General features: G+C 36.3%; 63 protein-coding genes (2 of these 63 only partly in view). 16 read left to right on the top strand and 47 right to left on the bottom strand.

Annotation, left to right across the window (positions count from 1 at the left end):
- The 12 genes in view from ftsA to LV704_RS04115 are tightly spaced (at most 15 nt apart) and all read right to left on the bottom strand, a layout consistent with a single transcriptional unit that may run on beyond the window.
- Nucleotides 1-233, bottom strand: partial view of a cell division protein FtsA gene (ftsA, locus tag LV704_RS04060; RefSeq protein WP_163421618.1) — the 5' portion only. 1,096 nt of this gene lie to the left of the window's left edge; 233 of the gene's 1,329 nt are visible here — the first part of the coding sequence; its start codon is at nt 231-233; its stop codon lies beyond the left edge, outside the window.
- Nucleotides 234-236: 3 nt separating this feature from the next.
- Nucleotides 237-956: a cell division protein FtsQ/DivIB gene (locus LV704_RS04065; protein WP_163421617.1), complete on the bottom strand. Its 720-nt coding sequence runs from the start codon at nt 954-956 to the stop codon at nt 237-239.
- Entirely contained in the window at nt 946-2,298 is a 1,353-nt protein-coding gene (gene murC, locus LV704_RS04070; protein ID WP_163421616.1) for a UDP-N-acetylmuramate--L-alanine ligase, read from the bottom strand. Before murC ends, LV704_RS04065 begins: the two co-directional genes overlap by 11 nt.
- Nucleotides 2,295-3,383 carry an undecaprenyldiphospho-muramoylpentapeptide beta-N-acetylglucosaminyltransferase gene (gene murG / locus LV704_RS04075; RefSeq protein WP_163421615.1) on the bottom strand — a complete coding sequence of 363 codons (1,089 nt, stop codon included), beginning with the start codon at nt 3,381-3,383 and terminating at the stop codon, nt 2,295-2,297. The genes murC and murG overlap by 4 nt, the downstream gene beginning before the upstream one ends.
- Nucleotides 3,370-4,575, bottom strand: coding sequence for an FtsW/RodA/SpoVE family cell cycle protein (locus LV704_RS04080; protein ID WP_163421614.1), 1,206 nt, complete (start codon nt 4,573-4,575; stop codon nt 3,370-3,372). The genes murG and LV704_RS04080 overlap by 14 nt, the downstream gene beginning before the upstream one ends.
- A gap of 2 nt (nt 4,576-4,577) precedes the next feature.
- Nucleotides 4,578-5,912, bottom strand: a complete 1,335-nt coding sequence (murD, locus tag LV704_RS04085; RefSeq protein WP_163421613.1) for a UDP-N-acetylmuramoyl-L-alanine--D-glutamate ligase — start codon at nt 5,910-5,912, stop codon at nt 4,578-4,580.
- Complete coding sequence (gene mraY, locus LV704_RS04090) at nt 5,913-7,133, bottom strand: phospho-N-acetylmuramoyl-pentapeptide-transferase (RefSeq protein ID WP_163421612.1); 1,221 nt, start codon at nt 7,131-7,133, stop codon at nt 5,913-5,915. It abuts the gene before it with no gap.
- A gap of 9 nt (nt 7,134-7,142) precedes the next feature.
- Nucleotides 7,143-8,606 carry a UDP-N-acetylmuramoyl-L-alanyl-D-glutamate--2,6-diaminopimelate ligase gene (locus LV704_RS04095; RefSeq protein WP_163421611.1) on the bottom strand — a complete coding sequence of 488 codons (1,464 nt, stop codon included), beginning with the start codon at nt 8,604-8,606 and terminating at the stop codon, nt 7,143-7,145.
- Nucleotides 8,603-10,612, bottom strand: coding sequence for a penicillin-binding protein (locus tag LV704_RS04100; protein ID WP_163421610.1), 2,010 nt, complete (start codon nt 10,610-10,612; stop codon nt 8,603-8,605). The genes LV704_RS04095 and LV704_RS04100 overlap by 4 nt, the downstream gene beginning before the upstream one ends.
- Nucleotides 10,612-10,929 (bottom strand): FtsL-like putative cell division protein, encoded by a 318-nt coding sequence (locus LV704_RS04105; protein WP_163421609.1) that lies wholly within the window; start codon nt 10,927-10,929, stop codon nt 10,612-10,614. The genes LV704_RS04100 and LV704_RS04105 overlap by 1 nt, the downstream gene beginning before the upstream one ends.
- Nucleotides 10,930-10,944: 15 nt before the next feature.
- Entirely contained in the window at nt 10,945-11,847 is a 903-nt protein-coding gene (gene rsmH / locus LV704_RS04110) for a 16S rRNA (cytosine(1402)-N(4))-methyltransferase RsmH (RefSeq protein WP_163421608.1), read from the bottom strand.
- A complete protein-coding gene (locus tag LV704_RS04115; protein WP_163421607.1) occupies nt 11,840-12,295 on the bottom strand; it encodes a division/cell wall cluster transcriptional repressor MraZ in 456 nt (151 codons plus the stop codon). Before LV704_RS04115 ends, rsmH begins: the two co-directional genes overlap by 8 nt.
- A gap of 263 nt (nt 12,296-12,558) precedes the next feature.
- Between LV704_RS04115 and LV704_RS04120 the strand changes: the two genes are divergently transcribed.
- Both LV704_RS04120 and yihA read left to right on the top strand, forming a co-directional pair.
- A complete protein-coding gene (locus LV704_RS04120; protein WP_163421606.1) occupies nt 12,559-13,323 on the top strand; it encodes an alpha/beta fold hydrolase in 765 nt (254 codons plus the stop codon).
- Between the two features lie 3 nt (nt 13,324-13,326).
- Complete coding sequence (yihA, locus tag LV704_RS04125) at nt 13,327-13,935, top strand: ribosome biogenesis GTP-binding protein YihA/YsxC (protein ID WP_163421605.1); 609 nt, start codon at nt 13,327-13,329, stop codon at nt 13,933-13,935.
- Between the two features lie 25 nt (nt 13,936-13,960).
- On the opposite strand, the gene LV704_RS04130 is transcribed toward yihA, so the two are convergent.
- Nucleotides 13,961-14,338 carry a GTPase gene (locus tag LV704_RS04130; RefSeq protein WP_163421604.1) on the bottom strand — a complete coding sequence of 126 codons (378 nt, stop codon included), beginning with the start codon at nt 14,336-14,338 and terminating at the stop codon, nt 13,961-13,963.
- 75 nt (nt 14,339-14,413) lie between these two features.
- Here LV704_RS04130 and LV704_RS04135 point away from each other — a divergent pair, with 75 nt between their 5' ends.
- The 4 genes from LV704_RS04135 (at nt 14,414) to LV704_RS04150 (ending at nt 17,431) form a co-directional block, all read left to right on the top strand.
- Nucleotides 14,414-14,716, top strand: a complete 303-nt coding sequence (locus LV704_RS04135; RefSeq protein ID WP_163421603.1) for an antibiotic biosynthesis monooxygenase — start codon at nt 14,414-14,416, stop codon at nt 14,714-14,716.
- Nucleotides 14,717-14,930: 214 nt separating this feature from the next.
- Nucleotides 14,931-15,629 carry a hypothetical protein gene (locus LV704_RS04140; RefSeq protein ID WP_163421602.1) on the top strand — a complete coding sequence of 233 codons (699 nt, stop codon included), beginning with the start codon at nt 14,931-14,933 and terminating at the stop codon, nt 15,627-15,629.
- 48 nt (nt 15,630-15,677) lie between these two features.
- The gene (locus LV704_RS04145; protein ID WP_163421601.1) at nt 15,678-16,778 is read left to right on the top strand and encodes a helix-turn-helix domain-containing protein; all 1,101 of its coding nucleotides are present in this window, start codon (nt 15,678-15,680) and stop codon (nt 16,776-16,778) included.
- Nucleotides 16,779-16,933: 155 nt separating this feature from the next.
- Nucleotides 16,934-17,431 (top strand): hypothetical protein, encoded by a 498-nt coding sequence (locus tag LV704_RS04150; protein WP_163421600.1) that lies wholly within the window; start codon nt 16,934-16,936, stop codon nt 17,429-17,431.
- 9 nt (nt 17,432-17,440) lie between these two features.
- Here the strand turns inward: LV704_RS04150 and gldC are convergent, their stop codons facing one another.
- On the bottom strand, nt 17,441-17,773 hold the full coding sequence (gene gldC / locus LV704_RS04155; RefSeq protein ID WP_163421599.1) for a gliding motility protein GldC: 333 nt from the start codon (nt 17,771-17,773) through the stop codon (nt 17,441-17,443).
- The gene (gene gldB, locus LV704_RS04160) at nt 17,774-18,763 is read right to left on the bottom strand and encodes a gliding motility lipoprotein GldB (protein ID WP_163421598.1); all 990 of its coding nucleotides are present in this window, start codon (nt 18,761-18,763) and stop codon (nt 17,774-17,776) included.
- Nucleotides 18,764-18,829: 66 nt separating this feature from the next.
- Here gldB and nadE point away from each other — a divergent pair, with 66 nt between their 5' ends.
- Entirely contained in the window at nt 18,830-19,618 is a 789-nt protein-coding gene (gene nadE, locus LV704_RS04165) for an NAD(+) synthase (protein WP_163421597.1), read from the top strand.
- A gap of 157 nt (nt 19,619-19,775) precedes the next feature.
- A complete protein-coding gene (locus LV704_RS04170; RefSeq protein ID WP_163421596.1) occupies nt 19,776-20,405 on the top strand; it encodes a response regulator transcription factor in 630 nt (209 codons plus the stop codon).
- A gap of 53 nt (nt 20,406-20,458) precedes the next feature.
- Here LV704_RS04170 and dnaG read toward each other — a convergent pair whose 3' ends face one another.
- Nucleotides 20,459-22,432 (bottom strand): DNA primase, encoded by a 1,974-nt coding sequence (gene dnaG, locus LV704_RS04175; RefSeq protein WP_163421595.1) that lies wholly within the window; start codon nt 22,430-22,432, stop codon nt 20,459-20,461.
- A 187-nt stretch (nt 22,433-22,619) separates the two neighbouring features.
- Here dnaG and LV704_RS04180 point away from each other — a divergent pair, with 187 nt between their 5' ends.
- Together LV704_RS04180 and LV704_RS04185 are read left to right on the top strand one after the other, a co-directional pair.
- Complete coding sequence (locus LV704_RS04180) at nt 22,620-22,955, top strand: DUF6150 family protein (protein WP_163421594.1); 336 nt, start codon at nt 22,620-22,622, stop codon at nt 22,953-22,955.
- Between the two features lie 55 nt (nt 22,956-23,010).
- Nucleotides 23,011-23,250 carry a zinc-ribbon domain-containing protein gene (locus LV704_RS04185; RefSeq protein ID WP_163421593.1) on the top strand — a complete coding sequence of 80 codons (240 nt, stop codon included), beginning with the start codon at nt 23,011-23,013 and terminating at the stop codon, nt 23,248-23,250.
- A gap of 84 nt (nt 23,251-23,334) precedes the next feature.
- Here the strand turns inward: LV704_RS04185 and LV704_RS04190 are convergent, their stop codons facing one another.
- From LV704_RS04190 to LV704_RS04205, 4 genes are all read right to left on the bottom strand, one after another.
- The gene (locus LV704_RS04190; protein ID WP_163421592.1) at nt 23,335-24,405 is read right to left on the bottom strand and encodes a PorT family protein; all 1,071 of its coding nucleotides are present in this window, start codon (nt 24,403-24,405) and stop codon (nt 23,335-23,337) included.
- Nucleotides 24,406-24,497: 92 nt separating this feature from the next.
- Nucleotides 24,498-25,226: a hypothetical protein gene (locus LV704_RS04195; protein WP_163421591.1), complete on the bottom strand. Its 729-nt coding sequence runs from the start codon at nt 25,224-25,226 to the stop codon at nt 24,498-24,500.
- 10 nt (nt 25,227-25,236) lie between these two features.
- Nucleotides 25,237-25,806, bottom strand: a complete 570-nt coding sequence (locus LV704_RS04200) for an RNA polymerase sigma factor (protein WP_163421590.1) — start codon at nt 25,804-25,806, stop codon at nt 25,237-25,239.
- Between the two features lie 135 nt (nt 25,807-25,941).
- Entirely contained in the window at nt 25,942-26,919 is a 978-nt protein-coding gene (locus tag LV704_RS04205; protein WP_163421589.1) for a polyprenyl synthetase family protein, read from the bottom strand.
- 197 nt (nt 26,920-27,116) lie between these two features.
- Here LV704_RS04205 and LV704_RS04210 point away from each other — a divergent pair, with 197 nt between their 5' ends.
- Complete coding sequence (locus LV704_RS04210) at nt 27,117-27,527, top strand: hypothetical protein (RefSeq protein ID WP_163421588.1); 411 nt, start codon at nt 27,117-27,119, stop codon at nt 27,525-27,527.
- A 32-nt stretch (nt 27,528-27,559) separates the two neighbouring features.
- Here the strand turns inward: LV704_RS04210 and rlmN are convergent, their stop codons facing one another.
- The 8 genes from rlmN to rsgA form a co-directional block, all read right to left on the bottom strand.
- Entirely contained in the window at nt 27,560-28,600 is a 1,041-nt protein-coding gene (rlmN, locus tag LV704_RS04215) for a 23S rRNA (adenine(2503)-C(2))-methyltransferase RlmN (protein WP_163421587.1), read from the bottom strand.
- 81 nt (nt 28,601-28,681) lie between these two features.
- A complete protein-coding gene (queA, locus tag LV704_RS04220) occupies nt 28,682-29,731 on the bottom strand; it encodes a tRNA preQ1(34) S-adenosylmethionine ribosyltransferase-isomerase QueA (protein WP_163421586.1) in 1,050 nt (349 codons plus the stop codon).
- Between the two features lie 87 nt (nt 29,732-29,818).
- Entirely contained in the window at nt 29,819-31,048 is a 1,230-nt protein-coding gene (locus tag LV704_RS04225) for a 3-phosphoshikimate 1-carboxyvinyltransferase (RefSeq protein ID WP_163421585.1), read from the bottom strand.
- A gap of 52 nt (nt 31,049-31,100) precedes the next feature.
- Entirely contained in the window at nt 31,101-31,427 is a 327-nt protein-coding gene (locus LV704_RS04230; protein ID WP_163421584.1) for a nucleotide pyrophosphohydrolase, read from the bottom strand.
- 5 nt (nt 31,428-31,432) lie between these two features.
- The gene (locus tag LV704_RS04235) at nt 31,433-33,445 is read right to left on the bottom strand and encodes a DUF3857 and transglutaminase domain-containing protein (RefSeq protein ID WP_163421583.1); all 2,013 of its coding nucleotides are present in this window, start codon (nt 33,443-33,445) and stop codon (nt 31,433-31,435) included.
- A 2-nt stretch (nt 33,446-33,447) separates the two neighbouring features.
- Nucleotides 33,448-35,346 (bottom strand): DUF3857 domain-containing protein, encoded by a 1,899-nt coding sequence (locus tag LV704_RS04240; protein ID WP_163421582.1) that lies wholly within the window; start codon nt 35,344-35,346, stop codon nt 33,448-33,450.
- Between the two features lie 80 nt (nt 35,347-35,426).
- Nucleotides 35,427-35,879, bottom strand: coding sequence for a D-aminoacyl-tRNA deacylase (dtd, locus tag LV704_RS04245; protein ID WP_163421581.1), 453 nt, complete (start codon nt 35,877-35,879; stop codon nt 35,427-35,429).
- Between the two features lie 6 nt (nt 35,880-35,885).
- On the bottom strand, nt 35,886-36,830 hold the full coding sequence (rsgA, locus tag LV704_RS04250) for a ribosome small subunit-dependent GTPase A (protein WP_163421580.1): 945 nt from the start codon (nt 36,828-36,830) through the stop codon (nt 35,886-35,888).
- A 95-nt stretch (nt 36,831-36,925) separates the two neighbouring features.
- Here rsgA and LV704_RS04255 point away from each other — a divergent pair, with 95 nt between their 5' ends.
- Entirely contained in the window at nt 36,926-37,366 is a 441-nt protein-coding gene (locus LV704_RS04255; RefSeq protein WP_163421579.1) for a hypothetical protein, read from the top strand.
- A gap of 118 nt (nt 37,367-37,484) precedes the next feature.
- Complete coding sequence (locus LV704_RS04260; RefSeq protein WP_163421578.1) at nt 37,485-37,925, top strand: hypothetical protein; 441 nt, start codon at nt 37,485-37,487, stop codon at nt 37,923-37,925.
- A gap of 80 nt (nt 37,926-38,005) precedes the next feature.
- Here the strand turns inward: LV704_RS04260 and LV704_RS04265 are convergent, their stop codons facing one another.
- The 5 genes from LV704_RS04265 to LV704_RS04285 all read right to left on the bottom strand — a co-directional run bounded on the left by LV704_RS04265 (nt 38,006) and on the right by LV704_RS04285 (nt 42,741).
- Entirely contained in the window at nt 38,006-38,680 is a 675-nt protein-coding gene (locus LV704_RS04265; RefSeq protein ID WP_163421577.1) for a head GIN domain-containing protein, read from the bottom strand.
- Between the two features lie 136 nt (nt 38,681-38,816).
- Nucleotides 38,817-39,899 (bottom strand): bifunctional 3-deoxy-7-phosphoheptulonate synthase/chorismate mutase type II, encoded by a 1,083-nt coding sequence (locus LV704_RS04270; RefSeq protein ID WP_163421576.1) that lies wholly within the window; start codon nt 39,897-39,899, stop codon nt 38,817-38,819.
- Between the two features lie 8 nt (nt 39,900-39,907).
- The gene (locus tag LV704_RS04275; RefSeq protein WP_163421575.1) at nt 39,908-40,768 is read right to left on the bottom strand and encodes a prephenate dehydrogenase; all 861 of its coding nucleotides are present in this window, start codon (nt 40,766-40,768) and stop codon (nt 39,908-39,910) included.
- Nucleotides 40,769-40,771: 3 nt separating this feature from the next.
- Nucleotides 40,772-41,917: a pyridoxal phosphate-dependent aminotransferase gene (locus tag LV704_RS04280; RefSeq protein ID WP_163421882.1), complete on the bottom strand. Its 1,146-nt coding sequence runs from the start codon at nt 41,915-41,917 to the stop codon at nt 40,772-40,774.
- Complete coding sequence (locus LV704_RS04285) at nt 41,911-42,741, bottom strand: prephenate dehydratase (RefSeq protein ID WP_163421574.1); 831 nt, start codon at nt 42,739-42,741, stop codon at nt 41,911-41,913. Before LV704_RS04285 ends, LV704_RS04280 begins: the two co-directional genes overlap by 7 nt.
- Before the next feature lie 393 nt (nt 42,742-43,134).
- Between LV704_RS04285 and gldA the strand changes: the two genes are divergently transcribed.
- On the top strand, nt 43,135-44,028 hold the full coding sequence (gene gldA, locus LV704_RS04290; protein WP_163421573.1) for a gliding motility-associated ABC transporter ATP-binding subunit GldA: 894 nt from the start codon (nt 43,135-43,137) through the stop codon (nt 44,026-44,028).
- An 8-nt stretch (nt 44,029-44,036) separates the two neighbouring features.
- On the opposite strand, the gene LV704_RS04295 is transcribed toward gldA, so the two are convergent.
- Nucleotides 44,037-46,364: an outer membrane beta-barrel family protein gene (locus tag LV704_RS04295; protein ID WP_163421572.1), complete on the bottom strand. Its 2,328-nt coding sequence runs from the start codon at nt 46,362-46,364 to the stop codon at nt 44,037-44,039.
- 65 nt (nt 46,365-46,429) lie between these two features.
- On the bottom strand, nt 46,430-47,413 hold the full coding sequence (locus LV704_RS19995; protein ID WP_305070402.1) for a response regulator transcription factor: 984 nt from the start codon (nt 47,411-47,413) through the stop codon (nt 46,430-46,432).
- Between the two features lie 171 nt (nt 47,414-47,584).
- Here LV704_RS19995 and LV704_RS04305 point away from each other — a divergent pair, with 171 nt between their 5' ends.
- The gene (locus LV704_RS04305) at nt 47,585-49,015 is read left to right on the top strand and encodes an aspartate aminotransferase family protein (RefSeq protein ID WP_163421571.1); all 1,431 of its coding nucleotides are present in this window, start codon (nt 47,585-47,587) and stop codon (nt 49,013-49,015) included.
- Between the two features lie 12 nt (nt 49,016-49,027).
- Here the strand turns inward: LV704_RS04305 and LV704_RS04310 are convergent, their stop codons facing one another.
- The 8 genes from LV704_RS04310 to LV704_RS04345 form a co-directional block, all read right to left on the bottom strand.
- Nucleotides 49,028-49,429 (bottom strand): group III truncated hemoglobin, encoded by a 402-nt coding sequence (locus tag LV704_RS04310; RefSeq protein ID WP_163421570.1) that lies wholly within the window; start codon nt 49,427-49,429, stop codon nt 49,028-49,030.
- Between the two features lies 1 nt (nt 49,430).
- Entirely contained in the window at nt 49,431-49,712 is a 282-nt protein-coding gene (locus LV704_RS04315) for a hypothetical protein (RefSeq protein ID WP_163421569.1), read from the bottom strand.
- 86 nt (nt 49,713-49,798) lie between these two features.
- Complete coding sequence (locus LV704_RS04320) at nt 49,799-50,395, bottom strand: Crp/Fnr family transcriptional regulator (RefSeq protein WP_163421568.1); 597 nt, start codon at nt 50,393-50,395, stop codon at nt 49,799-49,801.
- Nucleotides 50,392-51,000 (bottom strand): MarR family winged helix-turn-helix transcriptional regulator, encoded by a 609-nt coding sequence (locus tag LV704_RS04325; protein WP_163421567.1) that lies wholly within the window; start codon nt 50,998-51,000, stop codon nt 50,392-50,394. The genes LV704_RS04320 and LV704_RS04325 overlap by 4 nt, the downstream gene beginning before the upstream one ends.
- Before the next feature lie 53 nt (nt 51,001-51,053).
- Entirely contained in the window at nt 51,054-51,317 is a 264-nt protein-coding gene (locus LV704_RS04330; protein WP_163421566.1) for a DUF2024 family protein, read from the bottom strand.
- Between the two features lie 4 nt (nt 51,318-51,321).
- The gene (locus LV704_RS04335; RefSeq protein ID WP_163421565.1) at nt 51,322-52,044 is read right to left on the bottom strand and encodes a hypothetical protein; all 723 of its coding nucleotides are present in this window, start codon (nt 52,042-52,044) and stop codon (nt 51,322-51,324) included.
- Between the two features lie 53 nt (nt 52,045-52,097).
- Entirely contained in the window at nt 52,098-52,331 is a 234-nt protein-coding gene (locus LV704_RS04340) for a thioredoxin family protein (protein ID WP_163421564.1), read from the bottom strand.
- An 82-nt stretch (nt 52,332-52,413) separates the two neighbouring features.
- On the bottom strand, nt 52,414-53,484 hold the full coding sequence (locus tag LV704_RS04345; protein WP_163421563.1) for a serine hydrolase: 1,071 nt from the start codon (nt 53,482-53,484) through the stop codon (nt 52,414-52,416).
- Between the two features lie 165 nt (nt 53,485-53,649).
- Here LV704_RS04345 and LV704_RS04350 point away from each other — a divergent pair, with 165 nt between their 5' ends.
- Complete coding sequence (locus tag LV704_RS04350; RefSeq protein ID WP_163421562.1) at nt 53,650-54,513, top strand: GyrI-like domain-containing protein; 864 nt, start codon at nt 53,650-53,652, stop codon at nt 54,511-54,513.
- Nucleotides 54,514-54,527: 14 nt separating this feature from the next.
- Here the strand turns inward: LV704_RS04350 and LV704_RS04355 are convergent, their stop codons facing one another.
- The 4 genes in view from LV704_RS04355 to metH are tightly spaced (at most 19 nt apart) and all read right to left on the bottom strand, a layout consistent with a single transcriptional unit that may run on beyond the window.
- The gene (locus tag LV704_RS04355) at nt 54,528-55,280 is read right to left on the bottom strand and encodes a head GIN domain-containing protein (RefSeq protein ID WP_163421561.1); all 753 of its coding nucleotides are present in this window, start codon (nt 55,278-55,280) and stop codon (nt 54,528-54,530) included.
- Nucleotides 55,277-56,377 carry an acyloxyacyl hydrolase gene (locus LV704_RS04360; protein ID WP_163421560.1) on the bottom strand — a complete coding sequence of 367 codons (1,101 nt, stop codon included), beginning with the start codon at nt 56,375-56,377 and terminating at the stop codon, nt 55,277-55,279. The genes LV704_RS04355 and LV704_RS04360 overlap by 4 nt, the downstream gene beginning before the upstream one ends.
- Before the next feature lie 19 nt (nt 56,378-56,396).
- Nucleotides 56,397-57,350 carry a methylenetetrahydrofolate reductase [NAD(P)H] gene (gene metF, locus LV704_RS04365; protein ID WP_163421559.1) on the bottom strand — a complete coding sequence of 318 codons (954 nt, stop codon included), beginning with the start codon at nt 57,348-57,350 and terminating at the stop codon, nt 56,397-56,399.
- A 3-nt stretch (nt 57,351-57,353) separates the two neighbouring features.
- A protein-coding gene (gene metH / locus LV704_RS04370; RefSeq protein ID WP_163421558.1) for a methionine synthase crosses the window boundary here: on the bottom strand, nt 57,354-57,671 show its final stretch. It continues 2,403 nt past the right edge of the window; the window shows 318 of its 2,721 coding nt (coding positions 2,404-2,721); the start codon falls outside the window, past its right edge; its stop codon occupies nt 57,354-57,356.

The raw sequence follows: 57,671 nt of genomic DNA on the forward strand, positions 1-57,671 counted from the left end.
ACGACCACAGAACCTATTTTTAATCCAGAATCCACCTCAGCTTGTTCCACTGCTTGTTGAATAGATGAAATGGTCTGGGTAATATTGTTGACCACTCCTCTATGGACACCTAAGCTCTTTGACTTACCTGTTCCTAAAATTTCTATTTTGCCATACTCATTTTCCTTACCAATGATCGCAACGATCTTGGTAGTTCCAATATCCAAACCAACTGAATAATTACCTTGTTCCATACTTTATATTTTGGTGCAAACCACTTGATTATTGAATTCTAAACTTACTGTTGCATATTTCTCCAAAGAATTGTCTTTGGCAGCTTTTGCATAAAATGCCATGAAATTTTTGAACTTCTCATTGAGATTTTCCACTCCGCCCAAATTCACTACAAAGTTTTCTAAACGAAACTTTAATTGATATTTACCTTCTTCCTCAACATGTATACCGATAACATTTTTCCTAAGAAAATCGTCCTCGTTGATATAATTTAAAATCGTATAGGCATCCTCAAGGGTTTTACCCGTGATTTTACCCGTGATTATGGGAACTCTAGCTGAATGATGCTTGGATAAAGGCATACGCTTTCCTAAATCATCCAAATAAAATTTAGAGATTCCCTCTACTCTTCCAATTGGTTTACGCTGAACAATCTTAGATATAAGTTCTCCATTTACAGTAAGATAGACTTGGGCGTTTTTCACCATATCATTGGACAGTATAATATCCTCTATGGTATTCAAAACTAATTCTTCTTTAGCCCTATTTTTTACTGCTCCATAATTTTGTATTAACAATTTATTAACTGAGGCTTCTGTGAGGTATAAGTTGTTGTCTCCCAAAAATTTAATGGATATCTCATTAACACTTTTCTTCTTACTGCGGTGTTCTGCAAAACTGTAAAGCCCAATTATGGCTATGGACAAAAACGTCAATTTTATGTAATTCCAATTAACTCGCATACGCTAATTCCTTTTTTATTTTTGGTATCTCCATTCCAATATCACCAGCTCCCATCGTCACTAAAACACCTGTTCTACAATTCTTTATTTCATTTATAAGGTTTGATTTGGAAACCAATTTTTTTCGTGGATTTTCAATTTTATCCAATAGCCATGTGGACGTAATTCCCTTAATGGGCTCTTCTCTTGCTGGATAGATTTCCAATAACAAAACCATATCAAATTTTGACAAGCTTTCAGCGAAATCATCAGCAAAATCCTGTGTCCTAGAAAATAAATGAGGCTGAAAAACCGCAGTTATTTGCTCATTTGGATGCATTTCTTTTATGGCGTTATAAACTGCACTAATCTCTGTGGGGTGATGTGCATAGTCATCAATAAAAGTAAAATCTGAATCCTGTATCTGGTAGGAAAACCTTCTTTGCACCCCTTTAAAGGTCCCTAATGCCTTGGCAAGGCGGTGCGGCGGGGAACCAGCCTGCACTGCCATTGCAAAAGCTGCTAGTCCATTAAGCAAATTATGCCGGCCAGGTTTATTAAAACGAACTTGTTCCAATACCTCCTTGGGCGTAATCAAATCAAATATGTAGGTGCCATGTTCAATTAAAATATTTTCAATACGGTAATCCGACCCATCCTCAATTCCATAGGTAGCTCCTTGCAACGGTAGTCCGTTCCTAACGAAAAGCATTCCACTAGGTTTTATTTTTGCAACAAAATCCCGAAAGGATTGTTGTAATTCTTCACTGGTTCCATAAATATCCAAGTGATCGGCATCCATAGAAGTGATACAAGCCACATCAGGAGAAAGTTGTAAAAACGACCTATCAAACTCATCAGCTTCAACAACAGAGTATTCGGTTCCCTCCAACACAAAATTGCTATTGAAATCTTCTGAAATACCTCCTAAAAAAGCTGTTAAAGGAGTACCACTCTCTTTAAGCAAATGGGCCAAAATACATGAGGTTGTAGTCTTCCCGTGGGTTCCCGCAACCGCAAAACAAAAGGTGTCTTTTGTAATAATGCCGAGTACCTCCGAGCGTTTTTTTATTTCAAAGCTCTTACTTCTAAAAAATTGTAATTGGGAATGTGTGGAAGGTACTGCTGGCGTATAGATAACCAGTGTATTTTCCCTTTGTTTGCAAGCATCTGGTATCAGGTCAACTTTGTCTTCAAAATGCACTACTATACCATGACTAACAAGTTCATCTGTTATTGGAGTTCTTGTCTTGTCATAGCCTATAACGTTCTTACCTATATAATTAAAATAGCGCGCCAAAGCAGACATACCAATACCTCCGATACCAATAAAGAAGACGTTATGGATGTCCTTCAAATTCATTTCAATAATTTTTCAATTTCATCAACGATATGTTCCGTGGCTTTTGGCATAGCCAGCTGCTTAATATTGGCACTCAACTTATTTTGAGTATCCATTGAATTTATGAGGTCTACAAAACTTTTTTCAAAATCAGTATCTAATTCACTCTCTTTTAGCATAAGTGCCGCATCTTTAGAAACCAGTGCTTTTGCATTCTTAGTTTGATGGTCTTCCGCCACATTGGGTGATGGTATAAATAGTACAGGCTTTCCTACTAAACACAATTCTGATACAGATCCCGCTCCTGCTCTAGATATGATGATATCTGCAGCTGCATAGGCATAATCCATTCTATTTAAAAAGGCTAAAACCTTTACCGAGTTTGAATCATGTTGTTTATAATCTTCATAATAGAGTTTACCGCACTGCCATATTAGCTGCACTTCTTGATTCTCAAAAAAAACTAGTTCTTTTTCAATCAATTGATTTACCCTTCTCGCTCCCAGACTCCCGCCTATGATCAATATGGTTTTCTTGTTTGCATTCAAACCAAAAAAATCAATTGCTTCTTTTTTATCTACCTTCAAATCCACCAAATCTGAACGCACTGGATTGCCCGTCTTGATTATCTTTTCCTTTGGAAAAAACTGCTCCATTCTATCATAGGCCACACAAATACGTTTAGCCTTGCTTGCCAATAATTTGTTTGTGATGCCCGCATAAGAGTTTTGTTCCTGGAGTACACACGGAATTTTGGCACCAGCAGCCATTTTTAGCAATGGCCCACTAGCAAATCCCCCCGTGCCAATGGCCACATTGGGTCTAAACTGTTTTGTTATTTGCCGTGCTCTAATCAAACTAATCACCAATTTTAATGGAAACATTAAATTTTTAAGTGTCAGTTTCCGTTGCAATCCACTTATCCACAAACCCTCTATCTTATATCCTGCTTGCGGCACTTTTTCCATTTCCATTTTATCCTTAGCTCCAACAAATAAAAACTCAGCTTTTGGATGCCTCCTTTTTAGTTCATTGGCTATCGCTATCGCCGGATAAATATGTCCTCCCGTACCTCCTCCAGAAAGTATAAACCTATAGTTGCCCACTTAATACTTCTAAAGGATTACTTTCATCTATATTATAGGATTCCTCCTCTAAATTCTCTTTTTTATTGCTTGCGCTCAGTATAATGCCAATCGCCATACAGGTCATCCAAATAGATGTCCCGCCCATACTGATCAATGGTAAAGGTTGACCTGTTACGGGAAACAATTGTACCACCACGGCCATATTGATGAATGCCTGGAAAACGATAGGCAATCCCACTCCGATAACCAACAATTTGGAAAAAATGGTCTTGGCTGAATTTGCCACCACTACAATCCTAAACAGCAAAAGCAAATAGAAGAACAGTAACGCCCCTCCTCCCAACAGACCATACTCTTCTATGATGATTGCAAAAATGAAATCTGATGTGCTTTGCGAAAGCATATTTTTTATAACGCTTTTCCCTGCTCCTTTCCCAACAACACCACCTTCAGCAATAGCAATTTTTGCAAGTGTAAGTTGATGCAAATCATCCTTCCCTGCTTTCTCAGGACTCCAAAAAGTCTCAATTCTGGATTTCCATGTGCCTGCTCGTTGTGGTAATATCTCTGGGGTCTTAAACAGTACAAACAAAAACATTCCGGAAAGCACAATTCCAGTCCCTACGATGGCAAACAAATATTTTAATGGATATCCTCCTAAAAAACAGAGTACCAATACTAAAAAGCAAATAATGGCAGCTGTGGAAAAATTCTCCGGCAAAATCAACAAAACAACTAAAGCAGTTGGTAACCACAATGGCAATATGCTTTCTTTGAATGTAATTGCAGCATCTTTGATTTTTGTCAAATACCGTGCAATCCATATCATTAAAACAACGGATGCTAATGTTGATGTTTGAAAATTGACCCCAACAAACGGAATCTTAATCCATCTGTTTGCAGTAACACCTCCTATTTTAGTTTCCACGGTAAGGGTATACACCAATAGAATTAAAACAATGGGTAATGCTATTATAGAAAGTCCTTTAAAATAATGTGTTGGTATGCGGTGTACTGCGTATATAATCCCAAACCCTAAAAACAAAAGCACCGCATGCTTTATTAAATGCCCAAAGGTTGTGCCATCATCATTTACATATACCAGATTTGTACTTGCACTATAAACCGGTAAAAACGAGAAAAGTGCCAATAGGGCTACTACACCCCAAATGGCTTTATCACCTTTCAAATTTTTAAATACCGCTAACATTCTTATAAATTTTTGATTGCTGCTTTAAATTGATTTCCTCTATCCTCATAGTTTTCAAAAAGATCAAAACTTGCGCAGGCAGGAGATAGCAAAACGGAATCTCCCCTTTCTGAAATCTTATATGCCACCTTTACAGCTTCTTCCATGGAATAGGTTTCCACCATCAAATCGATAACATTGCCAAAGACATCCTTCAGTTTGGAATTATCCATTCCTAAACAAACTATAGCTTTAACCTTTTCTCTCACCATTGGCATCAACTCCTTATAATCGTTTCCCTTGTCTACACCACCTACAATCCAAACAATCGGTTTTTTAATTCCGTCTAGGGCGTAATAAGTAGCATTTACATTAGTTGCCTTGGAGTCGTTAATGTATTCTACATGGTTAATTTTTAGAACTTTTTCCAGTCTATGAGGAACTCCTTGGAAGGTTTGAATACTCTGACGGATTGTTTCTTTTCTAACATTTACCAATAAGGCAGCAAGTCCTGCGGCCATGGTGTTCTTTACGTTGTGTTGGCCATCCAAGGCCAAAATATCTGTACTCATTTCCAAGGTTTTATGTTCTATATTCATTTTAATTATTTCATTTTCGAGCCAAGCGCCTTCTTCTTGTTTTTCCTTCAGTGAAAAAGGAACCAATTTGGATTGAACTGGATGTTTTTTTAACCAACCTTTAATCACTTCATCATCTGCATCATATATCAGATAATCGTTTTTATCCTGATTCATCGCTATCCGAAACTTTGAAGCGATATAGTTCTCAAACTTATATTCATATCGATCTAAATGATCCGGAGTAATATTGGTAAGGATGGCTACATACGGTTTAAAATCAATGATACCATCCAATTGAAAACTACTTATCTCCAATACATAATGACCAAAATCTTGTTCGGCAACCATTTTAGCATAGCTATCGCCAATATTCCCTGCCATCCCAACATTAAATCCATCATTTTTAAGCAAGTGATGTGTTAATATTGTTGTCGTGGTTTTGCCATTACTTCCTGTAATTCCAATTAAGGTTGCACTGGTATATTTTGATGCAAACTCTATCTCAGAAACAACAGACACACCCTTTGCAATCAATTTTTGCACTAAAGCAACCTTATCTGGTATGCCCGGACTTTTCATGACCACATCGGCATTTAGAATCTTAGATTCTGTATGGATGCCTGATTCCCATTCAATCTCAAAATGTTCAAGAACTTTTTTGTACGCTGACTTTATTTCTCCTTTGTCCGAGACAAAGACTTCAAATCCTTTTTTCTTCCCCAGTATTGCTGTTCCAACACCACTTTCTCCTCCTCCAAGTATTACCAAGCGAGCCATCTACCTGATTTTTAATGTCACAATACTGACAATTGCCAATAAAATTCCAATAATCCAAAATCGGGTGACTATCTTACTTTCGTGATATAATTTCTTTTGATAATGATGATGCAATGGCGCCATTAGAAACAACCTTTTACCCTCGCCATATTTCTTTTTTGTTCTTTTAAAGTAGCTTACCTGAAGCATTACGGATAGCGTCTCCGCAAAGAAAATTCCACAGAGAAGTGGAATCAACAATTCCTTTCTCACAATAATTGCTATAACCGCTATTACTCCGCCAATAGTCAAGCTACCTGTATCTCCCATAAAGACTTGGGCAGGATATGCATTGTACCATAAGAACCCGACCAAAGCTCCCACAAATGCCGCAATGAAAATCAAAAGCTCCCCAACTCTAGGGATGTAAAAAATATCGAGATAATCAGAAAATTGGATATTGCCAGATACTAAGGCAAAAATGCCCAATGTCAATACAATTATGGCCGATGAACCTGCTGCGAGGCCGTCAATTCCATCTGTAAGGTTTGCCCCATTAGAAACCGCCGTAACGATCAATATCACTACTGGAATAAAAATCAACCAAGCATAATCTTCCAATCCGTCACCCGCCCAAGTAATCCAATCTGCATAATCCAGTTCATTATTCTTGAAAAATGGAACATTTGTACCCAATGATTTTACATCTTGTCCAAATACCTTTTCTACTTTAAAGTTTTCTGTTATTCGGGTAGTATCTTTTTCTTTGATGGTCACTTCAGGATGAAAATACAGGACGGCACCTACAATTAACCCCAATACCACTTGGCCCAATATTTTAAATCTTCCCTTTAGTCCTTTTTTGTCTTTCTTAAAGATTTTGATGTAGTCATCCACAAATCCAATGATACCCATCCATATGGTTGTAACCACCAATAGGATGATATAAATATTTTTGACATCCGCAAACAACAACACTGGTAAAAGTGTTGACATAATGATGATCAACCCTCCCATTGTTGGCGTTCCCGCTTTTTGTTTTTGACCTTCCAGACCTAAATCGCGAATGCTTTCACCAATCTGTTTTTTTTGCAAAAACAGAATAATCCGCTTTCCGTAGACCATGGCAATCAACAGTGAAAACAAGACTGCCATTCCCGCTCTAAATGTCTGGAACTGGAACAATGATGCTCCCGGCAATTGATATTGATTTTCCAAATATTCGAACAAGTAGTATAACATGAACTACAATTATTTATTTAAATCGGCCAAGGCCTCCTTTATTTCTTTAAAATCATCAAAATCTACCCTTACTCCATTCGTCTCCTGGTAAGTCTCATGACCCTTTCCTGCAACTAAAATGATATCATTTGCCAAAGCCAGTTTACAAGCTGTCCTTATTGCTTGCTTTCTATTTTCAATGGCCAAAGTTTTTTTGGTGTTTTGGGGCTCAACCCCTGCTTCCATCTCTTCAATGATAGTAGCAGGAGGCTCAGTTCTTGGGTTATCTGATGTAAAAATGGCCTGATTGCTCATTTCTGAAGCGATATGACCCATAACCGGACGCTTAGACTTATCACGGTCACCACCACACCCCACTACGGTGATGACGTTTTCATTTCCAGTCCTCAATGCATTGATTGTAACCAATACATTTTTTAGTGCATCCGGCGTATGGGCATAATCAACAATTGCCGTTATTTTTTCTTTTGATATGAAATATTGAAACCTACCATCCACGTTTTCCAACTCACTGATAAGTTTCAGGGTTTCTATTTTTTCTAAACCTAAAAGATCTGCAGTAGCATAAATAGCCAAAAGGTTGTAAGCATTAAAATCCCCAATAAGTTTAGACCACAGTTCGTTATCATCAATTTTCAGCAGCTGTCCGTCAAACTGTTTTTCTAATATCTGTGCTCTATAATCCGCATAAGATTTAAGTGCATACGTGTATTTTTTTGCTTTGGTGTTTTGGAGCATCACCAAACCATTTTTGTCATCGATGTTACTTAAGGCAAAAGCTGTTTTAGGCAGGTCATCAAAGAGCTTTTTCTTAGTATCCCGGTACTCTGCAAAAGTTTTATGATAATCCAGATGATCATGCGAAAGGTTTGTAAAAATCGCACCTTCAAAATGCAGTCCTTCAGACCTTTTTTGATAGATTCCATGTGAACTGACCTCCATAAAACAAAATTCCACTCCTTCTTCACTCATCTGGAACAGATGTTCGTTTATAGTTAAAACATCTGGAGTGGTTAAGTTAGTAGGGTATTCTTTTTCATCCACCATTATCTTTATGGTAGAAATTAACCCAACTTTGAAACCAGCTTTTTTGAACAGATTGTACAAAAGTGTGCTTACCGTAGTTTTACCATTGGTTCCGGTAATACCTACCAGTTTAAGATTCTTGGAAGGGCTGTCATAGTAGTTGGATGCTATTATGGCCAAAGCACTATTACAGTTAATGACCTTCAAATAGGTTACGCCATTAACCAACAACTCAGGAAGTTCCTCGCAAACAACGGCTTTTGCGCCAGATTCCACAGCTTTTTGAATGTACTTGTGTCCATCCGTAACCAATCCTCTAATTGCTACAAATACATCATCCATTCCAACTTTTCTAGAGTCAAAATGAACATGGTTGACCATAACGTTTGTATTTCCGCTTACCGCAGAAAGACTAGCTCCATACAATATGTCTTTCAGTAATTTCATGAAAGTTCAAGCACTATTTTTTTAACTTGATTTATATCTGTTCCTTGATCAATGGATTGCTTCTTTACTTTTCCATTTCCCTTAACCTCTACATGCAACCCCATATTTTCCAATAAGGAAATTGCATCCATTCCGCACATTCCTTTTACATTGGGGACTTTTGTATATTTTTTTTGGGACTGAGCATAATATTGTGTGTATTTTTCCTCCAAAGTATCCTCATCAAAGGCTTTACCCTTCACTTCATCTATAGTTGGAGAGGTGGTATAAATTTTTTGAGCCATAGATTTAAAAACTGGTCCGGATACATCTGCTCCGTAGTACCCAACACTTTTATCAGGCTCATGAATAATTACGATACAGGAATATTTTGGATTGTCTGCAGGAAAGTATCCCGCGAATGACGAAATATAAGCTAGTTTATCTGGGTCTTTGGCTACATAGTTTTTCTGACAAGTTCCTGTCTTACCAGCCATTGAAAAGCTTTTTGAATACAATCCATGACCAGTGCCGTATTCTTTCTCTACTACATCTTTCAATAACTGCTGAGCTTTTTTCACGGTCTCTTTGGAACAGATGGAAGCATTTGCAATTTCCTTATCAAACCTTTTAAGTACCTTATTACCTTCTCGCACCTCTTTGATTAATCTAGGCTTTACAAATTCTCCATCATTAGCAATGGCATTGTAAAAAGCCAATGTCTGCATAGGTGTCATCGAGACTTCATAACCATGTGACATCCATCCCAAGGAAATTCCTGACCATCCTTCATCACCTGGATATCGAATTACAGGATCTCCTTCGCCAATGATAGGTATGCCCAACTTTTTATGTAGCCCCATGTTCATAAGGCGATCCACAAACTTTTTTGGATTCTCTTTATAATTCTCATTAATAATTTTTGCAAAAGCCGTATTGGAAGAAACAGCAAAAGCTTTTGAGGCAGAAACCTTTCCATAGCCGCCCCATTTAGAATCTTTTACCACGCGATCATAAATTCTGTACCTTCCTTTCTCTGTATCAATTACAGTGCTGGTATCAATCACTTTGTCTTCCAAGGCAGCTATCATTGACATCAATTTAAAGGTTGAGCCCGGTTCATGAGATTCTCCCACAGCATAATTCAGCTTTTCATAATACTTCCCTTCAGAAGTTCTGCCCAAATTGGAAATAGCTTTTATTTCTCCCGTAGCAGTTTCCATTACAACCACGCACCCGTGATCTGCTTGGTATTTCTCCAATTGTGCAAGAAGCTCATGATGGGCAATGTCTTGAATGTTGATATCGATAGTGGAAACTACATCCAAGCCATCTTGTGGCTCAACAATATTGTCCAGACCCACTGGTTTCCACTGGCCCTTGGCTATCTTCTGCTTTAATCGTTTTCCTTCTTTCCCTCTTAAGTACTGTTCTCCAAAAGCACCATCTAGACCTACCCTTGTGTAGTATCCGTTTTCATCAACTTTTTCATAACCAATACTTCTGGCTGCCATTTTACCCAAAGGGTATTCACGAACAACGCGGTGTTTTTCAATAAATCCACCTTTGTAGGGCCCCAACTCAAACAGTGGAAACTGTTTTATGCGTATATAATCCAAGTAGTCTATGTTTCTAGCCACCAATTTGTATCTATTGTTATTTGCCCTTGCTTTTCTAAAAAGCTGTCTATAATAAGAAGATGGTCTATCAAAAAGATTCCCCAAAGAGTCCGAAAGCGCCGCAACGTTGTTTTGAAAATTTTCTTCTGATACAGTTTTTGCATCAAACCGAATCTCATATTTTGGAACCGATGCGGCAAGTAGACTACCATCATCTGAATATAGATTACCCCTATTTGGCTCTATAGTGAACATCTTTTCAGTATTATTAAGGGCAAGTTCTTTGTAATCCTCCCCTTTTATCATTTGGATATCCACCAACTTTACTACGACGCAAATAGAAAAAACAACAAGACAACCCGTAACTAGGTATAGCCTATTCATGATATTTTTTTCCGTTATTGCCATTATTTTTCTGATTTTACTTGAATCTTCTGCGGAGGGTTCTTTGAAGGAATAAGCCCTTCGACCGCCACTGACTCTCTTAAAGTAGATTCCAACTTTAATTGCTGAACAGTTGATCTGTGTTCAAAAAACTCACTTTTAAGCATACGAACCTCTTCACTTAAAGCAGCAATTTCATGGACTTTTTTGTCTGCTCTGTGGCTACTGGAAATCATCATAGCAGCTAAAAAGGAGGCAAAAAACAGAAACATCCAGTTCTTGGGGGCATCTCCGCTAACCAAAAACTTTCCTTTTAATATGTCCAGTAATCCTTTTTTCATTTTCGTTCTCTAATTTTATATCCTTTCTGCAATCCGGAGTTTTGCGCTTCTTGCTCTATTGTTCTGTGCAATTTCTTCTGCTGATGGGACTATTAATCCGCCCACTTTTTTCAACGGCACATCAATATTCCCGTAAAAGTCTTTTTCTGGTTCCCCTTCAAATTTTCCCGCTCTAATAAATCTTTTGACCAATCTATCTTCCAAAGAATGATAACTTATTAAACTAAGTCGTCCCCCTTCTTTAAGAACCTCCGGTGCTTGAAGCAAAAAATCCTTAAGCACCTCTATCTCTTGGTTGACCTCAATTCTAATTGCTTGGTAGATCTGCGCCAAAATCTTGTTCTCCTTCATTTTGGGTAAAAACCGCTTCAAAATCTCTTTTAACTGGTCTGTGGTTTTTATTGGAGTTCCCAATCTTGATTCTACAATAGCGTTGGCTATAGCATTTGCATTTCGCAATTCGCCGTATTGAAACAAAACTGACGCTAAATTTTCTTGGGAATACTTATTGACCACCTGATACGCAGATAATGAATTGTTCCTATTCATTCGCATATCCAAATCTGCGTTAAAACGAATTGAGAACCCACGTTCCGCCTCATCAAACTGATGGGAAGAAACTCCAAAATCTGCCAAGATTCCATCAACTTTCCGAATGCCATAGAACTTTAAAAACTGCTTGAGAAATTGAAAATTCTGATTGATCAACTGAAATCTATCATCATCAATTGCATTTACCAACGCATCCTCATCTTGATCGAAGGCAAACAACTTTCCTCCCCTCCCCAGTCTTTTCAATATCTCTTTGGAGTGTCCTCCGCCACCAAAAGTGACATCAACATAAACTCCATCTTCTTTTATATTTAATCCATCCACCGACTCTTGAAGCAGTACAGGATTATGATATTGGCTAATCATCGTCAGCAAAAATCTCTTCGGCCAAGTCCGCATAGTCCTTTTCACTATCCGCCAAGACCATCTCGTACTTATCTTTGTTCCAAATCTCTATTTTGTCAAAAACTGCATTTAGAACTACTTCTTTTCCAATTTCAGCGTATTCAACCAAGTTCTTTGGTATCTGTAATCTGGCTGTATCCCCATCAATCGTTACTTCCTTCATTCCCGCAACAAAGTTTCTAACAAAGGCATCGTACTTTCTGTTGATCTTACTTTTCTTCAGCACCTTTTGCATCAACGCATCAAACTCACTCTTTGGATAAAGCTCTAGGCACTGCTGAAAAACAGATCGCTTGATCACAAAGCCTTCGTTCAAAACTGGCAACAACTGATTCTTTAAGGAAATAGGGAGTATTACCCTTCCTTTGGTATCAGCTTTACAGTCGTGTTGTCCTATGATATGGGTCACTAGAAATCAATTGATTACAAACTATAACTCAAATATATAGATTTTATTTCCACATTTCTCCACTTAAAGACACATTTGTTAATAAATATTCCACAATTCAGAGAAAAAATACATTTTATCGGAAAAATTGCTCCTAACGTCCAACGCAAAGGTTTTATCTGCTATGGTAATTTGTATGAAACCTAATTTTTGAAGAACCAAATACTGTAAATCTGTGTGATTTGAATTGCCTATATTTGCCCACTTAGACCAACTAGTTTTAGATGGAAAAGCATATTATTACGGAAGGTAAATACCGATATATTGAAATGGGTGAAGGCACTCCAATCATTATATTGCACGGTCTTATGGGCGGACTGAGCAACTTCCAAGGAGTATCTGAATACTTCCCTTCCAAGGGGTATCAGGTTTTAATTCCTGAGCTCCCTATCTATGACATGCCCATGCTCAAAACCACGGTCAAGAACTTTGCAAAGTTCCTAGAAGGTTTTATTGAATTTAAAGGGCTAAAGGATGTAATTCTTTTGGGTAATTCTCTTGGTGGACACATTGGGCTTTTGCATACCAAAATGTTTCCAAAAATGGTAAAAGCATTGGTTATTACCGGTAGTTCCGGATTGTATGAGAAAGCAATGGGAGATGGCTACCCCAGACGTGGAGATTATGAGTTCATTAAAAAGAAGGCCCAAGATGTTTTTTATGACCCAGCAGTGGCAACCAAAGAAATTGTGGACGAGGTGTTCGCTACGGTTAATGACCGTATGAAATTAGTAAAGACACTGGCTATTGCCAAAAGTGCCATTCGCCACAACATGGCCAAAGATTTACCCCATATGAACACTCCCACTTGTATTATTTGGGGTGAAAATGATACGGTAACCCCACCAGAAGTTGCCAAAGAATTCCATGAACTATTACCTGATTCCGATTTGTTTTGGATGGAAAAATGTGGTCATGCCCCAATGATGGAACATCCACAAGACTTTAATACGGTTCTTGAGGCTTGGTTGGCCAAGCGCAACTTTTAAACCATGAAAATCACTTCGGCCGAATTCGTAATGAGCAATTCAAATGTGGCCATGTGCCCAAATGAACCCTTACCTGAATATGCCTTTATTGGAAGATCTAATGTAGGTAAGTCGTCGCTTATTAATATGTTGATGGAGCGTAAAAGTTTGGCCAAAACTTCTGGACGACCTGGAAAAACACAGCTTATTAACCACTTTAAAATAAACAACAACTGGTTTTTGGTAGATTTACCTGGCTACGGCTATGCTCGGGTATCCAAAAAGGATAAAAAGGTTTTTCAAAAGTACATTACGCAGTATTTTCAGGAACGAAAGCAACTAGTATGTGGATTTGTATTAGTAGATATTAGACATGAACCCCAACCGGTAGACCTTGAATTCATGGAATGGTTAGGCACTAATAATGTTCCATTTGCTATTATTTTCACCAAAGCGGACAAATTGAAACCCAACGCCATGGAAAAACAGGCTAATGCATATATACAGCATCTGTTGGATAGTATTTGGGAAGAAGCCCCTCCGCATTTCATTACTTCTTCTTCGAATCGCACGGGAAAAGAAGAACTGTTACGTTACATTGATGGTATCAACAAAGAGTTTTTCTCTTCATAGTCTAGTTTTCTTTGATCCATTAAATTTAACTTGCCCTCTCTTTTACCAACCTAACTAATGCGTGAGCTGCTTTTAATTGATTAAGCTCCTCGGTAGAAATTACAATCTCCAATCCATGTTCACCTTCGACCAGTATAATGGGAAAAGTGAATTTATGACCAAACTTTGATGCATATTTTTTTGCAAATTCATCTTTATGTAAAAATATCATCTCTTGCTTGTTTGCTTGTCTAAACTTTTTCCACGTCTTATTTTCAGAAACAACACCAAAAGTGATATCACATAGATTACAGTCATATGTTGCTGGGCTTAAAACTTTATGCATACTATCCAAAATAGCATTTCGAGCCCCTGAATTAGCATTATAGATAAAAAGGAGCTTTGGAAGGTCTTTCTTTTTCATGAACTAAAAATACAACGCTTCTAATCTATTATATACGAATAAAGAGTATTTTACATTTTTAAAAAAAATCATATTATGATTGCTCGAATCTGGAAAGGGAAAACAAAATTGGAACATTTGGAAGAATATGAATCTTTTATGAAGGAAAGGGCCATCCCAGATTATTCCAAAACGGATGGTTTTGTAAAACTCACCTTTCTTAAACGAACCGATAGCCAATATGCATACTTTGACTTAATTACCTTTTGGGAAGATTTAGAAGTGATTAAAAACTTTGCTGGAGTAGAGTTAACAAAAGCCAAGTATTATCCGGAAGACCAAAAATACCTTATCGACTTTCCTGAAGAAGTAACACACTATGAGGTTTTTGCAGATTAAACTTGCTCAACATTCCTTCAAGTCTGCTTTTCCTTTCTTGTCTTCAAAATTGTTTTCACAATAGATATTGATTGGGCCTTACCCGCCAAAAACCATCTGTTTTGAGCTCAAAAAAGTACAAATACCGTATCCGTTCCCATTAAGGTGTCAATTTTTTTTTCATACTTCTCGTTGCAAATACATTTGAATCCTATAAAACTTTAAAAACAGATTCATGAAACTTTTAAAAAATCGGTTACCCTCATTTTTATTAATTCTTTGTATTGCAACTATGACTGCCCAAGAAAACAAGAAGTCCTTCAATTTTAAAAAAGGACAAGTCTTTGATATTATCTTTCTAAATCAAAATCCAGACAAGGATGATCTATTGCAGGAATACTTTAAACTTGTATTTCCAGTGGCACAAAAAAATGGGTACAATCCTCAGCCTGGCTTTGGCATTGAAAAGTACACACAAGGTAATTACCACCCTCAAAGCATGATTCTCGGGTACTGGAACTCTTTTGACAGCAGGTCTAATTTTATAAATGAAATTGAAGTTTCCCTTCCGGATTTTCATAAACGAAGAAGAGATCTTTGGTCAACATTTGCATTGACTTATTGGGAACTCCAAGAGGATCTTTCATTTGAAATCAATCTAGATAAGTACAATGTGGTGACCGCGTACTGGGCTAATGAAGAAGCATCTTTTTCAACCTTTAAGAATGCTTGGGTCAACAAAGCAAAACAGCATGGTGCAACTCTAAAAGTGGAGCTTAATAATGGTGCATCTCCATTTGGATACTACTACAGTCCGGATTACTTGGTCATTACCCAATGGGAAAGTGAGGCATCTTTCAAAAAATTCTATGAAACCAATTTGAAAATGAACCACCAAGGTGTAAAACATGTAAATCAATTTATTCTTAAATAGCAATACCTTAAGCAGGCCATATTAGTATGGTCTGCTTATTTTAGTCATATGCAAACAATCATCAACCAGTTCGTTTACTTCGCATACTTTCAAAGCCTTTTCTTACTGTTCATTTATATTTTTTCGCCAAAAAACAGGAAAAACATTAACGGTTACCTGGTCTTTCTGATTGTTTTGTTGGCTGTGGGCCTAACTGGACGTATTATTTATATTTCTGGAATATTTGGTCAGAATTTTCGTTTTTATGCATTTTCCGAGTTTTCCATCTTAATGTTTGGCTCCACAATTTATTTGTTTACCCAGTCTTCACTAAGGGGTAAAAAATTCAATTTATCAGACCTGATTCATTATATTCCTGGAGTTCTGTACATACTCATCATCGTTCTTTATTTTATGCTGCCTTCAGACCAAATAATTGGTGAGCGTGCAAAAAGTGGAGAACTTTTTAGAGTTATTACGTTGCTGGTGGGAACAGGCCTAGCTTTTAACATCACCTATTGGATATTAAGTTGCAGACTCTTTTTTCAGGTTAAAAAGAAACTCCGAAATGAACTGAGTTTCTCCATAAAAACCGGATTTTTTTCAAACTTTCTCATTGCTATTGGCCTCTGTCTTACCTGTTGGCTGGTCGTTTATTTTATAAGCATCTTTGGCTTTGATACTATTGAAAGAACCGCCAGAAGAACTATTTGGCTGAGCATTGCCCTAATTATTCTGTTTATAACTTACTATGGAATAAAGGAGCCTGAGCTATTTAAATTTGGGAGACAGACAGGAAACAAAAAATACCAACAGTCTAAACTTTCCATAGAGGATTTGGATAATTTGAAAGTAGCTCTTGAAACATTGATGATTGAGAAAAAACCATATCTCAATAGGAAATTGGTAAAATCCGAGCTTTCGGAAATGTTGGGCATAAGCAATCCGGAAATAGCAAGGTTGCTCAATGAACGTATTGGAATGAACTTTTTTGAATATGTGAATTATTATAGAATCAAGGAATTTGTTGAACTTGCTAAATCTCAAAAAGTTGAAAATCTAACTTTTTTTGGATTGGCCCAGGAAGCTGGTTTTAACTCAAAAACAACGTTTAATAAGTCATTTAAAAAACTGATGGGCATGCCTCCAAAGGATTATTTTCAAAATTGACAGGTCTTTTAAGGTATTTTTTCGTAGTGAGCATAGTTCAATACATCAAACCAAATCATGTATGTTTTACCTCATTTTGGGGTTTGACCAATTAGTTCATACAATTTGTTTGTAATTTACCTTTATTTACAACCAAAACCTTTTTACTTAAAGTTATGGGAACACAAGGACATTCACTCACCCCTAACGGATTTATTAAAACACTCTCCATTCTTCATATGGGTTTGATTTCTGGACCTATTCTGTTTGGTGCGATAATTTACTTTCAAACACAAAATACCAGCTTTAACTTCTCCAACACCAGCGACATCTATCTGATGGTAGTACCAATAGTTGCTGTAAGCTGTATTTTCTTGGGGGATTTTATTTTTAAGCAATCCATAAAAAATATTCCTAAAACAGTCAATCTAAAACAAAAGCTGGCCCGCTTTCAAACGGCATCAATTATTAAATATGCCTTAGCGGAAGCACCTGCGCTATTTGGTATTGTGGCATTTATGATTACAGGGAATATGGCATATCTTGTAGTATCCGTTGTTTTGATTCTTTACTTTTTCATGCTGAAGCCCTCAAAGGACAAAATTGAACGGTCTTTGAATTTAAATGGAGAGGAAAAGAATCAGTTCAATAGATTGGATCAACCTATACCTTGAATACAAAGACTATTTCAATTCTAACTTCTCTGCAAAATAGTCGCAAAAATCCTTCATGGTTGCCGTCATTTTTTCATCCTGGGTAGCTTTCATAAATGTATCTGCCATAGTAACCAAGGTTTGATGGAAAAATATTTTCATATCATCCACTGGCATATCCTTGGTCCATAAATCTATTTTTAACGACTCTCGGTTTTTACTGTCCCAAACGGACAACATCATGGCCTTAGCTTCTTCATTCTCTATGCCACCATCTTGAGCAGACCAGTTTAATTCTTCAGGAACTCGATTTTCATCAAGTCCAACAGTTAATTTTATTTCTGAAGTATGTTCTATTGCCATTTATTTTCTCGGTTTGTAATTTGATTTCTTAAAAATTTCATCAGCAGGTAAGTTCAAAAGCTGTTTTAAGGTAAGGTTGTTCTTTTCCATAAAGGCCTTAACAATCTGCCACCCCATATACCTTCCTAATCTTCCTGGAGATTCGCTATCCAATTCTAGCTGAAATTTGGAGAAAGGCGCTGGGTCTAAAAATCTTCGGTCCAGTTTGGCATCGGTACTATAAAGTAATTCTTTTTCCACAAAATAGCGCCAAATCTGTTCTTCGTTGTTCATGGACCACTCCATCTCTTCCAATGTATATCCTATCTTCTGAGCATCAGAAATTGAAGGAAGTACCTTGTCCTTTATATATAGTTCTTTTCCATAATACACCATTCTGGAGAGAAAAGATCTATTACGGGGATATTTCAACACCTTTTTTGCAATAGCGCTCGCAACATCAGAAGTTAGATATTGTTTATCAAGTCCAGCCGCGATATAACGTTGAATACTTTTATAAAAATGATGGTCCGCCCCCAAATAGTTATCTAAACCTAACATTAAAAGTGTATCTGCAAGAATAACACGGTCGTTATATCTAACATCAGATGTAACGGTTACTACCTTTGGTGTTTTAAATTTTGGAAAATAATAGGTTATATGCTGAAAAAGAGATTCTAAATCATTCGTTTCCTCTTCAAAATCACCAAAAGCCTTCTCTACTTCATCTGACAACTCAACCTGAATGGTATCTGTGAGTTTGGCGATCCAAATACTATCCGGGAACTGTGAAGGAAACAAATAAGGATATTTAGATTTTAAGTCAGGAATACTCCCAGGCGAAGCGGCAGCAAACTCACGATCAAATCTATATATGTCTAAATCAATTTGGACATTGGAGATTTCTTCAGAAGTTTTATCCGTTTGTTTACATGCATTAAGGAATAGTATGATCAAAAATATTGACCCGCTAAATACGTACACATTAAAGTATTTCAACAACCTCTTCATTTTTAGCACTACAGCGTTTAAATTTACAGGGCACAAAGGTAATTTATTGAATCTAAAAAGTAAGACATGCAAAGTGAAAAGGTAACAGAACATATTGTAAAGTGGTTAAAGGACTATGCGACCAACGCAAATTGCAAGGGATTTGTAATAGGAGTCTCTGGAGGAATAGATTCAGCTGTTACTTCTACCCTTTGTGCAAAGACAGGTCTTGACCTTTTATGTTTAGAGATGCCCATACACCAGGGAAAAAATCAAGTGACAAGAGCAGATAAGCACATTGCATGGTTAATGGATAATTTTTCCAATGTAAGCAGGCAACCTGTAAATCTGACCCCAGTTTTTGACAGTTTGGTCTCAGCTTTACCAAAAGTGGAAAACGAAGAGGATAGGTTTATGTCTCTTGCCAATACTAGAGCAAGGCTTAGAATGACAACACTCTACTATTTTGCGGCATTAAATGGATACTTAGTTGCCGGCACAGGAAACAAAGTTGAGGATTTTGGTGTAGGTTTTTATACCAAATATGGTGATGGCGGTGTAGACTTGAGTCCTATTGCAGACCTTTTAAAAACCGAAGTATATGATGTAGGCAGAGTTCTTGGTATTAATCAAGATATTATGGAAGCCGCCCCTACTGATGGGCTATGGGGAGATAGTAGAACAGATGAAGACCAGATAGGTGCTTCATATCCAGAGCTTGAATGGGCTATGAAAATGGATGCTGAAAAAAAATCAATAGAAGATTTTTCTGACAGAAAAAAGGAAGTATTCACTATATACAAAAAGTTTAATACTGCTAACAGGCATAAGATGATTCCTATACCCATTTGTGAAATTCCTATTCACTTAAAATGACCTTTTGACCTAGAAAACCCAGCTTAAGACGAAAAAAACCCCAGAAATTCTAAGGTTTTAAGAAAAAAATTACAGTTTTACGTCATCAAATCGTTAACTTGCTCGCCACGTCGCGTAAGTAATTAAGTACTAAACAATAGAATAAAACTCAAACCAAATGATAAAAGTATTAATAGCTGACAATCATCCCATAGTTCGGTTAGGCATTAAGCAAGTCCTCGAAGCTAGTTCAGATATTGAGGTCATTGCCGATGTTTCAACTACTTCTGAACTATTTGATGTGTTGGAAAAAGTTACCCCCGATGTAGTAATGTTGGAAATGGACATTCCAGAAATAAATGGTATTGCTACTCTAAGAAAACTAAAACAAGAGTTTCCCAACGTTAAATCATTAATGTACAGTGGACAATCCGAAGATGTTTATGCATTGAGCACTATTCGTGCAGGAGCGTTTGGTTATCTATCTAAAACTGCAGACTTAGACTATATTATCTCCGCAGTAAGAAAAGTAAGCGAAGGCAATATGTTCATAACCAATGAATTGGCTCAACGTTTGGCTTTTGATGAAGGTACACAAAAACCAAGAAGGTTCTTTAGAAAATTGTCATCTAGAGAAGTAGAAGTTTTAAAACTTTTAGCTAGCGGAAAAAGAAACAAAGAAGTTGCCGAGGGCTTGAACTTAAACGAAAAAACCGTAAGCACCTACAAAGCACGTTTAATGAAAAAATTAAATGTGGATAATTTGGTTGATTTATTGCAACAAGCTAAGGCTTTGGAATTATATTAGAATAACCAGTACAAACTGTTGAAAATCCCGTGCGTATGCTCGGGATTTTTGTTTTAAGAAAGTACCCTGTTCAATTTTGCGTTCAACAGTTTATTCAATTGCAAATAATTTACAATTTCCTCCAAAATCTCAGAATTATCGTCAGTGCTCCCTTCAGTGCGTTCTTGCAGTTTTTCAATTCGATTTTTAATAAGATAACAGCGTAATGTAAGGATGGTTTCGCCTACCAATTGCGCAATACCCTGCCCCTTATCTTTTGGATAGATATCTTTTCTGGCCCAATCATCAAGCTTGTATTTTTCTTCTTCCATTAAAATAGAAGATACCTCACTTACTGTCTCTTGGTCCAAATTTGATAAAAAGGTATTTACTTTAAATTCTTCACTTTCATTTAAATCCTCTATCAACTTGTAATAAATTGTCTTAAACTGTTCATTGGTAAGCTCAATTTCATCCTCCTGAAGATCTAAATACACTTTTTCATATACTTTTGCCTCCACAATTTCTGGTTCCAAGACCAAATCCCCTTCCTCATTTTCTTTTAGAACCAAATCTTCAAATTCCTGCTTCTGACTTCCATACAAAAGGAGCATTTCAATGATTTTTCGTTCCAATTCAAATTGTACATCAACCTTCTCAACAACTTGGTCATTTTTTACAACTTGAAACGCTTTTTGCTCTTGTTTGAATTTTTTGTTGGTATCTGCAACTCCTTTTTTATCAATTTGAGCCAATGTATTATATAACACCTCTTCAGAAATCTGCATTATTTTGGCACATTCCTGTATGTAGATCTCCTTCTTTATTTGATCTGGTATTTTACTGATACTGTTTACAATATCCCTTACAGTATCTGCTCTTTTTATAGGGTCATTGGCCGCTTCTTCAGCAAGAAGAGAAGTCTTGAACTGAATAAAGTCCTTAGCATTTTCTTCTAAATAAAGAACCAAATCTTCATAGGTATTGCTCTTGGCAAAACTATCTGGGTCTTCACCTTCTGGAAAAGTACAGACCTTGACATTCATACCTTGTTCCAATATCAAATCTATCCCACGGAGAGAAGCTCTTAGACCTGCCGCATCACCATCAAAAAGTACGGTAATGTTTTTTGTGAGCCTGTTGATCAAACGAATTTGTTCTGGAGTCAATGCCGTTCCACTTGAAGCTACTACATTTTCCACCCCACGCTGATGTAATTGTATGACATCTGTATATCCTTCCACCAAAAAACAATTGTCCTCTTTGGCAATAGACTGCTTAGCAAAGTAGATTCCATAAAGCACCTTGCTTTTATGATAAATATCGCTCTCAGGAGAATTTAAATATTTAGCAGCTTTTTTATCATTAGTTAAGATTCGACCTCCAAAGCCCAACACTCTTCCACTCATGGAATGTATAGGGAACAGGACTCTTGCTTTAAAACGGTCAAATTTTCTAGATTCTCCGCCAGTTTGCTCTTTTACAATGGTCAAACCTGTTTTTTCTAAAAACTCTAGTTGGTATCCTTTCTCCAACGCGGCATTAGTAAAAGCATCCCATTGATCTAACCCGTAACCTAATCCGAATTTCTTTATGGTATCGTCTGTAAATCCACGCTCCTTAAAATACGTTAGGCCAATTGCTTTTCCTGGTTCAGATTCCCAAAGGGTTTCTGCGAAATACTTCTGTGCATATTCAGAGACCAAATACATGCTCTCTCGCTCATTGGCTTGCTCTTTTTGCTCATCAGATTGCTCTGTTTCCTCTAGCTCAATATTGTACTTTTTAGCTAAATATTTTATGGCTTCTGGATAGGTGAAATGCTCGTGTTCCATTAAAAATGCCACAACATTTCCTCCCTTTCCGCTGCTAAAATCTTTCCATATCTGTTTTACAGGAGATACCATAAAACTGGGAGTGCGCTCATCTGAAAATGGACTTAGTCCCTTAAAGTTAGATCCGGCTTTCTTCAATTGCACAAAATCACCAATCACCTCCTCTAAACGAGCGGTTTCATATACCTGGTCTATTGTTGTTTTTGAAATCAAATCATAAATTTAATAAAGCCTTTAAAGGTAAGTAAAAAAGGAATTTTTAAACAATACTTTCGATTAGCAAAAGAATCATACAATCTAAAACTTACCATCATGTTTTTACTTTCAGATTCATATTGGATATCAACAAATAAATTGGAATGAAAATTGATTTACAAAGGCAAACAAATTGGTTTACAAGATGAAAAAAATTCTTTCCATGGCGCTAGCTTTGTTTCTAGGCCACATAGGTAGTGCTCAAATAGTTTTCTCCACAGACAAGGAATATAAGGCGGACATTAAGGTCTTTGCTGTTGATCAAGCGTATAAAGCTGATCTTCTGGTTTTTAAAGTTAATGCTGAGTATAAAGCAAAAGGCAACGAGGGAAAATGGTATTTTGCCGATGCTGATTATAAAGCAACAAAGAAAGTTTACTTCGTTGATGCTGATTATAAAGCCGATCTTAGGATTAATTTTGTAGATTCTGATTACAAATCTAAATGGATAGATAAATCCAAGCAGCATTTGATGTACTAATCGTAAGTACCTAGAATTTTTAAGGTTTAAAGAAGAAGAGTAGCTTTGCAACATAATGATTCTCTTCTTCGGCACTAGGTCAGGCAAAAAAGAAACTAAAACATTATCCAATGTTTCGTGTCCTTATTGTTCTCAAACAGGGACTTTAAAAGCTGTATTGCAATCTAATTATGTGCACCTCTTCTGGATTCCCATATTTAAAATAGGAGTATCTAAATATGCAGAATGCTCTCATTGCAAACGGGTATATTATAAAGAAGAATTTACACCAGAAATGGAAAGAGAATTAAACTGATTGCAACTTTACTCAATTATTAAAAAATACCTCTCCTTTTATTTGATATTATTCAAGATGGACAGAGAGGTATTGTTGGCTAATCTATAAATCGAATCGAAGGCCCAAAGAAATATTGTTCTGTTTTACCACCGCATCTTTAAAAATGGGGTTTAGATCATACTTCGCGTATAAAAGTATACCATCAAAACCTGCGTATGCGCTTAAACCATAAATTAAGTCGCTAGTATTATAATCTCTTTTAAACTTATCTTTTACGCGCTCCCCGTTTCTGCTATACTTTAATTTTTGACGCGTACCAAGGTTAAATCCACCATATCCTCCCAAACCTATCCTAAATTGATTTTGTATGGAATACCGAAAACTTTTTTCGGTTTTACGCAATCTTGAAGGTCCAAACTCAAAATGAACGGGAAACACAAGGTTGTCCATTCTTAGTTTAGATTTATCCAGCTCAAATTCAAATTCTTCTAAGACTGTTTGATTCCCATTTTGCACAAAAATCTGATTATTGTCTGGCTTTAATCCATTAAACTGAAAAGAAAAACCATAATGAAAACGTATCCAATTAGATCTTTCAAAAATTCGTGTCCGCCATTGCCATCCCATTTCAAAAAATCTGCTTCCACCAATCTTATATGGAGAATCATCTAAAGATTGCCCCTCAATTATCGCATTGTTCAACCCAATGGCAAAGACAAAATCTGAATACGTACGTCTGTCATATTTAATCTCTTTTTTCCACTCACGTGATCGGAAAGAAAAGGCAGGTTTGCCGTCAATATCAATACCAAATCGGAAGCCTTCATCTGTTATGGTATCCGATTCCATCAAAACCAAAGCATCTCCTTGATTTCTCTCTAACAATAATATTTGGTTTTCTACAATAGCAATCCTATTCTCAATGTTTTTAGCTCTTTTTTTAGCCGCTTCCGCTTTAAGTAATTGAGCTTCTTCAGCAGTTAGGTCACCTTTTGCGACACGTTTATTAATATCCTTAATCTGAAATTTTAGTGCATCCTTTTCTTGTTGGGTTATTTTTTCTTTCTGGGTTTTTAGCACTTCTATTTTTTTCTCATACTCTTCTTGTCCAGCAACCTGATGCGAAAGGAATAGTAGAAAAAGTGATGCTAAATACAGTGTAATTGTTCTCATGATTTGTCTTGATTTATTGTCCCTTCTAACCTCCCTACCCGATTATTATCGGGATAGGGAAACTAAAAAGGTCTTTTGATTGATGAATATTTTTAATTATTTCGGTCGGCCACAGCTGTTCGTAGTTTGGAGTAACCATCTTTGAGTGCATCAAAAATTTGATCTCTAAATGAATCATCCAATTCAATTTCAACTTCTGACAGCAATGCCATGGCATCCACAGAGCCGCTTTCTGTAAACAACTGTTCCGATAGAATTTGTCTTTGGGCAGTCCTTAAAAGTGAATCTATCTCAGCGTCACTCACTTCGGCATTTGTGTTTTCCAAAAACTCCACTTGGGCCACTACTTCGTTTACTTTTTGTGCAATTAAACTATTGGATTCTTTTAAAAAACTGTCCTGCAACGGCTCTTTTACAGTCTCTTGCGCTACTTTGGTTTGCCTGGGCAACACATTAATATTGAACCCCTTAGACCTTTCTTCAGTATTGTTATTTGAATTCGTTTCCACAACAGTAGATTTAGTCGGTTCAACATTCTGAAAACTGACATTATCCGTCTTAGCTTGTATCTGTTCTTCTTTTGTGTTACTCTCTTCTACAACTTGAATTGTATTTTCCTTGGGTTCTTCTGATTTAAAAAAGAATATTGAAACAAAAAGAATACCTATGAAGCTTGCTGCTATAGCATACAAATACCATCCCTTTTGTTTTGGTTTTTCGTCTATATTTATTTTAGCTGAAACCTTATCCCATGCCTGCACTGAAGGTGTTAGTTTTCGCTCCTCCAATCTTTCTTTTATATGTTTCTCCAATTTCTCCATTATAATTTCTTTAATCCCCAGATTTAATTCTAGGCGACATTCCTTTTAGGGTCAAATTCTCTTGAAGCATTTTTCTTGCTTTGAACAACTGAGATTTTGAGGTTCCTTCAGAAATTTTCAACATTTTAGCAATCTCTTGGTGTTTATAGCCTTCTATCGCGTACAATAAAAAAACCATTTTATATCCTTCAGGCAGTTTATCTATTAATTGTTGTACATATTCCACATCCAGTAATGAGCTGCTCCCTTCTATTTCCTTGGGTTGAGATTCGCATACCTCATCATCATAGACCACAAATTGTCTTTTCCGCAAATAAGAAATGCTTTCCCGAACCATGATTTTTCTAATCCAACCTTCAAAACTTCCTTTATGTTGAAATGACCTCAAATTCTGAAAGACCTTCACAAACCCATTTATCATTACATCTTCTGCAAACTGAAGATCTTTGATATACTGTCTGCAAACCCCTAACATTTTGGGTGAAAATTTTTCATACAACAGTTTTTGTATCTGCTGATCTCCGGCAATAGCTTTTTTAATCAAAAGCTTTTCATTTGTATGCAAAGAAATAATCTTCAAAAGTGGTTCTCGGTTTGTATTCTATAAAGATAGACGTGACAAAATCTAAAAAGGTTGTCCAAGTCAGTATTTTTTTTGCAAATGCCTATAGTCCTTGTTTAAGAAAGTACTCAAAGAAAAGCAAATATGGGAATATTACTTTTTACGCTCTACCACATAGTTGACCATAAGTGTGAGTGCACTTTTATAGTCGGAATCTGGGTAATTTTCCAATAGCGCAAGGGCCTCATCTTTAAAGGAAATCATTTTAGTAACGGCATAGTCCAATCCGCCTTTCTCTTTTACGTAAGCGATGACCTCTTTGACTCGCTTTTTATCTTTATTATGATTTTTGATGGAGTTGATCAGCCAGCGTTTTTTTTCTTTGTCACTTTCATTTAGCGCATAGATCAATGGAAGTGTCATTTTTTGTTCCTTGATATCTATTCCGGTTGGTTTCCCTATCTTCTCGGCACCATAATCAAAAAGGTCATCTTTAATTTGAAAGGCCATTCCGCAAAGTTCTCCAAATTTTCTGAAAATTTCCACATGCTCAGAATCTGGTTTAACAGAACAGGCACCCATACTGCAACAGGCCGCTATTAGAGTAGCTGTTTTTTGGCGGATAATATCATAATACACCTCTTCCGTAATATCTAAAAGACGTGCTTTTTCAATTTGCAACAACTCCCCTTCACTCATGTCTTTCACTGCATTGGAAATGATATGCAAAAGATCATAATCTTTATTTTCCAGGGCTACCAAAACACCTTTTGAAAAAAGAAAGTCGCCCACTAAAACCGCAATTTTATTTTTCCATAGTGCATTGATGGAAAAAAAACCTCTTCTTTTATGACTGTCATCCACCACATCATCATGCACAAGACTTGCCGTATGTATCAATTCAATAATCGATGCGCCACAAAAAGTACGATCGTTCACCGCTCCTTCATTTATCAGCTTAGCAGTAAGAAACACAAACATAGGGCGCATTTGCTTCCCTTTTCTGTTTACAATGTAGTATGTAATTCTATTGAACAATGCCACTTTGGAAGACATGGACTTTAGGAACTTTTCTTCAAAAAGTTCCATTTCATGTTCAATGGGCTCTCGTATTTGCGAAACTACCTTCAATGGAATTTAGCCTTAAATCAATTTGGTTTTCAATGTCTAAAAGTAGGGAAAATGCCAGAGTTCACCCTTGGAAGTTTCAAGTTTTAAGATAGTAGTACAAAACCATCGATAATCTGCAATATAGAGCTACTGCTTCAACGGTTATTGCATAACGCAACTTTGGCTTAAGTTTTACATCTTTGAATTAAAGAAAGAAGATGAAATCTAAATTTAAATCAATCTTATTTGTTGGGTCTTTCATATGTATTTTAAGCTGTGGAAACAGTGATGATAATTTTTTAACAACATTAGAAGGAGACTATGAAGGAACATTTACCGTAGAATATGAAAACGACCAAACGTTCTCAAATCCGGTAGAAGTTTCTTTTAGTGGAGGAGAATTTTCAAGTTCAACAGGAGCCAACAGATTTCCAGCTGGCGGAAACGGTACTTATGAGGTGCAAAATAATACTATTCAATTTACAGATAAAAATATATGGACTGCCGATTTTGATTGGAACTTAATCCTAAACGGCACATACAACTATACCGTAAATGAGAATACATTGACCTTATCTGTCAATAAAAACAATGTTGGGGTTTATAAATATGTATTGGAAAAGAAATAAGGCCATTACCAACAAATGATCTATTCTTTAAGCTAACCCTTATTGGCAAGTTGCCCACAGGCAGCATCAATATCCTTACCACGAGACCTTCTCACGGTTACCGTAATCCCGTTTTTCTCTAAAGTATTCTGGTACATTTCTACCGCAGCTTTAGAAGCCTGTTGAAATTCTCCATCATCAATAGGGTTATACTCTATTAAATTAACTTTTGACGGGGCAAATTTGCAAAACTTGACCAGAGCATTAGCCGCCTCTAATGTATCGTTAATTCCTTCCCAGACCACATATTCATATGTTATCCTGTTTTTGGTTTTGCCATACCAGTATTGTAAAGCTTCTCGTAAATCTTTTAACGGAAAGGTGGCATTAAAAGGCATTATGGATGTTCGCACCTCATCTATTGCTGAATGTAAAGAAACCGCCAAGCCGAATTTTACTTCCTCATCCGCCATCTTTTTAATGATTTTGGGAACTCCAGATGTGGAAACTACAATCCGCTTAGGTGACATTCCCAGCCCTTCAGGTGATGTTATTTTTTCTATCGCTTTAAGTACGTTATTGTAGTTCATCAGAGGTTCTCCCATACCCATGAATACAATGTTGCTCAATGGCCGATTAAAATACAATCGACTTTCATTGTCAATGGCTACAACTTGATCATAAATCTCATCAGGATTCAGGTTTCGCATTCTCTTTAAACGTGAAGTGGCACAAAACCGGCAATCCAAACTACATCCAACCTGACTAGAGACACAGGCAGTGGTTCTCGTTGCTGTCGGAATCAAAACAGATTCAACAACCAAATCATCATGAAGTCTTACCGCATTTTTAATGGTGCCATCATTACTACGCTGCATTTGATCTACCTTAATGTGGTTAATGACAAAGTTAGCTTCCAACATATTTCTGGTTTCCTTGGATATATTGGTCATCGCTTCGAAAGAGTGCGCCGATTTTTGCCATAGCCATTCATAAACCTGATTGCCACGAAAAGCCTTATCTCCTTCTTTTACGAAAAAATCCCGTAACTGTTCTTTGGTTAATGCCCTTATGTCCTTCTTTTTAATCTCCACTTGTTAAAGATAGTCAAGAAAAAATCCCGCTGATTTATTTACTAATCAAGCGGGACTTATCTTGTTTCAAACTTTTATGTTTTAGATGACCAACATTGCATCTCCGTAGGAATAAAAACGATATCCTTCTAAGATTGCTTGTTTATAGGCCTTTTTCATGAGATCATGTCCAATAAATGCAGAAACCATCATCAAAAGCGTGGATTTTGGCAAATGGAAATTAGTAATCATACAGTTTGCAATACTAAAATCATATGGAGGAAATATAAATTTATTAGTCCACCCTTCAAAAGTATTCAACGTATGTCCTGATGAAACTGCACTTTCCAAGCCTCTCATTACTGTGGTACCTACTGCACAAATGCGTTGTTTATTTTCCTTTGCGTTATTTATGATCTCTGTTGCTTTTTCATCAATAACCAATTCTTCGCTATCCATTTTATGTTTGGATAAATCCTCTACTTCAACAGGGTTAAATGTACCTAAACCAACATGCAAGGTCACTTCAGCAAAATTAATACCCTTAATTTCCAACCTTTTTAGCAAATGCTTGGAAAAATGCAAACCAGCTGTAGGTGCCGCTACTGCGCCTTCATGTTTTGCGTAAATAGTCTGATACCTTTCTTCATCTTCTGGCTCAACACCACGCTTTATATATTTTGGCAAAGGAGTTTCACCCAGCTCGCGTAATTTTCTTCTAAAGTCAGTATAGGAACCATCATAAAGAAAACGCAAGGTTCTTCCTCTAGAAGTGGTATTATCAATTACCTCAGCCACCAAACTTTCATCATCTCCGAAGTATAATTTGTTTCCTATTCTTATTTTTCTTGCTGGATCGACCAAAACATCCCAAAGGCGTTGTTCTTGATTTAATTCACGAAGTAAAAAAACTTCAATCCGAGCACCAGTCTTTTCCTTATTTCCATAAAGTCTTGCCGGAAATACCTTTGTATTGTTCAAGGCCATTACATCCCCTTCATCAAAATAATCAATAAGGTCTTTGAACATTTTGTGTTCAATTTTTCCAGTTTCTCTATGGATTACCATAAGTTTGGATTCGTCCCTATTTTCTGCAGGGTATTCTGCCAATAGTTCTTTAGGTAATTCAAAGTTGAAGTTTGATAATTTCATGTAGACTTGTTTTGGATATTTTTTAAAGATGGCAAATATACAATCTCGACATAGGGGATGTCAAGTAATTTGGTGATTAAATGCGAATTACATTTCAATGATATCAAATCCAAGTGTTCCCAAGTCTTTCCAGAAATCTGGATAAGATTTTGAAACCACACCCGCATCATTTATGATCAGTGAGGTTTTTAGGGCCAAAGGACCAAACGCCATGGCCATTCTATGATCGTTGTAGGTATCAATGGAAACTCCTGACTTCATTTGTTCTGAAGCATGTAACGTCAGGCTTTCCGCATCAATATCAACTTGAGCTCCCAATTTTTCCAATTCTGTCTTCATTGCAGCCAATCTGTCCGTTTCCTTAATAGGCAACGTATGCAAACCGGAAAGGTGGCATCCTATATTAAGGCCCAAACAGGTAACCGAAATGGTTTGTGCAATATCTGGAGCATTGGACAAGTCATAGGTGACAGTTGCCGGTTTACTATTGGTGGCCTTTGTAATCGTTATCTGATTTTCTGAAAAAGAGGTTTCTACTCCAAAATCTTTATAGATGTCTGAGAGAACACTATCCCCTTGTAAAGAATTCTTCTTATAAGAAGACAATTGAATTTTAGTTCCCACATTGGACAAGGCAACAATACTATAGAAATAGCTTGCAGAACTCCAATCCGATTCTACTATTAAAGTTGTATCCTTAACTTCATTTTTTGGCTTAATTCTTATTAAGTTCCCTTCAAATTGTGTAATTACCCCAATCTGTTCAAGAAGCGCCAAGGTCATTTTAATGTATGGAACTGAGGTGATTTTTCCAACAAGCTCCAATTCCAGTCCATTTTCAAGGCTTGGTGCTATTAGCAATAAAGCTGATATATATTGACTACTTATATTAGCCGGCAAAGAGACTTTGCTTGTGCTAAGTTTTTTTCCAGTTATTTTTATTGGTGGATAGCCCTCATTATTGACATATTTAATTTCTGCTCCCAAATCTGTAAGCGCTTCAACCAACACTTTAATAGGTCGTTCTTTCATACGTTTGGAGCCAGTTAAAATGACTTCTTTTCCTTGTTGTGAAGCAAAATATGCGGTTAAGAATCGCATGGCGGTCCCGGCATGGTGTATATCAACTTCTCCTGTCGATTTTTTCAACCCTTTTTGCATCACTTCCCCATCATCTGAATTGGACAGATTTTCAATGGCAATATTTGGAAAAAGAGCCTGAAGCAGCAGTGATCTATTGGTCTCGCTTTTAGAGCCAGTAATTTTTATGGACTTATTTATTACTTTGTCCTGAAGGTAGGAAAGTTGGAGTTTCAAACGTTAAATTGTTTATTGGTTACACTTGAAAAAATAAAAGCTCAAATATAGTTTATTTGAGCTTTTCGTTATTCTGATGACGGTCATGGTCCCGTTTCGCTTTTAAATCCAGTTTCTTATCAAAAGCTTCTTGTAAATCTATGCCCGTTTGGTTTGCTAAACAGAGTACCACAAAGAGTACATCTGCCAGTTCTTCTCCCAAATCTTTATTCTTGTCCGATTCTTTTTCGCTTTGTTCTCCATAGCGTCTCGCAATGATTCTGGCAACCTCACCAACCTCCTCTGTAAGTTGAGCCATGTTCGTCAATTCATTAAAGTAACGAACTCCATGGTTTTTTATCCATTCATCAACTGCTTGTTGGGCGTTTTGGACATCCATATAATTTAGATTTTAGACAAAACTACTTTTTCTGATTGTTTTAAAACTAAATTTTTGTAATACTCTTTTAAAATGTCATAATAGTTAGCAGGAAAAAGTGCAGTTTTAAATTCTGTTAAAACACTTACCCTAATTTGATTTTCTTGAGATACTATTTTAAACTTAAAGATTCCAGCCTGTTCTGGTAATTGAACAATTGCATTTTCAGGTAATGATTCTATTTGGTATCCTTCTGGAATGGATAAGTTAATCATATATTTTTTCTGTCTAGGAAATGTAAAATCAATGGGGTATTCCCTTTTATCCATTTTAAACGGATTGTCCGTTTGAGCCAAAAAAAGCATTGGTCTAAAATAAATCTTTTCACCCAAAAACTCACATTGGTTTTCCTTAACAAAGGAACAAGTCTCAATTACCGGTTTTGAGAATTCATCTTTATTTTTAATATCAAATGAAGAGATTTCCATTTCTCCATAATTATTTTCAAGTTCTTCTAAGTAAGTCTCCTCCTCTGTATTGTCTAAAACATCTCTAAAGGATAATGCAAGTTGATTGGAATATTGCGTTCTCGTTCTACCTTCAACAGAACCATCAATATTAATTTTAGCATTCATATAATGCAGTTCCTTTGATGGTTCTTTCGGAATTAAATCAATTTGAGATGAACTTCCATCCTTGCGAACAAGTCGTCCCATCCAATTCAGTGCTCTATTGGGAAGAACATCTGGATAAGTATTTTTTTCAGTGGCATCAAAAAGGATAACATCATTCATTACTTCCACGCCAGAAACAACATAGTTGAATCCGTCTGTGGTAGGGAAAAGTGGAATTCCATTAGATCTCGTACTCACTAATACCGGGTTGGCCTTTAAGCCTGCGTATCTGAACATAGCGGTGAGCATTAAATTAATTTCAGCCACATTACCCGAGCCTTCTTTATAGGCTTTTTTAATTCCATCACTGCTGCATGTAACTCCATTATACTTATCCCAAGTCATTTTTGATTTAACCAACTCAAAAATTAAGTTGGCCTTTTCCATATCTTCCGTTTGCGCAACTATTACATTATCCACATCTTCTTCAAAATAACTTGTTTTTTTTAGCTCTGATCCAAAATTGTCAAACTCATATATTGATTTTGCCACTCCTTCCCAACTTAAACTATAGTTTTTGTACGGCCTGTTCGGAAATTGTGTAGAAGCTAACTCAAACTTTATAGCTGCTCTATAATTATCTATGTTATTTGTGTACATCTCTTCTTTTAAAGATGGTAGGTCATTGGCATTGACCTCATAAACGTTTTCATAAAATTCCAATGCTCCATTCTTACGCGATGTCTTTATAGATCTCCCTGATTGATCATCTTCCGATCTATATGACACTGTTATAGATCTACTCTTTCTGGATTCATTTAATTTTATGGGGTAAAACCCCTTACTATGCCTTTTAAAAACGAAGTATTCTGGTATATCCAGCCTCAAATCTACTTTTTTGACCGGGATGGCGTACTGAAATTTAAAATCATCCATGTGCCAATAAAGTGGGGAAGAAACTCTAAACTCTATATCTAAAACACTACCCTCCTTAACCTCCGGCATTGTAATGGATGCTTTGTTTCTATACTTGTTTATCTTCTCAATAAAAACACCGTCTTTTTTAAGTTTCTCACTTACTATTTTTCCATCAGCCATATTAAATGTGAACCCTTTTATGCTAGAAATCTTTTCTTCATCTGACCTAGATATGTATAAGGGAACCTGAAGCGTTGCCCAATCCAGTCCTTCTTTGTTATAAATTTTGATTCTGTAATGCGCTTCTTTAATTACAGCCCATCCCTGCTCGTAATCATAGTTGTAAAACACCCTTTCCTTTTTATAAAGTATGGCCGCACTAGCATCAGACTCTGTTGGGTGTTGCTTTTCTGATAGTTCTTCTTTTGAAACTTTTCCGAATTTAAAATCATTGGCATGAACATAATGAGTACCAATGAATATGAGCAATAAAAGCTTGATTTTCATAATTAAATTTTGGTTAGGACAATTCTAGAGTTATCGTATCTGGCAATTTGTTTACGGAAGTTTCTGTATGACTCATAATCTTCCTTTGCATATCTCCCTGATTTGATTAATAGCCTTCTGTTATATTGAAGAACTCCCGGTGTTTTTTCTGTAAGCTCAACTTGATAATTGCCAAACTTCGTTTCTAAATTGACGGGTTGTATTAATGTTTCGGGTTTATAATTATCTGGGAGATGTATGGTAAATTCATCTTCATCCAAATATCCACGGAATATTACCAGCTCTCTTTTCCTATTTCTACATCTTTCAGGTATTGCCAAATTCCTATTGGAAATATTTGGAGCAAAAAGAAGTTTTTCTTCAGTTGGAGACAAATAATTCTCTGCTGTAATCTCCAATTCCTCTTCAAAAATTATTTCTTCTTTATCATTTTTAAATGATATATTCTGCAATGAAAGGTTGTTTACGTAACCCCAATATTTCTTGTAATATTCTTCTTGTTCAACCTTAGATTTACTTGGCTGCCTATATTTCTGGTTGTATTGGGTTCCTGTGGATAAAATACTTATCCGACCATCAATTTTACCATCAGTATCAGCAAAATATTCAGCCTTAGTAAGTTGGTAATTTTCTTTATCCAGATACACTTTTGTCTTTACAATTTCACCACCGGATGGAGTAACCCTAAGTACATTTCTATTATCTGTAAACGTTCCCAAATGATTTACTGGTGTTGTTTGACTGGTGCACTCTAACCAAATATCATTTCCCTCCTCCAGAGGAATATTTAAAAATGCATGATTTCCTTGTATCATCGGGAAATCTGGGTCAAAATCGCGCTTTTGAGAACCAGCATAAACTACGGTATAATAAGAATCAATACCTATCGATTTTAATAACGCCATAGTATAGTTCGTTAACCCTTTACAATCCCCATATTTTACTCTATCAACCTCAGAAGCACTAATGGGCATCCACCCCCCTATACCCAATTGCACACTTATATATCTAGTGTTATCCTGGACAAAGTTGTAAACTCTTTTTATTTTTTCTTTAGGACCATCAACTCCTTTCACCAAATCTTGTACTTGATCTATAGTCTGTGGGTTCAAAACATCCTGTCCAACTAATAGTTCATCATAAATCCATTTACCAAATTCTTTCCAAGTTTTTGCAGTTCCATCTACTCCCTCTAAATGAAATTGATCTAGAGCAATTTTAACTGTAGGTGAAAATTCGTTAAAAGATGGAGATAAAGGTTCTCTTTTAAATGCTTTAATGTCTTTAGCAAGGTAATTCGTCCTGTTAGTTGTTTTATTCACTTTTATGGAATATGGTTCTAGGTTGGATTCTTTGTACCTCACATTTATTCCAGATTCAATGCTAAAAGTGAAATTACTTTCTTCCGTACTTACTCTATATCCGTCCACAAAACTCCATGAAGGAATAAAAGCTGTATTTGGTGTACTATATTCTTTTACAAACTCTACAGTATAAGGATAATTAGTAGGTGTATATTTCATAAACTGAACTCTGGAATCTGAATAAAGTGTACCCCCACTTACAGCACTTTGATCAAAAAACTCTTTCCTTTTGATTTTCTTTATCTCTTCTCCTTGTTTATTATAAATCTTGGCTTCTAACCTAATAATTTTATCGCTCTTGTCATAAAATGCATAAGCATGCACATACCTATCACCTTTCTCATTTAAAACTGTAACCACTCTTTTTGAAGAAACAACCATTAAATTCCTAGCCTTAACAACAACAGACATTTGATCTAATCTTACAACAGCATCTGCATTCTTAACTAGTTCCTCAGGTATGGTGCTATGACTGTAATTTTGCGAAAACGAAAAATGTAGCGTCAATAATAGAGTTAAGAAAGTAAGAAAACGCATGGAAGTTGGTCGGTTAAATTAGCTATTGCTAAAATGCTACATTTCCTACAAAATAAAAAAACAAATCCGTTAAAAGGCTATTATTCCCTACGTTTTGTATCAATCACAATTGTTACTGGGCCATCATTCAATAAATCTACTTTCATATCTGCCCCAAATACACCGGTTCCGATTTTTTTTCCCAAGTTTTGCTGCATATTGTGAACGAAACTCTCATAAAGCGGGATGGCAACTTCAGGTTTTGATGCCTTAATGTAAGAAGGTCTATTTCCCTTTTTAGTTAGGGCATGCAATGTAAATTGACTTACCACAATTATATCTCCACCCACGTCCAAAACGGAGCGGTTCATTATTCCTTCAACATCATTAAAAATACGGAGGTTTGTTATTTTATTGGACAACCATTCAATATCTTCTTCATTATCCGCATCTTCAATTCCCAATAATACAAGCAGACCGTTTCCAATTTCTGAAATAATCTTATTGTCTACGGCCACACTTGCTCTGGAAACTCGCTGTATCACTGCTCTCAATTATTCTTATTTATAAATATCCACTCTATAATTCTCTTCTTCACCTGTTATCATTTGCGCATAGCTACGATATCTACTCCAAGAGATTTCATCATTCTCCAAGGCATTTTTAATAGCACATTTTGGTTCGTCTAAATGTAAACAGTTATTAAACTTACACTCAGATTTTAACTTAAAAAACTCTGGAAAATAGTCTCCAATCTCATCTTTCTCCATATCAACAATACCAAAACCTTTAATACCAGGGGTATCTATAATCTTAGCATCAAAAGAGAGGTCGTACATTTCAGCAAAAGTAGTAGTGTGTTGTCCTTGCAAATGTTGTTCCGATATTTCAGCTGTTTTTAGTTTTAATCCAGATTCCAATGCATTGACCAAAGTGGATTTTCCAACACCAGAATGTCCAGAAAACATACTTGTCTTGCCTATCATCAACTCCCTTACTTTATCCACATTCTTTCCTTCTTTGGCAGCTATATCTATACAATGGTAGCCTATTTCCCTATAAATTTTCATTAAATAGTCCACTTCTACCATTTGCTCCTCATCATAAACATCCATCTTATTGAACAATAGTACAACGGGAATTTCATAAGCTTCAGCTGTAACTAAAAATCGATCAATAAAACTTGTAAATGTTGGTGGATTGTTCAACGTGATCAGTAAAAATACCTGATCTAAATTGGCTGCGATGATATGCGTTTGTTTAGAGAGGTTTACAGATTTACGAATAATGTAATTCTTCCTTTCTTTTATCTCAGAAATTACAGCTACTGTTTCGTCACCAATCTTTTCCAGCTCAAATACTACATTATCCCCTACAGCTACTGGATTAGTGCTCTTTATACCTTTTATACGGAACTTACCTTTTATACGGCATTCATAAAAATCACCTTCCTCCGATTTAACGGTATACCAACTTCCGGTAGATTTATAGACTGTCCCCTGCACTATTTGTTAATTTTTTCTTTGCAAAGAAACAATAATCCTCCAATTGATGCGATATATCTATTGATAGTATCATAATCTAAATAATCAATTACAACATGAAAAAACTTTTATTTATCGCAATCATTGCGTTGGCTTCAACTTTAGAAATGAACGCCCAACAGTTCAAAGTCATTACCAGTGTAGAATCTATTGTTCCTAATGGCCTAGGTCGTTCAAGAATTGTAAATGCTCTTGAAGACAAGGATTACAGAGAGTACACCAGTGTACAAACTGAAGATGACAACACAAGAAACAAATCTAAACGTGGTGAAATCCGTGTAAAGAATTTTGAAGAAACCAAATTATTGAACTTTTACAATATTGGAGGAATCCGTTTCCAGAATATTGCTGCCAATGATGCATTACTTACATCTATGATCAATGACATGGTAGCTAATGGCTGGGAGTTAGCCTTTGTAACCAGTGCGGTAGAAAGTGAAGGTGGAAAAGGTGATGGAAAAGGTATTTTTATTACTCGATATATTTTTAAGAAATAAAGTCACATATTTCTTCGACATCAAAGCCCTTTGATAATTCAAAGGGCTTTTTTTTTACCAAAAATGCAACCCTTTGAAGGTTACATTTGTCTTTCTGGTATAATAAAGAAAATATATCATGAGAAAAATCTTATTAGTTGCCAGTTTGGCACTAACATCAAGCTTGAGTGTTTGTGCTCAAGAATTCAAAGTTATTACCAGTGTTGAGTCTATTGTTCCCAATGGTCTTGGTCGTTCCAGGATCATTAATGCGCTGGAAGATAAAGATTACCGGGAATATACCAGTGTGCAAACAGAGGATGACAACACCAGAAACAAATCTAAAAGAGGCAGCATCAGAGTAAAAAACTTTGAAGAAACCAAATTATTGAACTTTTACAATATCGGTGGAATCCGTTTCCAAAATATTGCTGCCAATGATGCATTACTTACGTCAATGATCAATGATATGGTTGTAAATGGTTGGGAGTTGGCTTTTGTAACAAGTGCTGTTGAAAGTGATGGAGGTGACAAGGATGGACAGGGAATCTTTATTACAAGGTATATCTTCAAAAAATAAAGTCTCCATATTATTTTAAAAAATACAAAAACCCGGTAAGGCTCCATTCATACCGGGTTTTTACATAACTCTTATCTTTCTTAATCTACTATGTGAACCCTACCTCCAACAAATGTGCTTTTGTATACCTTTTTAGGTTTTCCGTATACATGTACATCACCACCTGCTTTTATATTGATATCTACTTCTTCAGATGCAAAAACATCCGCTTCACCACCGGCAGAAACTCTAATATCCGTAGTTGCCGTTCTTAAATCCCTTCCATCAAAAATTCCTCCTGTATTTAAAACAATACTTTGATTTTGCGCTAGCCCTGTAGCCTGGACAATACCTCCTGTTACCGCCCTAATCTCTGCATATTCTACATCCATTCCAATTCGGATTTTTGCACCTTCTTGGGCTCTAAGCTCAATTTTATTTTTCTTGACCAATTCATTACAGGTGATTTTTGCACCTTCATTCCCATCAATAACATCTAAATCGGTATAGTACACTTCAATCAAGGTATATTCTCCTAGGAATTTTTTATCTAATTGCATACGCAGCTTTAACACGCCATCCCTATTCATCCAAATGATATCGTCCACATTTCTACCCTTTATCATAATCCTATTATCGTCTGATTGAATCAAGTTCACTTCAATCAAGTCAAAAACCTTGATTTTATTAAAATCCCCAACTTCGGTATCTATCATGCGTTGGGAAAAGATAGTGGCGGAAATTAAGCAGAGGCTAAGTGTAAAGAATTTTTTCATGATACTGTGTTTTGTCTTTTTAAAAGATTACAGATTTAGATTACTGTTACACTTTTTAAAATAAAAATATCATTTTGAACAAAATGATCTCTCACTAAGTCCAAAATGACATTGGTACCACAAAGCTTAAAAAAGTCTAGGCGTTTATAATCTTCTCTTGATGATTGATAGATTCTTGGTGGATCGCCTTGAACATTCTTAGGACAAATTCCTCGCTGAGTCCTTGGGATTCTCCTTCTAAAATCATCTTACCTAAAATAGCGTTCCATCTGTTGGTTTGTAAAACCGCTACGTTCTTTTGTTTTTTAAGTGTTCCTATACCTCCAGAAACTTTCATTCGCTTCCCAAGAATATCAATAATTTGATTGTCAATGACATCAATCTGTGCTCTTAAATTGCTCAGTTTGCTGTTATACTCAGCTTCTTGATCTGTCTCTTTTCTAATACGAAGATCACCCATAATCTGTACCAATCGCTCAGGGGTTACTTGTTGGGCGGCGTCACTCCATGCATTATCAGGATCATGGTGAGTTTCAATCATTAATCCATCAAAATTTAAGTCTAAAGCTGTTTGCGATACATCAAAAATCATGTCACGCTTTCCTGTAATATGGCTTGGATCATTGATTATAGGCAAATCTGGAAACTTTGATTGTAACTCAATTGCCATCTGCCATTCTGGAATATTTCTGTATTTGGTCTTCTCATATGTGGAAAAACCTCTATGGATAACCCCTAAATTTTTAATGTCAGCTGAATACAAGCGTTCAACAGCCCCCAACCACAAAGACAAGTCTGGGTTTACCGGATTCTTTATCAAAACAATTTTATCCGTTCCTTCCAAAGCATCAGCAATCTCCTGAACAATAAAAGGACTCACCGTTGAACGAGCACCAATCCATAACAAATCTACATCGTGCTCCAAGGCAAGGTCTACATGGGCCCTATTTGCGACTTCTGTAGCTGTTTTTAGTCCTGTTTCTTCTTTTACTTTCTGCAACCACTTTAATCCAATGGCGCCAACACCTTCAAAATTACCTGGACGTGTTCTTGGCTTCCAAATACCTGCGCGGTAGTAATTAACGTCAGTATCTTTTAAATCGTGAGCTATTTTTAATACTTGGTCTTCTGTCTCGGCACTGCAGGGGCCTGCTATAACCAATGGATGTGGTAAATCCATATCATCCAACCATGTTCTCATTTCCTTCTTGTTTTCCATAATGAAATCTATTTTTTTGTAAGTGGTATTCCTTTTAGTATTTGTTTTATTTTATTGGTATTGTTCATTTCTTTATGCACATTCTCAAAATCATTATTCAAAAGCAGCTGTTTGAAGGTTTCCAAGTTTTGGATATACTCCTCCAAAGTCTCTACGACATTTTCCTTGTTTTGCTCAAAAATTGGCGTCCACATATCCGGTGAGCTTTTTGCCAAACGTACAGTACTTTCAAATCCACTCCCTGCCATGTCAAAAATATCACGCTCATTTTTTTCTTTTTCAATTACTGTCTTTCCCAACATAAATGAACTTATATGTGATAAATGCGATACATAGGCTATATGTTTGTCATGCGCTTCTGGGTTCATATAACGAATACGCATTTTTAATTTCTGAAAAATTTCCAATGCTTTTTCTTGAAGCTTGAAAGCTGTCTTTTCCACTTCACATATAATGTTGGTTTTGCCTTCGTATAAGCCATTAATTGCTGCTGATGGACCAGAAAACTCTGTTCCAGCAATAGGATGGCAAGCCATAAAATTCCTTCTCTTTGGATGATTAGATATGGATTTACAAATTAACTTTTTGGTAGATCCAGCATCAATTACAACAGTTTCATCACCCACTGCATCCAATATTTTAGGCAACTCCAACACAAGGGCATTTACGGGAATACTGATCAATACTAGATCTGTAGAGGCTAGAGATTCATAATTACCCTGTTCCTGAATGATTCCAAGTTCCAAGGCTTGCTCTACATGAGATTCATTTGTATCAATTCCTAAAATGTTAGCTTCAGGGTAGAGTAGTTTAACATCTTTAGCAAAAGAACCTCCTATCAATCCAATACCTACAATGACCACATTCATATTCTAAAATCTAGCTATAGCTTCCTTAATTTTTTCCTCTTTCACACAAAGTGAAAACCGTATGTATCCCTCACCATTACTCCCAAAAATAGTTCCGGGCGCTATGAAAATATTTTTATCATACAATACCTCATCAATAAAAGCTTCAGAGGATTTAGAGTCATTGGGCAACTTAGCCCAAACAAACATACCCGCTGTATTGGTATCGTAAGTTGCTCCAAGTTTATCAACTAGTTCAAACATAAGTTTCCTTCGTCTTTCATAAACTTCATCTAAATTCTTGAACCAACCTACCCCACTTTGCAATGCTGTTATGGCTCCTTTTTGGATTCCATAAAACATACCTGAGTCCATATTGCTCTTAATTTTTAAAACCGCTGTAATATGTTCATGACTACCGAGCACCATTCCCACTCTCCAACCAGCCATATTAAAGGTTTTACTCAAAGAATTTAATTCTAAGGCCACCTCTTTTGAGCCTTCAACCTGTAAAATACTGGTAGGATCGTCATTCAGAACAAAACTGTAAGGATTGTCATTTACAACCAGTATATTGTTAGCTCTAGCAAATGCAATGAGTTCTTTCATTTTGGACATATTAATCCTTGCACCAGTGGGCATGTTAGGATAGCTTATCCACATTAATTTCACCTTTGACAGGTTCATTCGCTCCAATTCCCTTATATCTGGAAGCCAACCATTTTCAGCTGTCAAATCATACATGACAGGTTTTGCCCCCACTAAATTTGTGACGGAAGTATAGGTAGGGTAACCTGGATTTGGTATTAACACTTCATCCCCAACATTCAAAAAGGCCATACTAATGTGCATAATACCCTCTTTAGAGCCCATGAGAGGTAAAAGCTCGGTATTGGGATTCACATGAACTCCAAAACGTGAAGCGTAAAAATTGGCCATTTCTTCACGAAGTTCTGGAAGGCCCTGATAACTCTGATATTGGTGTGCTTTACTGTCTTCCAAAACATGTTGTAATGTGGCGACAGTTTCTTTTGATGGAGGTAAATCTGGGCTACCAATTCCCATATTGATTATAGGTCTACCCTCATCAATCAAACTTCTGACCTCCCTTAATTTTTTAGAGAAATAGTATTCTTGAACACTATGTAGTCTGTCTGCAGTTATCATGATATCAATGCATTTTTGTATTCGCCCAAAACCCTAAAATCTTCAGACATAATTTCCAGTAATGATTTCGCTTTTGTGAATTGGTTGTATGCATCAAACGTAACATCCACGAAAAAGGCATATTTCCAGGGGGTTTCAATCACGGGGAGAGACTGGATTTTTGTCAAATTCAAATTACAATCACTCATAACATTCAATACTGTTGCCAAACTTCCCCGTTTATGGTCCGTAATAAATCTCAAAGAGGCCTTGTTGATTTCTTCGCGTGGCAAAACTTTATTCTGTTTTTTTAGTATGATAAAACGTGTGGCGTTATTTTTAATAGTCTGAATCTCAGAGGCAATAATATCCAAATTATATAATTCTGCAGCAACTTTAGGTGCAATGGCAGCAATATTAGTTAATTGACCTTCTTTGATACGTTTGGCAGTCTCAGCTGTATCTACATCTTCAACCAATTTCACCTTTGGGTACTTCTTAAAAAACTCCTTACACTGTAATAAAGCCATTGGGTGTGAGTGTACTTCCTCGATATCTGTAAACGAACAACCTTTTAAAACCATTAAATTATGATGAATGTTTAAATAATGTTCACCAATAATGTGCATATTATTATGGTACACTAGATTGTAATTGGGAATTATAGACCCAGCTATGGAATTCTCTATGGCCATAATTCCTTTATCCGTCGAACCTTTTTGCAAATGCTCTATAATGGCATCAAAAGAAAGACACTCCAACAAATCTATATTATCCCCAAAAAAATCCTTTGCCACTTGATGGTGGTTAGATCCCTTAATTCCTTGTATTGCAACTTTTAAACTCATTGTAAAAAAAAAGTCCCGATTTGCATCGGGACCTTGTGTGTTTTTATACTTAGCGTATATTTAGAACAGTCCCGTACCTCTTTTAAAAAAGAAGTAGAAATAAAAACCGTTCCAGAAATACGTCTTTGTCATTTTGTTGTAATTCTTGGGCTAAGATAGGTATTCAATTGAAAAACAAAAGCTAAATCTTAAATTTTTTCGATTTTTAGCAAAATTCCCATATTTGTTACATATAGTTCTGGAGAAATTTCGTTTTTCTGAGGATTCAAAATATGTTGTTGTACCAACAATCCCATAAAGGTTTGACAAACCACATGATCAAAGTTACAAACGACCTACTTAGTATGCATTGAGAATTCTAAAACCGTATTTTTGAGTTCAAAATACGTTTGAATGTCCATTACAGTAAACAACATCACCAAGACTTTTGGAAAGCAAAAAGCACTAAATAATGTTTCCTTTTCAATTGATAAGGGAGAAATCGTTGGTTTTTTAGGGCCAAATGGTGCTGGAAAATCAACCATGATGAGGGTTTTGACCACTTATTATAAAGCTAATTCCGGTGATGCAGAAGTAAATGGATTTGATGTTTTAAAATCTGAGCGAGAGGTTCAAAAAAGTATTGGCTACTTACCAGAGCACAATCCACTTTACCTAGAAATGTTTGTAAAGGAATACTTGGCTTTTAACGCCGATGTATATAATGTTTCCAAAGAACGTATTGCCGAAGTAATTGATCAAACTGGTCTTGAGCCCGAAGCCCACAAGAAAATAGGTCAGTTATCTAAAGGGTACCGTCAACGTGTTGGCTTGGCAGCAGCTTTATTGCATGATCCTGATGTGCTGATCTTGGATGAGCCCACTACTGGACTTGACCCCAATCAATTGGTTGAAATACGAAAACTAATAAGAGAAATTGGCAAGGAAAAGACCATACTGCTTTCTACCCATATTATGAAGGAAGTTGAAGCTGTTTGTGATCGTGTCATCATTATTAATAAAGGAGAAGTGGTGGCAGATAAAAAAATGGAAGATCTTAGAGAGGCAAAAGAGCAAATAATAGAAGTGGAGTTCGATTATAGAGTTGAAGAAATATTATTGAATAAATTGCCCAACGTATCCCATGTTAAGAACACTGGAGGCTTTATCTACGAAATCACCTTCGCCACCTCAAAAGATATGAGACCAGCTGTTTTTGATTTTGCTCATGACAACCAACTAAAAACACTACAGCTGAGTAGAAAAAACAAAACCCTCGAGAGTTTGTTTACTGAGTTGACCATTTAAGGTTTCAACTATTTAATTCTTTGTAAGTTCTCGTCTATATCTTTGTTTTTAAATTTAAGGCCCTTAGAGTTACCAAAAACATATTTTACAGAAAATGCAACCTCTTTTGCGTCTACAAAATAGACACCTTCTGCCTCAACACCATTAATTGCATACCTTTCTTCAAAGTTCATCGCTCTTGTAATATCGTTTAAACGAATTGCACAGTGTAGTTTTTTAAATAATGTTTTTGTAATAGTGGTATCTAGCACCAACATACTATTACGTTCAAAAATACCTTCTTGCCTTCTTGTCAACAGCCATCCCCCAAAAGCAATTGCAGTATCCTTTCCAATTTTGAATTGTTGACTGGAATATGCATACATGTATGGACTTGTATTGCCAATAGCTGCCGTATCGTCTGTTATTTTGTTATAGTTAAGACTGATTGTATTGGTGGAAGTCCATTTTTTATGTGAAAATGGCAGGGTCAATCCAACATAAAATCCAGATTCCTTGTCCAAGTTTATTGTAGATAGAATAGCCCTTTCAAACGCTTCATTGTATTGGATGGTGAAATATGTAGGATTTCTATTTTGGTAATAAGTAACATATATAGACTTATTTTTCCATTGAAAGTTGGTAGACAGTTCATTGGTCAATGTTGGTAATAAGTTCACGTCATTGACTCCTTCCAAAAAAGGATTGATAAATGTTCTTATCGTACTTGTACCACTAAAATTTGGACGGGAAATACTTCGCGCAAAATTTACCGATACCGTTTTTGTACTATCTAGTTTTATTTTCAAGCCTCCTTTGGGAAATAGGTTGGTGTTCTCTCGCTCAACCAGTGGAGAAACATCATCTTCAAGTTGCCCCTTAACTTTATTATACTCAACCCGTAATCCCAAATTGTAATCCACCCAATTTTTTATACTTCCGGATAATGTAGAATATACCGAGTGCAACTGCTCCTTATAGTCAAAATCAAAAATAGTTATCGCACCATCTTCTATTTCCCGTATCTCGGTAAAAGCATCTGCCCTAGTTTCATTAAGGTTTGTTCCAAGTTCCCATTTCAATTTATCTGAAATGTTATGCTCTAAATCCACTCTAAATGCCGAAGAATTTATTTTATACTCTTGCTCCCTCGTTTCATTTAAATTAAATCCACCTTCATTAAAATTATTAGATATTTCCGTGTCTAAGGTTTGTTTAAAAGAAGAGTACTGAAATCCCGTAAAAAGATCAAAGTTTTTAGCCACTCTTTTATTATAGTTAAAATTACCGGTGAAATAATCCTTGGTATTATCGTTTTTGGAATCCGAGATAATATTGTCTTCCCCATCTTCACTTTCAATAAAAGTTTCAGTTTCTATGGGAGCCTTATTCGTTTGTCTCTTAAAGGTTGTACTGAATGAAATGTAATCATCTTTTTCTAAGGGATAGAAGAAACCCAAACCACTATTTATTTCTTTACGTTTGTTCAACGGAATCAATACCAGATAATCTGAAAAAATATTTTCCCCAGGGATATCAAATGCAAACGTATGACTTTCCCATTGCCCTAGATCATTATAGGCAAAGTTTCCTTGAACAACCCATTTTCCATTGGAATAACTTCCATTCGAAGTTAAATAATTGTTGAAATTTCTTCTGAAAGAAGCCGTTTCACTCGTATTCACTTTTACACCTTCCTCTACTTCTTTTTTTCTTGTAACCAACAGCACTGCCCTGCCCTCAGCCTCATATTTTGCAGAGGGATTGTTGATCAATTCAATACTATCTATATTATCCACTGGCAAAGCGGTAAATTCTTCAAAACTGATTCGCTGACCTCCTAAATAAATCAAAGGATTTCCCTTACCAATAACTGAAATGGATTCTCTATTCGCAGATACTTGAACATTTGGGAGTTTGGACAAAACGTCCAAGGGGTCCGGTATTGCAGAAAAAACTGGGTTCTTAACATCAATCTTTAGGTTACCATCTTTGTTAGTTATTGGGTTTTTGGCTGCCACCACTTCCACTTCCTCAAGCTCAGTTGTACTTTCCTTTAATGTAATTTGTAATTTTCTACTTTGATCGAGAAGGATTTTTTTTTCAAAGTTTTGATACCCAAGAACAGAAACCTTTAAATGATAATCGCTTTCCGGAAGATCTTCCACAAGGAAACTTCCATCAAGCAATTGAGTATATTTTATCAATTTGTCTTGATTCACATCATACAGTAGAACATCACCTATGGATATTAAGTTGCCATCTTCACCAACTACCCTTCCGGATATGGCATATCGATTTTGACAATAGCCCGATGAAACGACGAAACAGAAAAGAATCCAATACAAATACTTCAAAACAATTAAATTTTGAAGCAAAGTAAACCGTGAAAAATGCTGTTATAAAATATACAAGGTCTGATTTAGGTACTAGTACCCGTACTCTTTTGCAGTAGTTCTTGCCTGTTGGCAACATTTAATTTGCTGTAAATGTTGGTAATGTGCGTTTTAACCGTGCTAAGGCTTATAAAAAGTTCATTGGCAATCTCCTTATTGCTTTTTCCTTGAAGTATAAGGTTACGGACAGTCTTCTCCTGCTTGCTTAAAACGGAAATCATTGATTCTTGCCGCTTTCTTCTTATTTTTATGGTTGCAAAACCCAATAGTAGAACCATAGAGAGTAATCCAAAGTTTATCCATCTACTTTGTTGCAACTCCTTTTTTAGGTATACGTTAGCCAAATAAGCCAATTTCTTCTCTAAAAACGCATAGGCCAAAGGATCCAAATCGCTTGCTTGTAACTCTAAAAGTAAGTTTAGATAGTATGCTTCATTTTGGGCAATATCGGTATCCAACAACTGTTTGCTTTCCAACTGTTTAATGCCAATTAATTTTACCATCAATATTTGAAGTGAATCTTTTACATAGCCTTTTCTAGGCAGTGTCATTTCTTCAGAAGATAAATACTGTCCAACTAAATTGGACTCAAAGCTCTTGAACTTTTGCCATTCCAATTGTGCACTATTGGTGGTTTCAAAATTGGCAAACAGCTTTTTTCCCTTTTTAAATTTTATAAGGTCTTTGTTGGAAAGAATAAAATCTACTTCCTTTTTTACCGTATCATTTATTACCTCTCTAATCCGCTTAATTGAAAGACGGTAAAGTTTGTTTGATTCTGAAATGTACTTTTTATTAAAAGCAAAAGAACCATCTTTTCCAATTTTGGCAATTGCAACCGATTTTCCATCACCTTCTTTTTCCAGATTGCTTAATGACAACTTACTTAACCGCACATTCGTCTCCCACTCTTCCGGGTTTTCTAGATTGACAAAACCGGAAATAGCATTTTGAGCTGAAAGTTGAAAACCGAATATGAGAAAAACGATAAATAAAAAGGGTTTCTGCATCACTAGTACTTACCGAATAAATTTACAGTATTTAGTTTGTTGAAACAATCTAAAGATCCTTTTTCGCACCTCTATTTCACTAATACTTTTTTCCATATTATTTTAAACCAAACATCATGTTATCCAAATATTCAAATCGGTACTTTTGCACTTGCGATTTAATCCGATTTCATGAAAAAAGAATTTGCTAGCTTGGAATTATCAAAAGAAGCAATGAAAGCGTATGGCAACCAAGTTATAGATGCTATAATTGAACATTACCATACTCAAAACAGTAAACTCCCCGTAGCTAAGGGATCTAGGGAAGAAATGGATTCCCTTTTTCTGGAAGAAGCACCGGAAAAGGGGTCTGAGCCATTGGATGTACTCAATTTTGTTTTGGAAAAGGTGATGACCAATAGCACGGATATGTCTCACCCAAAATCATACTCTTTTGTTCCCGGCCCAAGCAACTACGTTAGCGTAATGGCTGATACTCTTGCAACCGGTTTCAATATTTTTTCTGGAGGGTGGGTAGCATCCCCTGCAGCTGCCGAATTGGAAATTATAACACTGCAATGGTTGTTAAAAATATTTGGATTTCCGCAGAAAAAAGGAGGCGGTATTTTTACCAGTGGAGGTTCCATGGCTAATTTAACCGCATTAACTACAGCTAGGAGAATTAAATGTGGTGAGGATTTCTCAAAAGCGGTCATATATCTTTCTGATCAGGCCCATTCATCAAACATTAAGGCAATTCGTGTCTTGGGATTTAAAAAGGAGCAGATCAGAATAATACCAACAGATATTGAATTTAAATTTGCCATAAACAAGCTTAAAAACTGTATTGCGAAAGATAAGTTAGAAGGGCTTTTCCCTTTTTGTTTAATAGCCACTTCTGGTACTACAAATACCGGAACTATAGATCCTCTTTCTGAGCTTGCAGCTATTTGTAAAAAAGAAGACATCTGGTTCCACATTGATGGGGCTTATGGTGCGGCCGCAATTCTATCTGCAAAGGGAAAACAACTTTTAAAAGGTATTGAAAAAGCCGATTCTTTAACGGTAGATCCCCATAAATGGTTTTTTCAACCTTATGAAATGGGATGTCTTTTGGTAAGAAACCATAAACATTTGAGCCATACTTTCACTGAAAAACCTGAATATCTTAGGGATATTGAAGGAAATACTTCAGAAATTAATTTTTATGACCACGGTATTCAACTTACGAGAATGTTTAGGGCTCTTAAGTTTTATATGTCATTAAAAACCTATGGGCTTAAAGAATTTAGAAATGCCATTACCTATAATATAGATCTGGCCGAAGAAGTAGAAACATTATTGAGAAGCAGTAAGCATTGGCAAGTTGTTTTTCCAGCTACCTTGGCAATCATTAACTTTAGGTATAATCCAATTTCAAAAAAACGTTCAAAAAAAGAGTTGGATGCTATCAATCAATATATTTCAGAAAGGGTGGTTTCTTCTAGAAAGGCATTGTTGGTGACCACTGTATTACACGGCAAAACGGTCTTACGGATGTGCCTCATCAACCCAAGAACAACATTAGAAGATGTAAAAGAAACATTGGCCCTCTGTGAAGAATTTGCAAATGACCGTATCTAAAGAAAGTTTTATTTAATTGGAGGGCAAACGCTTGCGATGTTCAAAAATCGTCATGAACATTCTCACACTTATGTTTCGGGCTCTTTGTTTTGCTTTTTCCGCATTTTCGCCCACAAAATTGGCGTCTATGGTTTCAATCCAATGCCGTAACCAAATTCCAAAATGATAATTAGTTATTTGGTGGTTCATCTTTTCATCCAACTCTGCATGGACAACCAAAGGATTCCCTTTATACTTCTGAACAAAAAATAAATTGGTTTCCCAGAAATCTACCAATTTGTCCATATGAGTGGGCCAATCATCAATGGTTTCATTGAAGAAATGACCTATTTCGGCATCCTTTCTTACTTTTTCGTAGAACTGGGTTACCAATAGGCGAACCTCTTTGCGTGTTTCTATTTGCACTCTTGCCATATTACAGCAAATTTAGTATTAATACCACTGTACTGATAACAACACTAATTATTAATAGATTAAACACAGTTTTTGGACTTTGCTGAGAAAGCACAGAAGCGTTAAAACCCATACATGCTATAGTAACCAGAAACAACTGAAACATTTGAATGGCGGATGCTCCATTCATTAAAATATACATTGCTGCTACCGAACCTAAACAGCTTTGACCTATTATAAATATTGGGGAATACCCATTGATACTTCTTTTAAATTCTTGCAAACCTTTTGAATAGAGTTCCATTATATATGTCATTTGTCATATTATGGAACAAAATTATCCTAGACAGAACACTCATTTTTATGACTTAAATCATAAAACAGCTTACCCTACCTAATTATTTTATGGGATTGAAGTTGGAGTATGTTTTTCTTTTCTAAAGATTTTATAGCCCGAATAACCGTTTCCACCCTTAGGCCAGTGAGGTCAGCCATTTGTTGCCTAGATAATTCTACTAAATACTGCTCGTCTTCAGGAATCTTATGAATATGTGTTTTGAAATAATCGATAAGCCTTAACAATCTATGCTCAGGGCTTTCAGAGGAAATTTCTGCCACCATGGTTGCCTTGTAATGCAGCCTGCTGGCCAATACCTTTGTCAATGCCAGGTGTGTATCTGGGTTTTCCTTAAGTAATTCAAAAAAGCGCCTCTTTTCAAGCTTCCATACTGTGCTGTCCTCTACAGCTTCGGCATACGCGGGATAGTCCAAATCAGCAAATAAAGGAGGTTCCCCAAAACTTGAACCTCCAGAAAATATTCCCTGTATAAACTCCTTGCCATCTCCATTAAAATTATTCATCTTGATTTTTCCAGAAATAACCTGAAAGTAATATCTAGGCAAAGTATCAATCCCAAAAAGCGATTCTTTTTTTTTGAGAAATACTTGCTCCGCTCCATATTTTTTCAATAGCACTTCGGAAATCATGTTCTTTCTTCAAACTCAATACAATCAAGACGAATGTCCGAATGTTTTAATTGTTTCTCTAACAAATGGCAATAGTGATTAGCTGCTGTTTTTTGATAAAACTTACACGCAAAGCATGTGCGCTGCACCGTTAAAACACCTGTTTGGTTTAATTGATATATTAACTTGCTCAACGTCTTGAACAAGTTTTCCTTTTCTTCAGTCTCTACTGAGTCTAACTGATCTACCAATGGGTTTGCAAAATGTTCTGTCTTTGAGACAATCTCTTTTCCAGAACCTGAGAGTAAAATTGAATAACTTCGATTATCCGGTGAAGAATAGTCTTTGATAATAAAGCCTTTTTTATCCAATACCCTTATGGCGTCACTAATAGTGGGCTTGGTAACATTGAACTCTTGAGCCAAAAAGCTCACGTTGTTGAATTCACTTTTATGATAGGCAACAAAAATCAAAATTTGAATCTGAATAGGGCTTAGGCCAAGTTGCTTTGCCTTTTCCCATAGAAGTGCCTTAAACGCCTGTGATATACGTTCTAAACCGGTAATTATTTTACTGGAAAGATCATCTTGCTGTCGTTCTGGATTAAAAACACTTTTGCTATTCATAAAAACAAAGCCTGCCGATTGTTCGACAGGCAAAGTTAGTTATCCTAATTAAATTAGGAGCAATTTTCCATTTCAATAATATGATACCCGTCTCTCTCTATATTTTCGGTTACGATAAAGGGCGCCTCCTGCATATGGCAAAATTTGCATTCATTCGCAGATAGCCTACCCGTTTTAAAAGCTTTAGAAGACAAATACTTCTCACCAAAACCAAATATAACATCTATGTCCGTTAAGGTGCTTGGCACTAAAATATCAAAGTGCATAACCTTACCATCTTCCCGCGGAACATAAGTATCCCAAACTGAAACTTGCATACTTCTATTTTACGGTATATGGTAAAGACAAATCGCCGCTGGCCACGCTGAAAACTTCGTAAACGCCCAACATAGGCATATCATCAACACTGGTATTTACTTTCATAAAAGCAGTGACTCCATCATACTTAAAATCTGTTCTGTTATTAATTCGATAGTCCGGAACAACAACCTTAATGATACTATTTTTGGTAAGCACAGGATATCCTGGAGAGTCCATATACATTGGCATCCCTGGATTTGTTGGCGGAAGCACTACTGTTTCATCGGCCTTTTTAAATTGCTTCACAGAAAGACCGCCAGTTACTCGTTTATCTTCTGTCAATACAACCCAATGCGGATGCCAAATTATACCATCATTGTTAAAAATAGCGTCATTGTTTTCATCCCATAACGGAGTATCGTCAAAATCTGGGTGAGAAGTCAAAGCTAAAGCCACAATACCTTCAGTTTCGTTAAAACCTACATCTGTAGTTTGCAAGCTTGTAGGAAAAACATATCCCAAAACTGGAGCACCGTCCAATTGTCCAACTGCCGTGGGTAACGTGGCACCCGCTGTTCCGCTAACTGCCAATTCCCAAACGGTTACTCCTAAGTCTATCTCATGGGTAACTTGTGCAGCCTTTATTTGAAAATCTTCATTATTGTATGGACTTTTTTGAGCACAGGAGGTAAATAAACTACCGGCCAATAACATGCCGATGACTAATAAATTATCCGTTTTCATAAATAAAATTTTAATAAGTTAGGATTCCTAACTTTAAGCATTAAAAAAATAGACTACCCTTTTACCTCTTCAATTGAAGCGCCATAATTAATATGCAAGATGTTTCCGTTGGGAGTTACTAAAGCGGGCACTGATTTAACACCTAATTCTTCTGCTTCTGAAATTCTACTTCTCTCCTCTCCAATATTAACTATTGCCACATTTGTTTCCCCGATTAGAGATATAAGGTCTTGCTCTGCACTGATACATACCGGACAACCCGCATGATAAAAAACTGATTTGTTCATTTGTACTACTATTTAAGTTTTGCATTATTGCGATACAAATATAGTAAGGATTCCTAACTTATTAAAATTTGATTGATTTTTCTCAACACAAGCTTTGAATACCATCCAAATCTTCTTGTACTTTTGGGTCCGAACAATTTATTAGTATAGAAATCACTATTCCTTCAGAAGGGTAAACGAAGAAATTAGAATAAGCCCCTACACTATTGCCTATATGACCAACAAAGTTCTTTCCCAAGTTATCTTGACTAACCTGGAAGCCTAATCCGTAGTACGTAGGTTTACCATCAACAATTTGTGAAGTGAGTATCTCTTTCAGTATCTCGGGCTTTACCAACTTCTCTTCTAAAATAGCTTGTCCCAGTTTAGAAATATCATTAGCGGTAGATAAATAGCCTCCTCCTGCCAATTTGAAGTAATTATTGACAGGCACCGAATTTTTAAAACCGATTGCGGTCTTAGTGTAAAACGTCGTTGCTTTGAATTTCTCCTTGTGATTAAGGTCTACCTGACTGGGCGGGAAAGTGTCTAGCATTCTTAAGGGGTCTAGTATTTTCTGCTTTACATATTTTTCAAAAGAAACTCCACTGGCTTCCTGCATTGCAAGAGACAACAATACAAAGTCAAAACTGTTATACAAATACCCATTACCGGGTTCAAAAACCAAGGGGTCATCCTTAAAAACTTCAATGCTATCTATAATTGAATAAGGTTTGTTTAAAGCATATTCCTTACCTCTATACCCCCTTATACCTGCTGTATGACCGGCCAGGTGCCTTAAGGTAAAATCGTTTTTCTTTTTTGGATAATATGGTACGTAGTCATAAAATGAAGTATCCAAATCCACTATCTTTTCCTCTACCATTTTTGCCAATGCCATGCCTGTGATACATTTTGAGATACTGGCAATTCGGAATACGGTTTTCTTTGGATTTACCTTAATCTTTTCTTCTAGACTTGCATATCCATATCCTTTTTCAAATGCAATTTGACTATCCTTTAAAATGGTAACAGCCATTCCCGGTACTTTCTTCTCAGCTACTAGATTATGTAGGATGGCATCATACTTTTTAAATCCTTGGAGCCTATCAAGTGATTTAGTTTTAACTCTTGAATTAAACAAATTATTGAAAAAGGTTTGTATTGTTCCCAAGATTAGATTTTTGTCATTCCGAACATAGTGAGAAATCCCTCAATTGAAAAATAAGATTCTTGATTTAATTTGGAATGATGTCGAAAATCAAAAATTAAAGTCAGCAAGAATGAAAAAGTGCTTACTTCCATTTCCTTATACATTTGTCTCAACAATACAAAAGATATGGCACCATCTGAAAATAACAAGGCATACTATCATCAAAAATTAAATCGTATTGTGGAATACATTCATAATCATTTAGATGAAAAAATAGACATTAAGACCTTAGCTGAGCTTTCTCATTTTTCACCTTTTCATTTTCATAGAATTACAAGAGCATTGTTAGGTGAACCCATTGGAGCCTACATTACAAGGGCACGAATAGAAACCGCTGCCAAAATGATCCGGTATACATCCTTACCCATTGAGGAGGTGAGTTATCAGGTGGGCTATGAAACGCCTTCTTCATTAACCAAGGTCTTTAAGCAGCATTTTAATACAACTCCTTCGGAGTATCGGAAAAATAAAACATTCAATTTAAAAATGACAAACAGTATGGAAACAAAATCATTAAACATTAAAAAACCAAAATTCATCACTCTTGATGACAAAAATTGTCTTTATGTTACCATGAAAGGTGCTTATAACAAAATGGATTATCCTTCTGCATGGGCAACCTTATGGCAAGAAGTGAAGAAGCAGAAATTGTTTACTGCGGGTATTGAACATTTTGGACAACCCTTTGATGACCCTAACGTAACGGAGGAAAGCAATATTCGTTATGATGCCTGTCTTATTATCCATAAAGAAGCAAAACCTTCTGGAAAAGTGGGCACAAAAACATTAAAAGGTGGAAAGTTTGCTGTTTTTCTTTATCAGGGTAGTTATACCAATTTCAGATATGTCTATGACCATATTTTCAACACTTGGCTACTTGAAAGTGAATATGAATTAAGAGATGAGCCAGTACGTGAAAAATATTTGAACAATGCAGAGAAAACCGAAGAAGAAAAGTTAAAAACTGAGATCTACATCCCAATTAAATAATAGCTTCCAATATTCTAATCATTAAAAATCAATCGTCCGTTGAAGAGTTCCTCAACATCAACTTCAGGCGGACGGTTGTTACTTATAACATCCCCTGTCCCCCTTATGACCCCACTAATTCTTTGCTCCGGATTCACAAACACATCATTTGACCCTCTGTGATCCATACTGACATTCTGCGCAACTAGATTTTTAGCTTCAATTCTAGAATCTCCCGCTGCCAGGGTAAGGGTTAAATTGGTGGTAGTCCCTCTAAGTTGAAAAAAAGCAATACCATTTACCACAATGCTTACATTTTCTGATGCCACCTCTAAATCAAAAGAACCATCTGTAGTTTCCGCGTCTGGTTCTGCAAAGCTTTCTGATAATAGGGAGAGATTTGGGTAATTTAATACTCCATCACTAGAAATCAAGAGACCAGTACTGCTGCGTATTTCTTCAATATTTGGTGAGGTAACATAAATTGTGGTCAACCCATAATCACGAAAAAAATTACAACCATTCTCGTTTCTGAGTATGAGACGATTATCTTCTACCTGAGCCGAGACCTCCTTCCGAAGGAATTCTCCTGTTTCAATTTCAACTACTTGCTCAGCCCCTTGTCTTATTACTAAATTGATGTTCTCAAAGACTGTAATATTAGTGAATTCATTAACATCCACAGTCTCTCGAACCAAATCACCCGCGTTTTGAAAACAATCAGGGGTATTTTCACCATTGCATGCAATTAAAAACAAAGCCAGATATGTGATTACCCATTTTTTCATAAACGAACTCCTATTCCAAATTCAACAGTTTCTGCCTTGGCACCATGAGATTTTAGGGTTACCGCTCCGAAGATTTTATCTCCAAAATAGCGTTTGAGCCCTATCCTGTTATAAATCTTACCTTCAAAATCAAAGGGATAATATACATAGTATCCCAATTGTGCAATCACGCTCATTTTGTTTACAAAAAGTTCATGACCTATAAAAAGTCCAACACGTTTGTAATCCGTATCCGAAGCTACATTAAGTTCTGGAAATGAAATAGATTGAAAACGAATCACTTCCTTTAAAAAAGTTGAAAAGAACACATCTGTCCCAAATTGTAAAGCACTCTTTCTTCCAAGTCTCTTATCTGCATATGCCGAGAGAATAAAAAATCCATATCGACCAAGGTCAATAATGTCGCTTTCATTTGCACCACCTCTTAAAACCAAATTGTATCGAATGGGCTCGGCAACGTTCTCTGTTGTTTCTGTTTGAATGAATTCATAGGATTTTTCAGAATCCAAATCATAGGTCAACCCTACGTTAAAAGCCATGGTGTTGGTAGAAGTATTTGGAGCTTTAAAATTAGCGTTGGAGTAATGTAGCAATGAGATTCCCGCTTTTAGCCCTAAACCAGCAAAAAGGTTCTCTTTATGGTAATTGAACATGACCAAGGTAGAAGCCAATATATGGGAACCATATGCATTGTTCCTAAAATTTTCGGTTTTATCATACGGATTTGTGTTGTAAGCCAGTCCTTGTCCAATGCGGAGTTGGAGATTTCGTTTTAAAAAGTAGAAATTGTAATGCGCATACAGCCCAAAGAGATCCCCTAAAGTTGAATTGTTTGTGTTTTGATATACGAATGAAGCACCAGTATCAGGGTATCCATATTGTGATTCCCATTCTTCATTCCCAAACCGTTTTCTGCTTAATCCTAAAATAACTCCTCCGGGGTGGTTTGTTATTAAATGTGAAATATCCGGGTTATGCAATACTATGGAACCATAAAACTGGTTTACATCTACCACAAACTTTTTTGGAACTTCCTCTTTTTGGGAAAATCCGTAGCTACCACATATAAGAATATATAAACAAAGTAGGCGCTTCATGAGGCGCTAAAATAGGAAATTAAAATACCTCTCTCGCAATGGCTTTGATATTATCCGATTTGCCCATAGAATAATAATGTAATACGGGCGCTCCAGCTTCTTTTAATTCCTTGGACTGTTGAATACACCATTCCACACCAACCTGACGGACTTCCTTATTGGTTTTGCAAGCTTCCACTGCATCTACCAAATCTTGTGGAATATCTACACGGAATACTTGTGGAAGTAATTGTAAATGCCGTTTAACCGCTATTGGTTTTATTCCAGGAACTATAGGAACGGTAATGCCCATTTTTCTTGCTTCCTCAACAAACTCAAAATACTTTTGATTGTCAAAAAACATCTGTGTAACAACATAATCTGCTCCTAAATCCACTTTTTGTTTCAACCTCTTTAAATCTGATTTTAAGGAAGGAGATTCCATATGTTTCTCAGGATACCCAGCTACACCAATGCAAAAATCTGAACAATTGTCCGTTTCAATCACTTCATGCAAATAGTTACCACAGTTCAATTTTTGAATTTGCTCAACCAAGCTCGATGCGTATGGGTGACCTCCCTTGGTGGGTTCAAAGTATTTCTCTTCTCGCATGGCATCTCCACGCAAAGCCATTACATTGTCTATTCCCAAATAATGACAATCCACCAGTAAATATTCGGTTTCTTCTTTGGTAAATCCTCCGCATAAAACATGGGGCACTGTATCTACATTGTACTTATGGGTTATAGAAGCACAAATCCCCAAGGTCCCAGGACGCATCCGCGTTAATTTTTTATCCAAAAGACCATCCCGATCTATGTACACAAACTCTTCCCTAGAAGTGGTAACATCTATAAAAGGTGGTTTAAATTCCATGAGAGGGTCAATATTATTGTAGAGTTCCTGAATGCTTTTCCCCTTTACTGGTGGTATAATTTCAAAACTGAAAAGCGTTTCTCCTTTTGCTTTTTTAATGTGGTCTGTTACTTTCATTGATTATTCTTCAGCAATATTGGGAGCAAGCCACTTTTGCGCTTCCTCCAACTTAATTTCTTTCCTTTTGGCAAAATCCTCAACTTGGTCTTGTTTTATTTTTCCCAAGCCAAAATATTTGGTTTCTGGATGTCCAAAATAATATCCGCTTACACTTGCTGCTGGCCACATGGCTAAACTTTCGGTAAGCTGTACTCCTATTTTTTCTTCTACATTTAACAACTCCCAAATAGTCAGTTTCTCCAAATGATCGGGGCAAGCTGGGTAACCTGGCGCCGGTCTTATTCCTCTGTACTTTTCATCAATTAAATCGGTATTGGA

Origin of the sequence: Flagellimonas sp. CMM7 (assembly GCF_021390195.1) — a bacterium.
In the GTDB taxonomy this organism is placed as follows: domain Bacteria; phylum Bacteroidota; class Bacteroidia; order Flavobacteriales; family Flavobacteriaceae; genus Flagellimonas.

Bases quoted from the DNA above. Each gene is read 5' to 3' on its own strand.
- LV704_RS04065 (WP_163421617.1), bottom strand. From the start codon at position 956: ATGCGAGTTAATTGGAATTACATAAAATTGACGTTTTTGTCCATAGCC.
- murC (WP_163421616.1), bottom strand. From the start codon at position 2,298: ATGAATTTGAAGGACATCCATAACGTCTTCTTTATTGGTATCGGAGGT.
- LV704_RS04080 (WP_163421614.1), bottom strand. From the start codon at position 4,575: ATGTTAGCGGTATTTAAAAATTTGAAAGGTGATAAAGCCATTTGGGGT.
- murD (WP_163421613.1), bottom strand. From the start codon at position 5,912: ATGGCTCGCTTGGTAATACTTGGAGGAGGAGAAAGTGGTGTTGGAACA.
- mraY (WP_163421612.1), bottom strand. From the start codon at position 7,133: ATGTTATACTACTTGTTCGAATATTTGGAAAATCAATATCAATTGCCG.
- LV704_RS04095 (WP_163421611.1), bottom strand. From the start codon at position 8,606: ATGAAATTACTGAAAGACATATTGTATGGAGCTAGTCTTTCTGCGGTA.
- LV704_RS04100 (WP_163421610.1), bottom strand. From the start codon at position 10,612: ATGGCAATAACGGAAAAAAATATCATGAATAGGCTATACCTAGTTACG.
- LV704_RS04105 (WP_163421609.1), bottom strand. From the start codon at position 10,929: ATGAAAAAAGGATTACTGGACATATTAAAAGGAAAGTTTTTGGTTAGC.
- rsmH (WP_163421608.1), bottom strand. From the start codon at position 11,847: ATGATTAGCCAATATCATAATCCTGTACTGCTTCAAGAGTCGGTGGAT.
- LV704_RS04120 (WP_163421606.1), top strand. From the start codon at position 12,559: ATGGAAAAGCATATTATTACGGAAGGTAAATACCGATATATTGAAATG.
- yihA (WP_163421605.1), top strand. From the start codon at position 13,327: ATGAAAATCACTTCGGCCGAATTCGTAATGAGCAATTCAAATGTGGCC.
- LV704_RS04130 (WP_163421604.1), bottom strand. From the start codon at position 14,338: ATGAAAAAGAAAGACCTTCCAAAGCTCCTTTTTATCTATAATGCTAAT.
- LV704_RS04135 (WP_163421603.1), top strand. From the start codon at position 14,414: ATGATTGCTCGAATCTGGAAAGGGAAAACAAAATTGGAACATTTGGAA.
- LV704_RS04140 (WP_163421602.1), top strand. From the start codon at position 14,931: ATGAAACTTTTAAAAAATCGGTTACCCTCATTTTTATTAATTCTTTGT.
- LV704_RS04145 (WP_163421601.1), top strand. From the start codon at position 15,678: ATGCAAACAATCATCAACCAGTTCGTTTACTTCGCATACTTTCAAAGC.
- LV704_RS04150 (WP_163421600.1), top strand. From the start codon at position 16,934: ATGGGAACACAAGGACATTCACTCACCCCTAACGGATTTATTAAAACA.
- gldC (WP_163421599.1), bottom strand. From the start codon at position 17,773: ATGGCAATAGAACATACTTCAGAAATAAAATTAACTGTTGGACTTGAT.
- gldB (WP_163421598.1), bottom strand. From the start codon at position 18,763: ATGAAGAGGTTGTTGAAATACTTTAATGTGTACGTATTTAGCGGGTCA.
- nadE (WP_163421597.1), top strand. From the start codon at position 18,830: ATGCAAAGTGAAAAGGTAACAGAACATATTGTAAAGTGGTTAAAGGAC.
- LV704_RS04170 (WP_163421596.1), top strand. From the start codon at position 19,776: ATGATAAAAGTATTAATAGCTGACAATCATCCCATAGTTCGGTTAGGC.
- LV704_RS04180 (WP_163421594.1), top strand. From the start codon at position 22,620: ATGAAAAAAATTCTTTCCATGGCGCTAGCTTTGTTTCTAGGCCACATA.
- LV704_RS04185 (WP_163421593.1), top strand. From the start codon at position 23,011: ATGATTCTCTTCTTCGGCACTAGGTCAGGCAAAAAAGAAACTAAAACA.
- LV704_RS04190 (WP_163421592.1), bottom strand. From the start codon at position 24,405: ATGAGAACAATTACACTGTATTTAGCATCACTTTTTCTACTATTCCTT.
- LV704_RS04195 (WP_163421591.1), bottom strand. From the start codon at position 25,226: ATGGAGAAATTGGAGAAACATATAAAAGAAAGATTGGAGGAGCGAAAA.
- LV704_RS04210 (WP_163421588.1), top strand. From the start codon at position 27,117: ATGAAATCTAAATTTAAATCAATCTTATTTGTTGGGTCTTTCATATGT.
- queA (WP_163421586.1), bottom strand. From the start codon at position 29,731: ATGAAATTATCAAACTTCAACTTTGAATTACCTAAAGAACTATTGGCA.
- LV704_RS04230 (WP_163421584.1), bottom strand. From the start codon at position 31,427: ATGGATGTCCAAAACGCCCAACAAGCAGTTGATGAATGGATAAAAAAC.
- LV704_RS04235 (WP_163421583.1), bottom strand. From the start codon at position 33,445: ATGAAAATCAAGCTTTTATTGCTCATATTCATTGGTACTCATTATGTT.
- LV704_RS04240 (WP_163421582.1), bottom strand. From the start codon at position 35,346: ATGCGTTTTCTTACTTTCTTAACTCTATTATTGACGCTACATTTTTCG.
- LV704_RS04255 (WP_163421579.1), top strand. From the start codon at position 36,926: ATGAAAAAACTTTTATTTATCGCAATCATTGCGTTGGCTTCAACTTTA.
- LV704_RS04260 (WP_163421578.1), top strand. From the start codon at position 37,485: ATGAGAAAAATCTTATTAGTTGCCAGTTTGGCACTAACATCAAGCTTG.
- LV704_RS04265 (WP_163421577.1), bottom strand. From the start codon at position 38,680: ATGAAAAAATTCTTTACACTTAGCCTCTGCTTAATTTCCGCCACTATC.
- LV704_RS04270 (WP_163421576.1), bottom strand. From the start codon at position 39,899: ATGGAAAACAAGAAGGAAATGAGAACATGGTTGGATGATATGGATTTA.
- LV704_RS04275 (WP_163421575.1), bottom strand. From the start codon at position 40,768: ATGAATGTGGTCATTGTAGGTATTGGATTGATAGGAGGTTCTTTTGCT.
- LV704_RS04285 (WP_163421574.1), bottom strand. From the start codon at position 42,741: ATGAGTTTAAAAGTTGCAATACAAGGAATTAAGGGATCTAACCACCAT.
- gldA (WP_163421573.1), top strand. From the start codon at position 43,135: ATGTCCATTACAGTAAACAACATCACCAAGACTTTTGGAAAGCAAAAA.
- LV704_RS19995 (WP_305070402.1), bottom strand. From the start codon at position 47,413: ATGCAGAAACCCTTTTTATTTATCGTTTTTCTCATATTCGGTTTTCAA.
- LV704_RS04305 (WP_163421571.1), top strand. From the start codon at position 47,585: ATGAAAAAAGAATTTGCTAGCTTGGAATTATCAAAAGAAGCAATGAAA.
- LV704_RS04310 (WP_163421570.1), bottom strand. From the start codon at position 49,429: ATGGCAAGAGTGCAAATAGAAACACGCAAAGAGGTTCGCCTATTGGTA.
- LV704_RS04315 (WP_163421569.1), bottom strand. From the start codon at position 49,712: ATGGAACTCTATTCAAAAGGTTTGCAAGAATTTAAAAGAAGTATCAAT.
- LV704_RS04320 (WP_163421568.1), bottom strand. From the start codon at position 50,395: ATGATTTCCGAAGTGCTATTGAAAAAATATGGAGCGGAGCAAGTATTT.
- LV704_RS04325 (WP_163421567.1), bottom strand. From the start codon at position 51,000: ATGAATAGCAAAAGTGTTTTTAATCCAGAACGACAGCAAGATGATCTT.
- LV704_RS04330 (WP_163421566.1), bottom strand. From the start codon at position 51,317: ATGCAAGTTTCAGTTTGGGATACTTATGTTCCGCGGGAAGATGGTAAG.
- LV704_RS04335 (WP_163421565.1), bottom strand. From the start codon at position 52,044: ATGAAAACGGATAATTTATTAGTCATCGGCATGTTATTGGCCGGTAGT.
- LV704_RS04340 (WP_163421564.1), bottom strand. From the start codon at position 52,331: ATGAACAAATCAGTTTTTTATCATGCGGGTTGTCCGGTATGTATCAGT.
- LV704_RS04350 (WP_163421562.1), top strand. From the start codon at position 53,650: ATGGCACCATCTGAAAATAACAAGGCATACTATCATCAAAAATTAAAT.
- LV704_RS04355 (WP_163421561.1), bottom strand. From the start codon at position 55,280: ATGAAAAAATGGGTAATCACATATCTGGCTTTGTTTTTAATTGCATGC.
- LV704_RS04360 (WP_163421560.1), bottom strand. From the start codon at position 56,377: ATGAAGCGCCTACTTTGTTTATATATTCTTATATGTGGTAGCTACGGA.
- metF (WP_163421559.1), bottom strand. From the start codon at position 57,350: ATGAAAGTAACAGACCACATTAAAAAAGCAAAAGGAGAAACGCTTTTC.